This is a genomic window from Streptomyces sp. NPDC047108 (assembly GCF_040643575.1).
GTDB lineage: Bacteria > Actinomycetota > Actinomycetes > Streptomycetales > Streptomycetaceae > Streptomyces.
Map to the genome: position 1 here is coordinate 57,672 of NZ_JBEYUP010000012.1, position 56,045 is coordinate 113,716.

Genomic DNA, 56,045 nt, shown 5'->3' on the forward strand with positions numbered 1-56,045 from the left:
GGCGGTCCGCTCCTCCTGCGCGGAGGGCGGCGAGGCCAGGGCGGTCAGCGGCACCACGTGCTCCACGTACGCCTCGGCCGCCGCGTACAGGGCGCGCATCCGGGCGCCGGCCAGATGGTGCACGTCGAACGCGGCGATCGTGCGGCGCCGGCCGTGGCCGAGCGCGATCTCGACGCGGCTGATCTTCAGCGGGGTCTGCGTCAGTTCCTCGTCGTCGTAGCGGGTGAAGACACCGGCGAGCGGGCGGACCAGCGCGTCACTGGTGCGGTTGAGGTCGTCGACGAGCCCTTCGGCGTCGCGTGCCGTCTCCACGGTCGGAGTCCGGGGCAGCGAGAGCCCGGTCGCCAGTACCTGGCCCGCCTCCTCGGAGACATCGGCCGCGGGCGGGCAGAGGGCGCACTCGGGGTGGGGGTGCAGCGGCTCGGCGACGACGTCCAGCGACTCCAGGTCCTGGACGAGGATCTGACGGTCCGTCTCGGAGGGGAGCGCGCCGGTGGCGAGGCGGAAGACCTCGTAGCCGAGGAGGTTGCCGGACATGGCCGCGACCGGGCCGATGAGCGCGCCGTCCACGGGGGAGGGGGCGGCCCGTCCGGAGGCCACCTCGCGCCAGATGTCGGCCGCCGCCCCCGCGTCGACGTTGGCACCGAGGCGCAGCAGGGCGCAGGACCAGCAGCCGCGGGAGCCCGAGGTGCTGAGCGGGCCGATGACGGAGCGGTTGCCGAACGACCAGGCGGGGATCAGGGTGCGGCCCTCCGGCACGCCGCCGGACAGGAGCCGGTGGGCGTGGCGGGCCGCGTCGGTCCCGGTGACCACGACGACGTCGTAGTCGGCGAGTTCGTCCCAGCCCGGCTGCGCGGCGCCGGCGCCGGCTCCGGTCCCCGTGGTCTCCGTGTCGAGGCGATCGATCTCCACCGGGCAGCCGTCGGCGGTGAGTTGGCCCGCCTCGTCGCGTACCGCGGCGAAGTCGCGCTGGACCCCGATCCGCGCGCAGCCGTTGCGCACCAGGCTCAGCGCGCACCACTCGGCCACCGCGTCCCTGCCCAGCACCGCCACCTTGGTGGCGCGGAAGCGGCGGAAGCGGTCGGCGGGGGTGTCGGCGTAGTGGTCGACATAGGCGATCTGCGCGGCGAATCTTCGGGTGATCTCCGCCTCCGGCCCGGGTGCCGGGGCCGCGGCGGCGATGTCCTCGGCCGGGATGTCGCGGGCGTAGCCGCGCTTGTAGAGCGTCTTCACCAGCTCGGCGGCCATGGCCTGCTGGGCCGGGCCGAGCCCGTCGCAGATCGCGGCCAGGGTGTGATGGCCGTTCAGATGCGGGACGAGGAGGGAGGCGAAGCGGTACGCCGTACGCCCCGTCAGATGGAATCCGCCGTCGGCGTTGTGGAAGAGCACTCCTCCGGGGGTCTCGGTGAAGAGCACGTCCCGGCTCACACGCGGCCGGGTCCCGGCCAGCGCTTCGAACGCTTCTGCAGCCATGGGGTCACACTTTCTGTGTGGTCTGGGTGTGTTCGGGGGCCCTACGCGCATAGACGCGGAGCAGCTCATGCATCCGGTACGGACCGGGCGGCCCCTCTTCGAGCAGTCCGGCGTCGCCCAGCCGCTCCAGTGCCTCCTCGGCGTCGGCCACCGGGAGGCCGAGGGCCTCCGCGGAGTCCTCGGCCCGCACCTTGTCGTGGGTCAGGGCTCCGATCCGGAGAAAGACGTCGGCCAGGCCCGGGCCCAGGCGGTCCAGCGCCTCGCCGAGCACCTGCCGGACGGACATCCCGGGGTCGTCGGTCAGGCAGAGACGGGCCATCGGGTTGTCGGCCAGCCAGCGCACGCTGTCGGCCAGGCCGAGCCCCGGGCGAGTCAGCAGACGGGCCGTCAGAATCCGTAGAGCCAGGGGGTAGTGGGCGCAGGTCTCGGTGAGCCGGCGGGCCGCGTCCGGTTCGGCGTCCACCCGGTCCGAGCCCAGGACGGACACCAGCAGCGCGTGCGACTCCGTCTCCTCGAAGGTGCCGAGCCGGTGCACCGATCCGCCGTGCGTCGCGACCAGTCCCGCCAGGCCGCGGCGGCTGGTGACGACGGCCGCCGCGCCCGGAGCGGACGGCAGGAGCGGCCGGACCTGATCGGCCGTCAGCACGTCGTCGAGGACCAGCAGCACCCGGTCACCGCCACCGTTCCGCGCCCTGAACTCCTCCAACTCCGCGGCCACTTCGGTGTGGTCCCGGGGCTCGCCGTCGGGGCCCGTCATCCGTACGAGGAACCGGCCGTCCGGGAAGTGGTCGCGGACGAGGTGGGCGACATGGCAGGCCAGCGCCGTCTTACCGATGCCGGGCGCGCCGGAGAGCAGCACGGTGGCCGGACCGCCGGTCTCGCCGGTGAGCCGCGCCGTCATGGCCGCGATCTCTGCCGAACGACCGCTGAAGGACGGCACGGTGGGCATCGACGGCAGGACGGCCGGGGTGCTGGGCGCGGTGCGCGCCGGCGCGGGCTCCTTCACCTCCCTCTCCTCCTTCACTCGCTCCGCCGTGAGCGCGAGGATCCGCGGGGCGGGGCGTTTGTCGGAGGCCGGACCGAGGTCGTCGCCGCGGAGAATGGCCAGCTCGAGCCGCTGCAGCGCGGGGGAGGGGTCAACCCCCAGCTCGTCCAGCAGGTACTCCTTGACCCGCCGGTACTCCGCCAGGGCCTCCGTCTGACGCCCCGTCCGGTACAGGCACTCGATGAGCTGTTCCCGGAAGCGCTCGTGTCCGGGGTGGGCCCGCGTGGCGCTCCACAGCTCGACGAGCGCCTCGCCGCAGCGGCCCAGGGCCAGTTCGAGGTCGCAGGCGCGTTCCACGGACCGCAGCCGCTCCTCGGTCAGCCGCGGGACCTCGTCACGGTGGAGGACGTCGGACCGTACGTTCGCCAGCAGCGACCCCTGCCAGAGCGCGAGGGCGTCCCTCAGGACGCCGAGCTCCGCTTCGGGGTCATGGGTCAACTGCGCCGCGCGGCGCACCCCTTCGCGGAATCCGATCAGATCGAGGTTCTGCTCGGCGGCGATGATCCGGTAGCCGCCGGGCACGGCCTCGATGGGCGTCTCGGTCACCCCGTGCTTGGTGAACAGCCGCCGCAGCCGCAGCACACAGGTCTGCAGAGCGGCCTTTGCCGTGGCGGGCTGGACCTCTCCCCAGACCGTCCGCAGCAGATACTCGGCCGAGACCACGGAGTTGGCGTGGAGCAGCAGGGAGGCGAGCAGGATGGTCGGTTTGGACGGAGCGAGCACGACGGATTCCGGCCCGTCGGTGATGCTGAGCGGGCCGAGCAACTGGAACCGCATCGCCGCCTACTGCCGGCCGGCCGTACAGGCGCGGAACTCCGCCGGCCGGTCCGGACCCGGGGGACGGGCGGTCGCCCCGCCCCGGAGATCACGGACCGTGTCGGGACGCTGCCGCGGAACCGGATGCGCGGCGATCCGGGAGAGGTGCCGCGACGACGACGGGGGACCCTCTGGTGAGGTCGCCGCCGCAGCACCGGCTGATGTGCGCAAGGCGGACGCCCCGAGTACCGGAATGGGCGTCGCCGGCGCCGAAATGTCTGGTCTGCTGGAAACTCCGGTCACTTCTTCCCCCTCGCCTAGCTGGTCAACTAGCGGGCACGCATGACCATGCCAGCGAGGGCCAAGGCATAACAGACAGAAATCTGACAGCTTGTTGCACGGGCGGGGGCAGCATGCTGACAGCCCTCGCCGCCGTATCAGCAGGGGCACGGGAGACGGTCCGGGACCGCTGGAGAGCGGGTGGAACGGCCCCGGAGGAAGCGGCGGCGGCGCGCGAAGTGATCACGGAGCGTGGCGCCCGCCTTCGCCCGCCTCCCTGGATGCGGGCACCCGCGGCCGTAAGTCCGGGCACCCGGCGACGGCTGCCGCGGCCCCGCCGGAGCACACACGTGAGCCCGCCGGCCCCGGCGCCTCGTGCGGTACGAGGTGCGGGGACCGGCGGGCTCGGTGCGGTGCGACGGGGGCCGCCGCCCGGATCCGTGAGCGGAGTCCGATCACGGAGTGGCGGCCCGGGCGGCTCGGCCCGGGCGCGCCCCCGTTCGCGTCAGAGCGAGGCGCCCACGGGCTCCTTCGTCTCCTCCTCGGCCTCGGCCTTCTCCGTGATCCGCACCCGGGACCCGACGTCGTTGTGCCGCTCCGCCCAGGTGTTCAGCGCCGTGGTGGACGCCAGGTCGCGGTGGCGCAGACCGGACAGGTCCAGCTCGACGGGGCGGTCGGCGGGCAGCGCCTCCAGGGAGTCGAGGATGACGGGCAGGCGCAGGAAGGTGGCGTTGCCGGAGAGGGCGACGCGGATCGTGCCGCTGCCGGTGTCGGTGGTCCGGACCCGGACGTGGGAGGTCTCCCAGGCCAGCTTGAGGATGGAGAGGCCCAGTCCGATGAGGACGCCCTCGAACATGTTGACCGTCACGATGGCGAGCGCCGTGACCACCATGATCACGGCCTCCATCCGGTGCTCACGCCACATCGGCACGATGCGGTCCGTGGGCAGCAGCTTCCAGCCCGCGTGGACGAGCACACCGGCGAACGCGGCGAGCGGGATGATGCCGAGGACCGCGGGGAAGAGGACGGCGAAGAGCAGCAGCCAGACACCGTGCAGGACGCGGGAGACCTTCGTCCGCGCGCCCGCGTTCACATTGGTCGCGCTGCGGACGATGACGGCGGTCATCGGCAGGGCGCCGAGCAGACCGCACACGGTGTTACCCGCGCCCTGGGCCATCAGCTCCTTGTTGAAGTCCGTACGCGGCCCGTTGTGCAGACGGTCCACGGCGGCGGCGCTGAACAGGCTCTCGGCCGAGGCGATGAGGGTGAAGGCGACGACGGTTCCGAGGACACCGACCTGGGCGAGCGCCCCGAAGTCGCCGCCGCCGGGAAGGTCGACGGACTCGAGCAGGCCCCGCACCTCGACCTTCTTCAGCGGAAGGTCGAACAGCCAGGTGACGGAGGCGGACAGCACCACGGCGATCAGGGCGCCGGGGACCAGACGGACCCGCTGCGGCATCCGCTGCCAGAGGAGCATCACCAGGACGGTTCCGGCGCCGACGCCGAGGGCGGACAGGGCGTGGGGCGAACCGGCGACGTCCGAGACCAGACCGGGCAGACCCGTGATCTTGCCGAGCCCGCTGGAGGGCGACGACTGGTCCGCCATGGCGTAGAGCTGCCCGGCGATGATCACCAGGCCGACGCCGGCGAGCATGCCCTCGACCACGGAGACCGAGACGGCGCGGAACCAGCGGCCCAGTCCCAGGAATCCGAGGAGCAGCTGGATGAGCCCGGCGGCCAGGACGATGACGCCGAGCGCGCCGAGGCCGAACTCGCGGACCGCCTCGGCGACCAGCACGGTCAGACCGGCGGCGGGACCACTGACCTGCATGCTGCTGCCGGGCAGCATGCCGACGACGATGCCGCCGACGATCCCGGTGATCAGCCCGGTCTCGGCCGGGACACCGGAAGCGACGGCCACACCCACGCAGAGGGGCAGGGCGACGAGGAACACGACGACCGACGCGCTGAGATCGCGTCCGAAGGAGGGGGGAAGCATCAAGGACCTCTCGGTTCTGTCATCCGCGTCATCGCGCGGTGACGGGTCGGGCTTGGCGCGGGGCACCACGGCTCACAGGGGCAGGAATTCCTCGCTGCCGGCGTCGTGGGTGGTGACACGGCCGGTGTGGACCTCGTAGAACCAGGCGTGCAGGCGCAGCCGGCCGTCGGCGACGCGGGCGGACACACAGGGGTAGGCGCGTAGCGTCTCGAGCTGGATGAGGATGTGCTCCTGCACCGCACGGGGGATGTCGGGCTCGCCGGACCCGGGGACCTTCGCCGCGGCGGTCACGGTCGCCTCACGCTCCAGCCAGCCCCGCACCGCCGGTACGCCACCCAGATCCGCACCGGTCACCAGCGCGGTGACCGCGCCGCAGCCCGAGTGCCCGCAGATCACGACGTCGGAGACGCCGAGCACCTCGACCGCGTACTCGATGGTGGCCGCCTCGCCCGACGGGCGTCCCGCGGAATAGCGGGGGACGACACCGCCCGCGGTGCGCAGCTCGAACAACTCGCCCGGGCGGGCACCGGTGATGAGCGCCGGGACGACCCGGGAGTCGGAGCAGCTCAGGAAGAGCGTTCCCGGGGACTGCCCGGCCTCCAGATGGCTCAACTCCTCGCCGCGGCTTGCGAATGCCCTGGCGTTCTCGATCAGTGCTTGCACGTCGGTCTCCCCTTGTGTCGGTGACAGTGGCAACCGGGCCGGAGGAGTGCTCCGTTGGCTGTCGGAGTGCTCCGTCCGGCTGATGTCGATCACCGTGCCAAAGCGCACCTGAAGCTCACCTGAAGCTGTTCACAGGGTGAGACGGGGCAGGGCCGCGGCGGGTGGGAAACGCGGTCGTACAGGCCGGGAAGGCCGTCGTACCCAGGCCGGGCAAGGCGCTCGTACCAGGGGCGGAGGCGCCGTGCACCCCGGTAGGCACACGAAGAGGCACCCCCGGAACAACCGGGGATGCCTCTTCGCCGGAACGACTTCAGGGTGCGGGTTCGGATGCCGTGCGCCGTGCGGGCTCCGAACTCCCGCTCAGAACATGGGCAGTTACGGATGACGAACCGTCATCAGGCCGCTCTGCGGCCCACCGTGACCGTCCCCCGCTTCCTCTCGCCCTCCACCACGGTCAGCGCGACGACCGGCACCTCGCGCGACCGCCACAGCCACAGGACGTCGCGTCCGAACGACCAGACGAGCCAGGCCAGCGCGAGCGCCACGATCCCGAACGTGGCCGCGTACGGCAGGAGTTCGCTGCCCGCCACGACCAGGACGATGCCCTGCAGCGCCGCCACCGTCTTGCGCGCCCGGCTCGGCGGCAGGGCCCGGTTCATCCAGGGCAGCACCCAGGCCGCCGCCACGAACGCGTACCGCATCATGCCGATCGCCAGCACCCACGGGCCCAGCGAGAACGACACGTACAGGCTCAGCACCAGGATCAGGAACGCGTCGACCTCCATGTCGAAGCGCGCCCCGAGCCGGGACGACGTTCCGGTGCGCCGGGCCACCTGACCGTCGACCGCGTCGAGGATGAGGGCCACCGTGGCGAGCGCCACCAGGACCGTGACCGGCGGCCGGCCTCCGAGGGAGTCGGCGACGAGCGCCGCCACACCTCCCGCGAGGGTCGCGCGGGCCAGCGTGACCTGGTTGGCCGGACCGAAGGTCCGGGTTCCCGAACGACGCAGGGCGAGCGTGAGCACCGCCCAGGTGGTGACCGCGAAGACGAACCCGGTCAGCCAGCCCACCGGACCCAGGCCGACCGCCAGCCAGAGCAGCGCGAGGAGCAGCATCTGAGCGCCCATTCCCGCGGTCGTTTCCTGCCGGAACGGCCGGGTCTCGTACCCGCCGTATACGGCCATTGCGCCTCCTTGCGGCTGTGTGACAAGTCGATCAGTGCCGCGTACCGTTCCTGCGGACTTCGTGACTACTAACAACGGGAGCCGTCGCTCCAGCGTTCAAGGAGGCTGCCGATGAATCGCACGATGAATCGCACCGCCCGCGCCTTCTGGCTCCGCTCTCCCGGGGAGGGGGAGATCCGGACGGCCTCCCTCCCCGCCCCCGGCCCGGACGACGTCGTCGTCCGGGCGCTCTGCTCGGGGGTGAGCCGCGGGACGGAGACACTGGTCTTCCGCGGCGGGGTGCCCGAGAACCAGTACGGGACCATGCGGGCGCCGTTCCAGGACGGCGACTTCCCCGCCCCCGTCAAGTACGGCTACCTCAGCGTCGGGGTGGTCGAGGAAGGGCCGCCGGCACTCCTCGGCCGTACGGTCTTCTGTCTGTACCCGCACCAGACCCGGTACGTCGTCCCGGCGAGCGCCGTGACCCCGGTGCCGGATGACGTCCCCGCCGAGCGCGCCGTACTGGCCGGGACGGTGGAGACCGCGGTGAACGCCCTGTGGGACGCCGCGCCCATGATCGGCGACCGGGTCGCCGTGATCGGGGCCGGCATGGTCGGCGCGAGCGTCGCCGCGCTCCTGGCCCGCTTCCCCGCCACCCGGGTGCAACTGGTCGACGCCAACCCTGCCCGCGCCTCCCTTGCCGAGGCGCTGGGCGTGGACTTCGCGCTCCCGGAAGAGGCGGCGGACGGATGTGACCTCGTCGTCCACGCCAGCGCGACCGAGGCCGGCCTCACGCGCGCCCTGGAACTCCTCGACCCGGAGGGCACCGTCCTCGAACTGAGCTGGTACGGCGACCGGCGGGTCAGTCTCCCGCTGGGCGAGGCCTTCCACTCGCGCCGCCTCGTCGTGCGCAGCAGCCAGGTCGGCACCGTCTCCCCGGCCCGCGCGTCCCGGCGCACCTACGCCGACCGGCTCGCCCTCTCCCTCGGCCTCCTCGCCGATCCCGCCTTCGACGCGCTGATCACCGGCGAGTGCGCCTTCGAGGAGCTGCCGCAGGTCATGCCCCGCCTGGCCTCCGGCGATCTACCCGCGCTCTGCCACCGCGTCCGGTACGGAACCGGTCCCGAATCCGGCTGAGCAGAGCTGAGCAGATCCCCGCTCCGGCCCGTACCCATGGGCACGAGAAGCGAGCCCGGACCGGGACACGCGCCCGGCCCGCACCCGTACGCCCCGGCCTGGGGCGTTCTCCGCACAACCTGGAGGGTCATCCGTTGTTCAGCGTCACCGTCCGCGACCACATCATGGTCGCCCACAGCTTCCGCGGCGAGGTCTTCGGGCCCGCGCAGCGCCTGCACGGCGCGACCTTCCTCGTGGATGCCACGTTCCGACGGACCGAACTGGACGCGGACAACATCGTCGTCGACATCGGGCTCGCCTCCCAGGAGCTGAACGGCATCACCGCCGCCCTCAACTACCGCAATCTGGACGACGAACCGGACTTCGCGGGCATCAACACCTCCACGGAGTTCCTCGCCAAGGTCGTCGCCGACCGGCTCGCCGACCGCATCCACGCCGGCGCGCTCGGCGAGGGCGCCCGCGGACTCGACAGCATCGGCGTCACCCTCCACGAGTCCCACATCGCCTGGGCCGGTTACGAGCGCTCGCTGTGAAGCCCGCCGACGCCACCCCGACGACCGTGCCCACGGTGCACTTCGTCCTGCCCGGTGACGTCGACGACCCGGCCGCGCCCAGCGGCGGCAACACCTACGACCGCCGCGTGTGCCAGGAACTGCCCCGCGCCGGCTGGCGCGTCTACGAGCACCCGGTGCCCGGCGCCTGGCCCGAGCCCGGAGCGGCGGGCCGGGCGAAACTGGCCCGGCTCCTCGGCGGCCTCGCGGACGGCAGCGTCGTCCTCCTGGACGGGCTCGTGGCCTGCGCCGTGCCCGACATCGTCGTCCCCGAGGCCGCCCGTCTGCACCTCGTGGTGCTCCTGCACCTCCCGCTCGGCGACGAGACGGGCCTGGCCCCCGCCACCGCCGCCGACCTCGACGCCCGCGAGCGCCGCACCCTGCGCGCCGTGTCGGCCGTCGTGGCGACCAGCACCTGGGCGGCCCGCCGGCTCGTCGCGCACCACGGACTCGCCTCCGACCGCGTCCATGTCGCCGTGCCGGGCGCCGACCCCGCACCCCAGGCCCCCGGCAGCGACGGTGCCTCGCGGCTGCTGTGCGTCGCGTCGGTCACCCCGCGCAAGGGACAGCACCGGCTCGTCAGTGCGCTGGCGACGGTCGCCGACCTGCCGTGGTCCTGCTCTTGCGTCGGCGGACTCGGCCACGACCCCGCGTACGTCGTACGACTGCGGGCCCTGATCGCGGAGTTCGGGCTCGGAGACCGGGTGCGCCTCGTCGGCCCGCAGACCGGCGAGGACCTGGAGGCGAGCTACGCCGCGGCCGACCTCCTCGTGCTCACCTCGTACGCCGAGACCTACGGCATGGTCGTGACGGAAGCGCTCGCCCGCGGCATTCCCGTCCTGGCCACGGCTGTGGACGGACTCCCGGAGGCGGTGGGGCGGGCGCCGGACGGCAACGTGCCGGGGCTCCTCGTACCGCCGGGCGATCTGCCGGCGCTCGGCACCGCGCTGCGGCGCTGGTTCGACGAACCCGATCTGCGCGCGCAGTTGAAGGTCTCCGCACGCCGTCGGCGGGCCACGTTGGAAAGGTGGGACATGACGTCGCGCAATCTCGCCGCCGTGCTGGAGCGGCTTCCGCAAGCAACCCGGAGGTCGGCATGAACAGCACCGAGGTACCGCCGTACGCGCCCGAGTGGCTGGAACTGCGCGAGAGCGCCGACGCCGCGGCCCGCGCGGACGACCTGCTCGTCCCCCTGCGCCGTCATCTGTCGGCGCTGGCGCGGTGGGAGCCGGGCGCGGGGCTGGTGATCCGCGATCTGGGCTGCGGCACCGGCTCGATGGGGCGCTGGCTCGCGCCCCGGCTTCCCGGGCCGCAGCGCTGGGTGCTGCACGACCGCGACCCCGGGCTGCTGGAGCACGCGGTCGCGCGAATGCCCGTCGCGTCCGCCGACGGCAGCCGCGTCACGGTGACCACCAAACACGGCGACATCGGGCGGCTGACCGCGGAGGACCTGTCCGGCACCGCACTGGTGACGGCCTCGGCCCTGCTGGACGTGCTCACCCCCGACGAGGTGGACGTGCTCGTCGCGGCCTGCGCCGGCGCCGGATGCCCGGCGCTGCTCGCACTCTCCGTGGTCGGACGCGTCGAACTGACCCCGGAGGATCCGCTCGACGCCGAGATCGCCGAGGCGTTCAACGCCCATCAGCGGCGCAGCGACGCCACCCGCCGCCTGCTCGGCCCCGATGCCGTCGCCGTGGCCTCGGAGGTGTTCACCCGGCAGGGCATGGACGTCCGCGTGCACGGCAGCCCCTGGCACCTCGGCGCCGACGAGTCCGCGCTGACCGCGGAGTGGCTGCGCGGCTGGGTCGGTGCGGCCTGCGCGGAGCGGCCGGACCTCGACGCCTCCGCCGTCGCGTATCTGCAGCGCCGCCTGGCGGCGTGCGAGGCGGGCGGGCTGCGCGTGGTGGTGCACCACAGCGATCTCCTCGCCCTGCCCCGCCCGAGGCCCGGGGGGTCGGTGTGATGCGTGCCGCCTGGCCGAAGATCCGGAACCTCGTCGGCGTGGGGATCCTCGTCGTACTGCTGTGGCGGCTGGGCAGCGACGCGTTCGTGGACGGACTGCGCCGGATCGACGCGGCGGCGCTCCTGGCAGCGCTCGCACTCGGCCTGATCACCACCGTGTTCAGCGCCTGGCGCTGGTGCCTGGTGGCCCGCGGCCTGGGGATGAAGCTCCCGCTCGGTCAGGCCGTGGCCGACTACTACCGCTCGCTGTTCCTGAACGCGGCCCTGCCCGGCGGCATCCTCGGCGACGTGCACCGCGCCGTACGCCACGGTCAGGACGCCGGTGACGTCGGGCGCGGCGTACGGGCGGTGGTGCTGGAGCGGACCGCGGGCCAGGTGGTGCTCATCGGCGTCGGCGTCACGGTGCTGTTCGCCTCGCCGTCGCCCGCCCTGCACGCCATGAGGTCCCTGGTGGCCCCCGGTGCGGTCCTGGTGTTCGCGGTGGCGGCCGCGATCGTGATCGCGGCCGCCGTGGGGCTCCGGCTGGTGCCCGGCGCCTCCCGCGTCCGCAGTGCCGTCGCCTCCGCACTGGCGGAGGCCCGTCAGGGGCTGTTCGCCCGCGAGAGCCTGCCCGGGGTGGCGCTCTCGTCGGCGGCCGTGCTCGCCGGGCACCTGGCCACGTTCCTGCTCGCCGCGCGGGTCGCCGGATCCCCGGCGCCCGCCGCCGAGTTGCTGCCCCTGATGGTGGTGGCGCTGCTCGCCATGGCCCTGCCGCTGAACGTCGGCGGCTGGGGTCCGCGGGAGGGCGCCACCGCGTGGGCCTTCGGTGCCGCCGGCCTAGGCGCGACCCAGGGGCTGACGGTCGCCGTGGTGTACGGCGTGCTCACCTTCGTCGCGAGCCTGCCCGGCGCGGGCGTGCTCGCCGGCCGGTGGCTCGCCGGACTCCGTCCCCAGCGGCCGGAGTTCGAGTTCGAAGAGCGTGTCCTCGCCGAGAGCGGAGCGGCGCATCGCGGGGCGTAGGGCGTCGCGCATCACCGGGGTGCCGTCGAAGCGGAGGCCCGGGATGCCGTTGCCGATGAGGACCGGGGCAACAGTGACATAGAGACGGTGGAGGGCCTGTTCATGGAGAAAGCGCGAGACCGTGACGCCGCCGCCCTCGACCAGAAGCCGGCCGAGGCCGCGTTCGGCCAGCGCGCTGAGGAGGCGCCCGGGGGCGAACGCGGCACGGTCCGGCAGCGTGAGGACGTCGACTCCGTCGGGAAGATCCCGGCCCCGCGGTCCGTCATGGTCCGGCCCCACCACCCACAGGGTCGGCGCGGCCCCGTCGGTGAACACCGTGCGGTCGAGCGGTACGCGGCCGTGCGGGTCGAGGACGACGCGCACCGGGTCCGGCCCAGCGCAGGCACGCACGGTGAGCCGGGGGTCGTCGGCGACAGCGGTGCCCGCACCGACGAGGACCGCGTCGACGAGCGCGCGCAGCCGGTGGAGGTGGCACCGGTCCTCCTCGCCGGTGACGAAGTCGGCGTCGCCGGTGCGGGTGGCGATGAAACCGTCGAGGCTCTGGCCGAGCTGGGCGAACGCCAGGCGCGGACCGGCCAGGCACAGCGGCACATAGCGCTCCGCCAGGACGGCCGCTTCGGGCGATGCCTCCTCGTCCCACCGCCACACCCCGTCCGTGCCCCGGGCCAGCCCGGCGGCCGCGGCCTGGGCCGCGGTCCGCACGCCGAGCAGCCGGTCCCAGGCGTCGGCCGGTTCCAGCGGAACGGTGCGGCGCTGCGCGCTGCCGGTGGTCATCGGTTCACCTCGGGGTGTTCGGGGCCCGCGGAACCGGAGCCGGTCCCGGAGAGGAGGGAGTGGTACTCGCCGAAGGATTCCACAAGACTCGCCAGAAGTTGTTTTCCCTTTTCCGCCGAGGCCTTCGAAGGACGGCCGATCACACCCGAGTCCGTATAGGCGGCCATACCGAGCGTGAGCAGATGCCTGCGATCGTCGGCGACACAATCCGACGTTTCATATCCGGGGCGTACGAGTTCTGGGTGGGCATGCAGCAGGATGGAGGTCTCGAGTTCTCCCGCATGCATATCGCTGAACGACGACGTCTCGACACCCGCCCGTGTGCGTGCGGCATCCCAGTCCGGCGATCCGGGGAATAGGGCCATGCGCATGCCGGTGCCCACGGATTCCTGAACTACGTTACGCAGTACGTAGTTTCCGCCGTGTCCGTTCACCAGAATCAAGGACTCGATGCCGGAACGGCGGAGCGACTCCGCGATATCCCGTACGACGGCGTGGAGCGTCGCGGCGGAAATCGAGACCGTGCCCGGCCACGCGGCGTGCTCGTGCGAGCAGGAGACGGTGAGCGGAGGAAGGTGGTGAACCGGATGTACCGCCGCGATCTCCTGGGCGATGGTGCAGGCCACGACGGTGTCCGTGACCAGCGGGAGGTACGCCCCGTGCTGCTCGAAACTGCCGACGGGAAGCACGGCGACACGGGGGCGCCGCTCCCTCACTTCCTCGGTCGTGCTCAGTGGCAACAGACCTCCGAAGGTCCTCCCACAGGTTCCCGAACCGCTCATGCCATTCCGGCCTTTCGTGCCTCGATACGTGTATGCGGCCGCCATCCCGACCGAATGCGAGCGCGCAAACGGCCATTCCCGGAGGGTGCCCGTACGAGCAGAGTACGCGCCATCGGTGATCCCTCCCAAGGGGCGAACGCGACGAACCCCGCAACTCGTTGACGCGGTACCGATTCATTCTTCATACAGGTCCCGCACGGCGCCAATTAGGGGTAGCATCTCGGCATGACAGCAATGGATGTCGTGACCGACCCAGGCCCTGGTCCATCAGGTGTCGTTCGCGTGGTAAATGTCCGACTGCCCACCGTGCACGGAGATTTCCGCGCAATCGGGTACCTGGACCGTGACGGCGGCGAGGAACAAGTCGCGCTGGTGTACGGCGACGTCGCAGGAGAGCGTACGCTCACCCGCCTCCATTCCGAGTGCCTGACCGGGGACGCCTTCGGGTCCCTGCACTGCGACTGCGGCGACCAACTGTCGGCCGCGCTGCGCGCCATCGCGGCGGAGGGCAGCGGTGTGCTCGTCTACCTCCGGGGCCACGAGGGCCGGGGCATCGGCCTGTTGGCCAAGCTGCAGGCGATGAAGCTCCAGACGGAGGGGCTCGACACGGTCGAGGCCAACCTCGCTCTCGGCTTCCCCGTCGACGCCCGCGACTACCGCGTGGCGGCGGACATCCTGCACGACCTGGACGTGGATTCGGTCCGGTTGATGTCCAACAACCCCTGCAAACGCGAGGCGTTGCTGCGGCACGGCATCAAGGTCGCCGAGCAGGTCCCCCTGCTCATGCCGCCGCACGAGGAGAACATCCGCTATCTGCGGACGAAGCGGGAGCGTCTCGACCACTACCTGCCGCATCTGAACGCGGCCGGGGAGTAGCCTCGACTGCCCCCGCGCAGGGTCGCGCGGGGGCAGAGGCGCTGTCCCGTGGTCGAGCCGCGGTGCGGTTTCCGTGCCGCCCTGCCGCGGCCGGAGACAGCGACGGCCGGGAGCCGAACTCCCCCTGCCCGGACAGCGCATGACGATGTGTCATCCACGTCTCGGCACACGCCTCACCACCTCCGCGGAGGATCCGGCCAGGACTGTACGCGCGGCGACGGAACGCCGCGCGGAGCCCAGGGCCCCGATGCCTCGGCGCGGCTCGTACGGCCCTGTACGTCCGCGGCTATGCCAGCCATGCCCCGTCGCGCATGATGACCCTCCCTTGCAGCTCCGGCTCGCCCCGCCAGGCGCGTACGGTCCTCGGCACCACGTGCAGGTAGAGGAATGACCCGTCCTCCGTGCGCGGATCCCATCCGAACTTCCCGGCGAACGCGTCCGCGCCGCCTTCGGGGACGTCCCGGTCCGAGAAGTGCTCCGCCTCCCCCTGCAGAAGCACCACGTCGAAGGTGTCCGGCAGCGCCAGGCGCACCCGGGGCTCCCGACGGACGTTGCGTGCGGTCGCCGAGGGCCCGCCGGTGCACATCCAGATCCCCCGCCCGTCCCACACGAACCACAAAGGGACCTGGTGCGGCCCGTGATCGGGGTGGGAGGTCGACACCCACATGTCCCGTTCCGCGTCGAGTCGTTGCAGGGTGTCGTGCCTGCGCTGCGACGTCTCACGGCGAGCGATGGATTCGGCCGGCATGACACCGACGCTAACCGGCATGCCCGCACCGCGCATGGGGCGTTCGTCCTACTCCGTACGACCGACGACGGCTCGGCCCGTCGGGTACTGCGGCTCCGCCCAGGAGCGGACGGGCTCGACCGTGAGGGTGGCGAGTTCCCCCAGCACACGCGCCGCCGGGCGAGCACCCCTGGGACAGGCCGGTGGTGGGGGAGATGCGTGTCCTACCCCGGAACTCCCGGGGTATCAGGCCGGTGTGACGGGGCGTACTGCTTGTCCACCACCAGGACGTGCAGGCCGAGTTCGCTCAGGGCACGCGCCGTGGCGCGACCGGCGGCACCGGTGCCGCACACCACCGTGTCGTACCTGGGACCGATCGGTCCGATCATGCCGTGGCTCCGTTCGTTCGCCTCATGCGCCGTCCTCGGCCGTGCCCGGACCGCAGAGCCGCGCCAGGGCACGTACGGCGAGTCCGCAGGCGATGACGTCGTCGGAGTAGCGGGAGCAGAGACGGACGTACTCGTTCACCGGGCCGCCCTGCCAGCCCCCGTCCTCCAGTTGGGCGGCGAGCAGCCGCCGTGCCGCCCCGACGGCCACCTCGTCGTCCGGGGCCATGCCCGCCGTCAGCAGCGCGTGCAGCGCCCATGCGGTCTCCTCGGCGGTGCCCGGCTCCTGGCAGCGCCCCGTGCCCCACGATCCGTCGGCCTGCCGGGCGCGCAGCAGCCAGTCGCGGGCCTTCCGGGCCACGGGGTGCCCGAACCCGTGGGCGCGGCAGAACGCTTCGAGGACGGCGGCGGTGCCGGGAGTCCTCCCGCGGTACCACAGCGCCTCGAAGGAGCCGTCCGGATCCTGACGGGACGTCAGCCACCGCAGTGCCTTGCGGACGCGCGGGTCGCGGGTTTCGGCGCCGTGGTCCAGCAGCGCCAGTACGGCCTTGGCGGTCATCTGGGGACAGGGCCCGAACCCGCCGGGTCCGCTGTTCCGTACGGCCAGGCTCCATGACCCGCGGGAGTCCTGCATGCGCGTCAGCCAGTCCACGCCCTCCCGGGCGTGCGGGTCGTCCGCGCCGCCGGGCAGACGCCGCAGCAGGGAGGAGATCTCCGCGGTCTCCAGCGCCATGGGCCAGGAGCGTTCGTCGGAGAAGCCCCAGTAGCCCGGCGGGCAGGCCAGCGCGGAGAACGGGGCGTCGTGGTGCCGGTCGCGGAACATCGCGCGGGTCGCCGCCAGGCGGGGGTCGTCGCCGCGGCCGGCTTCGAGCAGCGCCGCGCCCGCGAAGCCGGACCACGTCAGGTCCAGCGGCATCAGATCCCAGCCGCCGTCCGGAGACGCCGCCGAGCGCAGCCAGTCGGAGGCGGACTCGGCGATGTCGGGGGCCAGGTCCGAGCGGGCCACGCCGATGCAGATGAGGCCGGTGAGCCACGGGTCGGTGCTGAACCCGCCGGTGGCGCCCCCGTGTTCGTACACCTCGCGTACCAGGGACAGCGCGGTGGGCCGCGCGCGGGAGTCGAGCCACCGGCGGGCCGGACCCGGTCGCCGCTGAGCCGACTGCCCCAGCGCCATGGCCGCGAAGATCGGCAGCCGCAGGCTCAGCAGCCGCCGCGCCATCCCGGGCAGGAGCAGCAGCTCCGACGGCAGACGGCGCAGTGCGTCGTGAGGGGACCGGCCTGTGAGGACCCCGAACTGCTCGACGAGTCCCGCCATGACCGGCTCGGGCAGCGACTCGGCGCCGCCGAGCGCCTCGATCCGGCGCCTGCCCGCCCTCACGGCCCACGTCGCCCGCCGGCCGCCGATGATGTCCAGGACGTCCGTCACGAGAGCGGTGGCGAGCAGCTCGGTGGGCACCCCCGACATGGCCCAGCCCCCGTCGCTCCGCTGCGTCTCCAGCAGCCGGGCGACGGCGCGGGCGCTCGTCCTGTCGAGCTGATCGTCCCCGTCACCGCCGTCGCCGTCGTCGGAGCCGGTGAGCCACAGGGCCATCAGGGCCACGGCAGTGTTGCCGGGGGAGAACCGGTCGCCGGGGGGCGTGAACACGCCGTCCGGGCCGCGGCGGGCGAACAGCCACTCCGTCCCGGCCGTGACGGCCGTACGGGCGTGGTCGCGCAGGGGAGAGGTCTGCATGGTGAGGGGTCACCCCTTGCGTAGTGGGTCGGCCGACGGGGTTGGCCGACCGAGGTGGGTCTCGCCGGTGCCGGTGCGGAGCTTCGTACCGCTGGTGCCCGTACGGATCCTCGTACCGTCGGCGGTGCGGCTTCTCGTACCGTCTCCGGTGCCGCTGTCCGTTCCGCCGATGCCTCCGGGCACGCGTCAGTTCTCCCGGTCGACGGCCAGGTCGGCGACGGCGGCGAGGATTTCGACGGACTCCGTCACCGGAAGCCGCGTCAGATACGTCTTGGCGAGCTCGCTCTCCGTGCGCGACCGCTCCTGCGCGAGGTCGAGGGCGCCGGTGGAGTCCAGCAGGTCCTGGACGACCTGGTGCGCCTCCGCGGTCGGGATGCGTCCGGCGAGGGCGGCCGAGAGCCTGGCCCGCCCGGACGGTCCGCTCATCTCGTGGCAGAGCAGCACGGGGAAGGTGGGTCGGTGGTTGGCCATGTCGCTCAGATCCGGCTTGCCGGTGGCCGCGCTGTCACTGATGTGCGGCAGGAGGTCGTCGTGCATCTGGAAGGCACGCCCCAAGTGGTGGGCGTAGCCCGTCAGGGTGCCGTCGTCCTCGGCCGACCCGCCGCCGAGCGCCACGCCGGCGCGGCACGCTCCGCGGAACAGCGCGCCGGTCTTGAGCGTGGTCATGGAGTAGTAGGCGGGCAGCCCGCAGCCGATGTTGCCGCGCAACTGGCCCTCCATGGCCTGGCCGCTGCACTGGTCCATGCCCGCCTGCGCGAGGATCCGTACCGCTTCGAGGACGCGCGAGGGCGGCAGCCCGTAGCTCGCGCACTCGGCGACGGCCGAGAACATCCGCATCATCAGGGAGTCCCCGGTGACGATCGCGTCGGTGGTGCCGTGGAGTGCGGAGACGGTGGGACGGCCCCGGCGGAGTGCGTCCCCGTCGATGACGTCGTCGTGGACGAGCGAACCGACGTGCAGATACTCCACGCCGAGGGCGGCGGGGAGGAAGAGCTCGCGCCGGTTGCCCAGGGCCGCGGCCGATTCCACGAGCAGGAGCGGGCGGAGCATCTTGCCCGCCGGGACGAGCGCGTAGCGGGATATCCGGTGCACCCGTTCGTCGTCCGGCTGCCAGCGGGCGTGCAGTTCGCGCTGCAGCATCGCGAGAGTGGGACGGGCGGCGGCGAGATGGCGCCCGGGGACATGTGTCGCCGGGTTCGGCGTAGTCATGGGGCCCCTTTCGGTGAGGGGTGGTCGTGCCGGCCGGTCCGAAGGCCCGGACGGACAGGGGGAGTTAGGAGTGCGGCGGAGCGGAGGAGTGCGGCGGAGTGGAGGAGTGCGGCGGACCGGGGGAGCGGGGTGACAGGCACGTCCAGGTGTCCGGCGATGGCGGCGGACAGTCCGGAACCGAGGGCGTCGAGGGTGCGGTGCGCCTCCTCGGCCGTGGCGGCGACGGCCCGGAGCACCGCGGGCGAGGGCGGATGGTGCGTTTCGTTCAGCGACATCTGATGACGCGTCGCGCCCCGCGCCAAGACCGGCTGCAGGCGATTCCAGCGGTCGTCATGGTGAGACATCGTGCCGTCCAAGGTGCGTCAGCGGGACAGGGCCCGGCCCCGGTCAGGCCGTCGAATTCATCGACCGCGGGGTCCTGTGGTCAACGGATGCGGGTATGGCGGTGCCCGGTGCGAATTCTTCAAAGGAGGAATGGAGGGGAACGGGTTTCCTCGCGTCCGCCGCCGAAGTTCTCCGAATTATCCGCGAGATGGCGTTCGCTTCGACCCGGAATTGCAGTCCCGGAAAGGGAGAAACGGGTCACGGGGAGCGCTCAGGGTTCCGGGCGGTCCGGGACATGGTCGTCGGAAGCGGGCGGACTCCCGTCTCCGCGGGGCGTCTGCGCGGGTCGACTCGGGCGCTGCGCCCGTGGCGGGCGCACGGCGGCACCGTGGTCAGGAGGTGCCGTCTCCCGGCACCGCGGCGTACTCCGCGTTGTTCCAGTTGCTCACGACGGGGTCGTCGACGGTGAGCCCACCGGGAATCCTCAGGAACAGCGTGTCCTTGTCCAAGGAGAGGTCGAAGCCGTTGAACGACCGCCCCGCATCGCCCCTGCCGGTCTTCGGGTTCAGGCCCGCGTAGGCGGTGACCGTGCTGTTCAGTGTGATGGGCCGTCCGACGGTCTGCTCGGCGGGCCTGGCGTGGGCGCCCGAGTCGAAGCTGACGGAGGGGAGTTCCGCGGGCAGAACGCAGGTGACTCCGGGGCGGGCCTTGACGCTGATCATGACGAAACCGCCCGCCTGCGTCCGCTCCTCGGCGGAAGCCGAGACATCGCTCTTCCGGCAGGGCCGCTTGCCGGACCCGCTCGGATCGTTGCCGGTCCCGCTGTCGCCCGGGGTACCGGCCCTCGTGTCCGTGGCATCGCCGTTCGCTCGGCCGTCATCGCTCGTGCCGCCCCGCTCCTTGTCCGATTCGCCGCCCCCTTTGTCCGAGCCCTTGGACGGACGCGGTTCGGCGCTGAACGTGCCGCCCACTTCGCACGCCGCCGTGGAGAGCGCCAGAATGCCGGCGGCGGTGGCCGCGGTCGCGATACGGGCGGCGCGGGAGTGTCGGATACGCATGGAACATTCTCCTGTCGGCGGGCAAGAACTGACCGTGATTCATCTCCGTAGACGCTGCCGGTCTGTCCTGGGTTCAAATCCCGCGGCAATTGGCAAGAGGCCGCGGAGGGGCAGCCGAAAAGGAGTCGATCCGGTACGGAGGAAAGGCCGGTCACTTCCGGCGCCGCATTCGGGCAGGGCATTCTCCGCTCATCGCCGCCTTCTGCCGCCCGACCCGGTACGTCCTGGCTCGGGAAACGGGCATGAACGGTCGCCACGTCGCCGGAAGCGGGCGCCGCGGATCGCGACGGTGAGGCGCAGATGCGCTGTCGGCTCCCGCGAAGACAAGGGCGGGGCAAGCCGGTGGCAGGCGGGGAGGCAGCGAACACAAACGAGCCGGTCTACCGTGCCGCTCACCGCAGTCGGCAGAGCGGAATCTCATCAAGAGCCATGGGGAATCGGTGAGGTTCTGCCGCGCCTGTATCGGCAAGGCGGCACTCCCCGGAGCCGGAGTCGTGTCTGCGGCATCGCGTCCGCCGTCGTCGGCCCACGGCGGCGGCGGACGCGCATGATCCCCGTCCTGGCTCCCGTCAGCCTCCCGTCTCGCCTCCGTCCCCCCCCCGGAGCCTCATGGCACCGCCGACAGGCGCCGGCATCCGGAACCGATCCGCGTACCGCCCCAGCAGGAGAGGACAGTTGATGCCCCCGGAGGATGCGAGCGCCGACACGTCCCCGCCGGTCGCCGGGACCCGCTGATGGTGGAAGAGAAGGTCCACCTCGCGTCGTCCCCGTCCGTGTCGTCCCCCTCGGGCCCGGCCTGCGACTCCTGGCAGCTCGCGGTCAGATTGCTGACGGGCTATCACATGCCTGTCCGCGACCGGATCTTCGACGCACTGATCGGCGACGCGGGGATTCCGCTGATGCGGGTGGAGATCTCCGACCACGACGGTGAGCCGTACAACGCCGTCGTCGACGCGGCGAGGGCGCTGGAGGGCTGGCAGAGCCGGGGCTCCGGGAGGCGGGGCGAGAACACCGCGGTCGTGATCCCGTTCTACTCCGGGTGCGCCGGACCGATCGGTCCGGCGCCGCACGGGACCGAGGTCGTGATGAAGAACGCGCGCATCACCTTCCTCGACGCCCCGGAGCCGTCGGACGATCCGCACGAAGGGCTCCCCGACGGCAGCGCCGCCGGAGACATGGAGCACGGGGGCACGGAGCACCCGGGTACGGTGCCCGAGCGGTCAGGTGACGCGGCGCCGGGGCGTCCGGACAGCGATGCGGCCCTGGCCCAGTACGGCCAGGGGGGAGGCATGGCCCTCGAGAGGCTCCTCCGCTCCGGAACCACGCACGGCTTCGCCTGGAGCGGCATCGCCGTGGACGCGCCCGACGCCGTGTCCCTCGACGTCTTCACCGGGTCCGCCTCGGCACGCGACGGCGCCCTGCGCTTCTTCCGGGCACGCCAACGCGACCTGGAGAACGCGCAGTCGGACCTGCGCGCGGACGCCGCCGCGCGACGCGTCCCGCCGACGGGCGCGCTCCGGGACCTCGTCAACGGTCTCCATCGCACCTGCCGGAGGTACGGCGACGCGCTGTCCGAGGCCGGCGAGCCTGACACCCGGTGGAGCCATGACCTGCCGCGGTTCCGCGAGAATCTGCGAGCCGCGGCGGCCGGCCTCCACGACTCCTGGTCCGTGTGGCAGGAGTTCAACGGAGATCCGCAGAGATGGCTGCACGACCTCCTGATGGAGGTCACGCAGAACGTCTGGCTGCACAACATCGCGCGGGTGGGCTACGACCACGGGGCGGGAGAGCACAGGGGCTCCCCGGGTCCGATGACGGGGCGTCACACGGTGACGTCCCCGGGCTTCTACGGCGGTGATCCGGCGTACGGGGCGCTGGAGGACCCGGCGACGTGGAGGAGGATCGGCACCACGGCGGTCGACCGATGGCGCAAGTCCGTCGACGAGCTGCTGGGGCGTGCCGGGATACGGGCCCTCCAGCACCTCGGCGATTTCTGACCCGCGGCGCGCCCCATGTGGCGCGTGACGCGCACCATGTGCCGCGTGCCGCGTGCCGCGAGGGAGCGGAGACACGCACCCTCCTCCGGCACGATCCGGCCCCGGCCGGCCTCAGAGCTGCTGGAGTTGTGCCGGGCAGCGGTCCGGCTCGATGCGGCGGGCCGCGCGCAGCGCCTCGTCACGCAGCGTGGGATGGTCCGAGCCGAACATGGCCGCGCGTTCGAACCAGAGGAGGGCCGCGTCGGTCCGGCCACGGTCCGCGCAGTGCCGGCCCGATCGCAGGGCCGCCCTGGCCATCGCGTCGGCGGGGATCAGCGGGCCCGCCGCGGCCAGGTGGTCGGCGATCCGCACCGGATGCCGTCCGGGCAGGGTGGACAGGAAACGGGCGTGCGACTGGTGCCGGAGCTGCCGGGCCGCCGGGGAGAGCGTGCTGAGCACGGTCTCGCGCAGCAGGTCGGGGAAGCGGTAGTTCCCCGAGCCGCTGCCGTCCTCGTCCCAGACCAGGAACCGGGCCTTCTCGGCTGCGTCGACGAGCAGCAACAGCCGTTCCAGGGAAAGGTTCTGGACCGCGGCGAGGAGCTCGATGTCCAGGTGTTCCCCGTCGACGGCGGCGTTGACGAGCAAGGTACGTACGGGGGACTCCAGCTCCGCGAAGCGAGCCCGGACCACACTGCCCACGGACGCGGGCACCTGCGCCGCCGGACCGGTGCGGCGTCCCGGGGGAAGTGTCAGCAGTTCGTTCAGGACGAAGGGATTGCCCTCGCTGCGGTGGCGCAGCGCGGCGGCCTCGTCCGGTCCGCCTCCGGCTCCGCTGCCCCGGAGGCTCAGCAGTTCCTCCACGTCCGGGACGGACAGTGGTCCGAGATGCATCCGGGCGGCGCCGTGGCGGGCCAGTTCGGCGAGCAGCCCGGCGACTTCGGGCGCTTCCGCGTCACGGACCGTGCACACGACGAGTACCGGTGCGTCCCGCAGGACGACCAGGAACTGGTGGAGCAGGTGCAGTACATCGGAACCGGCCCGGCCCACGTCGTCGAGGACGCAGACCGTGGGTCCCTCCATCAGTGCCGTCGTCAGGTCGCGTACGACGGCGTCGTCCGAGGAACGCGCGGGATCGGTCCCCGGAGACGCCGGCGCCGCCTCCGGGGCACCGCCGTCGGCGGGGGCGGAAGGAGCGAAGCCCGAACTCCGGGGTGCGAAGCCCGAACTCCGGGGTGCGAAGCCCGAACTCCGGGGCGCGAAGCCCGAGCTCCCGGGCCTGACAGCGTTGTCCATGAGCCGTCCGGCCCGGCGCAGCGAATCCAGGAGCTGCGCGGCGGGGTGGAAGACCGGGTCACCGGCGCCGGTGTCGCCTATGGCGTGGCAGGAGCGGGCCCAGGCCACGGCGAACCCGGTCTCCTCCGCGCGGGAGGCGAACTCCTCCAGCAGGCGCGACTTTCCTGATCCGGGGGCACCCGACACGACCGCCCACTGGGTACGGCCCGCGGACGCGGCGTCGAGCAACATGCCCAGCCGTGCCGTCTCCTCGCTCCGGCCCACCATCGGAGGGCTCCCGGCCTCCGCAGGGCCGCGCAGCGTCACGGGCGGGCGGCGGCGAGGGCCGCCGATCGCGGCGGTGTCATGGCGCAGGATGGCCAGGTGCAGCTCACGCAGCGCCGGGCCCGGATCCACGCCCAGGTCCTCCGCGAGCATGGTGCGGAACGACTCGTAGTGCTGCAGCGCCTCGGCCGACCGGCCCGCTCCGTACAGGGCGCGCATCAGCAGGGACCACGACATCTCCCGCAGCGGCATGGTCTCCGTGAGCTGGCGGGCGACGGATATCGCCTGCTCCAGCTGCCCCTGCTCGATGAGGATCGTGGCGTGCAGCTCCTCGGCGAGCTGGCGGGTCGCATGCAGGCGCGTGATGTACTGCGCGGCGAAGCCGTACTCCGCGGCGTCGCTGAGCGCCGGACCGCGCCACAGCTGGAGGGCCGCGTCGAGACGGCGGCCGGCCTCGTCCGTCCGGCCCTGCTTCACCGATTCCTGGGTCGAGTTGACCAGGTCCTCGAACCGCACACTGTCACGGGCTTCGGCCGGTACGCGGAGCGAGTATCCGGCGCTGCCGCTGACGAGCATGGTCGACCGGCCGCGGCTGATGCGTTCCGGTTCGAGGACCGAGCGCAGCCTGCTGATGTGGGCGTGCAGGGAGGACACGGTTCCCGAGGACTGCCGTCCGTCCCAGAGATCCTTGCAGAGCCGGCTCACGGAGACGGGCCGTCCGTTCTCCAGGAGAAGACGGATCAGAAGGACCCGGCGCTTCGGCGGGCCGAGTTCCAGAGCGGAATTCTCGTGCCATGCCTCTACCGGACCCAGGAGACCGAATCGCACCGCTTGGCTCTGCACCGTCCGCCTTTCAAGTTTGCTCGATCGACCGCTTCGAATTCCGGCGCCGATCCCCCTTCGTATTCAGCACCGGGACGGGTCATCATTTCAGCGGGATCTCGCTCCGTGTCAAGCGTCAATTGTGCGGGCGCGCAATGGATTTGGGCCTCCCGAAACCACAAACGGGCGTCACCGGCGGGGGCCTCCGGGCGGCGTCCGGCCCGCCAACAGCGGGGAGCCGCCCCACTGCCGGGTGAGAAGCGGGCATGTCCCGGGCGCCACACCCACGGGATCGGTCAGGCCCATGACCGGTCGCGATCGACCGGACGAGCGGAGGACTCCCGGGAATTGTGTCCGGTCTCACGTACTTATCCGCAAGGTATCGCAGCGCATACGGTCCGCGACGGTGAGTTCCGTCTTTTCTGCCCTGTTGGTGTCAGGAGCAATAGGGCGGTTCGGGTATGGCCGCTGGGTGCGATCAAGAGTACTCGACGTGTCCGTGGAAACTTCCTCTCGGGTGGCGGAGGTTTCCGTGATCTCCCGGCCCGCGGCCGTGCATTCGGCCTCCGCGCCGGGCGGGGAATTCATCGAAGTCCGTGACGGGCGGCCCGAGTTCGCCGGGGAAGCACCCTCGGCGGGAACACGGAACCGCCCGGCCGTCGTCGTCCGCTTCCGGGAATCTTCCGGGAATCCGTGACGGATTCCCGCTTCCCCGCGGGACGGCGACGGCCGGGCGGCCGGTGGAGAGGGGGCGGAAGGTCCGCCCCGGCTCAGGCGCGGATCACCCGGGGGCCCAGATGCGCGTAGCGCTGCGCCTCGGCCGACGGCAGCGCGGTGTCGGTGATGATGACATCGATGTCCCCGACGTCGGCGAAACGGCAGAAGCTCGCCGCACCGAATTTGGTGTGCGCCCCGCAGAACACCTTGCGCCGCGCGGCTCGTACGGCGTGGCCCTTGACCGTGCTCACCGCCGGATCAGGGGTCGTCAGGCCGTACTTGCGGGAGATGCCGTTGGCACCGACGTACGCCAGGTCGATCACGAAGCCCGACAGCATTCGCGACGCCCACTCGCCGACGGCGCCCATCGTGCCGCCCCGGACCCGCCCGCCCAGCAGGAACACGGTGAAGTTCTCCACGGAGGCGAGCGCCCCCGCCACCGTCAGGGAGGCGGTGACGACCGTCAGCCGGCGGTCACGGGGCAGCGCCTCCGCGATGAGCAGCGGCGTGTACCCCTCGTCGATGAAGACCGTTTCCGCGTCGGCGAGCTGGCTTGCCGCGGCGGCGGCGATCCGGGTCTTCTGTGGCACGTTCCGGGTGGTCCGGTAGGCGAGGTTGGTCTCGAACCCCGCGCTCTCCACGGGATAGGCGCCGCCGTGCGTACGGCGGACCAGGCCGTGGTCCTCCAGCGTGCGCAGATCGCGCCGGACGGTTTCCCGGGAGACGTCGAGGTCCGCGGCGAGTTTCCCGACATCCACGGACCCAGTGTGTCGCGCGGTCTCGAGAACTTTCCGTCTGCGCTCATCGGCGTCCAAGGTCCCACCCCTTGTTCATCGTCGGTACACCTTCGTCGCCGGGCGGCGACTGCGCCCCCCGTCCGGGGGCAGTCGACCGAGTCGCGCGGCGCGCTCCCCAGGTCGTTACTACTGGTAAGTGACGGCGTTCGTTCCCTGGGCGATGCCTCACGGACGACTTTGATGCCGTTCGGTCACACTCTCGTAAGAAGTTGCGCCATTCTGGCAGTACGCCGCAGCCCCGGAGCACGGGGCTGCCCGGGGCCGCAAGACGTACGGGTGGAAGAACGAGCAATCTAGACGTCCCGTCCGGAGCGCTCGGCGTAGCGCGAGCGGGTCCGGAGCAGGTCCAGGGCGACGTCGACGATCATGTCCTCCTGGCCGCCGACCAGTCCGCGCCGCCCCGCCTCCACCAGGATGTCGCGGGTGTCGAGACCGTAGCGGCCCGCAGCGTCCTCGGCGTGGAGGAGGAAGCTGGAGTACACGCCCGCGTACCCCAGGGCCAGGGTCTCCCGGTCCACGCGGACCGGACGCTCCTGGAGCGGGCGCACGATGTCGTCCGCGGCGTCCATCAACGCCATGACGTCGCACCCGTGCTGCCAGTGCATCAGGTCCGCGACGGCGACGAACGCCTCCAGCGGGCAGTTGCCCGCTCCCGCGCCCATCCCGGCCAGGGAGGCGTCCACGCGGCGCGCCCCGTTCTCCACCGCCTCGACCGAATTGGCCACGCCGAGCCCGAGGTTGTGATGGGCGTGGATGCCGATCTCGGTCTCCGGCTCCAGCACGTCGCGGTACGCGCGGATCCGCTCCCGTACGCCGTCGAGCGTCAGACGGCCTCCGGAGTCGGTGACGTAGACGCACTGGGCGCCGTAGGACTCCATCAGCTTGGCCTGCCGCGCCAGTTCCGCCGGCTCCGCCATGTGCGACAGCATCAGGAACCCGGCGACGTCCATGCCGAGTTCGCGCGCCGCGCCGATGTGCTGGGCGGAGATGTCGGCCTCGGTGCAGTGGGTGGCGACCCGTACCGACCGCACACCGAGTGCGTGGGCGCGCCGCAGCTCCGCGACGGTCCCGACGCCGGGCAGCAGGAGGGTGGTGAGCCGTGCACGGGTGACGACCTCGGCGGCCACCGCGATCCACTCCTCGTCACGGTGCGCTCCGGGGCCGTAGTTGACGCTGCCGCCCGCCAGCCCGTCCCCGTGGGAGACCTCGATGGCGTCGACCCCGGCGGCGTCCAGCGCCGCGGCGATGTCGCGGACCTGGTCGAGGGTGAAGCGATGCCGGACGGCGTGCATGCCGTCGCGCAACGTCACATCCTGGACATAGAGGGAGGGGGTCATCGGGTCGCGAGCCTTTCCGCGACACGCAGTGCCGCCGAGGTCATGATGTCGAGATTGCCCGCATAGGCCGGCAAGTAGTGGGCGGCGCCCTCCACTTCGAGGAAGACGGACACCAGGTGACCGGGACCGCCGATGTCGGCGAGGGGATCGTCCGGGGCGACCGGGCGGATCTGCACGTCCTGCTTGAGACGGTATCCCGGCACATAGGCGGCGACCTCGCCGACCATCCTCTCCACGGACGTGACGACGGCCTCGTGGTCGCAGTCCCCGACCACGCAGTACACGGTGTCGCGCATGATCAGAGGCGGCTCGGCCGGGTTGAGGACGATCACGGCCTTGCCCTTCGCGGCGCCGCCGACCTCCTCCAGGGCGCGGGCCGTGGTCTCGGTGAACTCGTCGATGTTGGCGCGGGTTCCCGGACCCGCCGAGCGCGACGCGATCGAGGCCACGATCTCGGCGTAGCGGACGGGGGTGACACGGGAGACGGCGGCCACGATCGGCACGGTCGCCTGGCCCCCGCACGTCACCATGTTGAGGTCCGGCGCGTCGAGGTGGGCGTCGAGGTTCACCGGCGGCACCACGTAAGGGCCGATCGCCGCGGGCGTCAGGTCGACGACCGTCGTCCCGTGCGCCGCGAGCACCGCGGAGTTGTGCCGGTGCGCCGCGGCCGAGGTGGCGTCGAAGACCACCGCGACCTCGTCGAACCCGTCCATGGCCACCAGACCCTCGACGCCCAGATGCGTCGTGGCGACCCCGAGCCGTTGCGCCCGCGCGAGCCCGTCGGAGCCCGGGTCGATCCCGGCCATCGCCGTGACCTCCAGCGTCTCCGACAGCCGGATCAGCTTGATCATCAAGTCGGTACCGATGTTTCCCGACCCGATGATCGCGACCTTCGTCCTGGCGCTCATCGCCCTCCCTCCGTGTGTGTTACGGCTCTTGCGCCTGCCGGTGAGACGCCGTTGTCCGCCGCAGGGTTCTCAACCGCGCGTCGGGATCGGGTACCGGCCCGTGCGCCGCGGCTCATGACACGGCCCCGGCCCGAGGGCGGAACGCCGCGAGCAGCCGGTCCTTCGGACCCGCGCCGCCGTCCCCGCCCGCGTACGCCCGTGCGATGAGGATCAGCAGCATCAGCCCGAGCCCCACGCTCTCCTTCCAGGCGCTGGAGAGATATCCGGCCGCGTAGTTCTCCGCGAGGCCCAGCACCAGGGCGCCGACGACGGCACCGGGATACGTCCAGCGGCCCAGCGCCGCGGCGATGAACCCCTTGATGCCCAGCAGCAGTCCGCTCTCCCAGCCGATCGGTGTGACCGGCACCAGCAGCACGCCGGCGATCCCGGCCAGCACCCCGGCGAGCAGGAACGCCAGCGTGCGCAGGCCCAGCGGATCGGTCCCGGACAGCCGCAGCCCGTCCGGGTTCTGGGCGCAGGCCAGCAGCGCCCGCCCCAGCAGCGTCTTCTCGAAGAGCAGATAGAGCCCGGCGACCACCACCGCCGTGCCGCCCCACAGCAGGAGGGCGTGCGGCAGGACCGGCGCGCCCAGGACGTTCACCGGATCGCGCGGCAGGAACGGTTCGAGCAGCAGCGGGTCGACGCCCCAGATGCCGCGCGCGCCCTCGGCGATGACCAGTGCCGCGCCCAGGGTCACGATGATCGGCCCGCCAGGACCCGACGGTCGCGCCGGTCGCAGCAGCGCGCGGTCGAGAACGACGGCCAGGGCTCCGGCGGCCGCGATCCCGGCCAGGACGGCGAGGGGCAGCCCGACGGGACCGGCGAGCGAGGTCGTGGTGAGCCCGCCGACGACCAGGAACGAGCCCTGCGCCAGATTGAGCACCCCGGACACCTGGTGGATCACCACCCAACCGAGGCCGAGCAGGACCAGGACGCAGGCGAGCGTCAGTCCGTACGTGGTGAACTGCACGAAACGGTCCATCAGACGGCTCCTCCCAGATATCCGGCGCGGACGCGCTCGTCGTCGGCCAGCCGGTCGGCGGGCCCTGTCAGGGTGACCGTGCCGCGTTCCAGCACGACGGCCTCGTCCGCCAACTGCAGGGCCTGGACCGCGTTCTGCTCGATGAGCAGCACCCCCAGCCCCTCCGACGCCAGCGTGCTCAGCGTGGTGAGAATCGAGTGGACGATCCGCGGTGCGAGGCCGAGGCTCGGCTCGTCCAGGATGAGATGGCGGGGCCGGGCCATCAGCGCCTTGGCGACGGCCAGCATCTGCTGCTGCCCGCCCGACATCGTCCCCGCGGCCTGGGCGCGCCGGTCGGCGAGCACGGGGAAGAGCGTGAACACCCGCTCCAGGGAGTCCTCCACCGATCCGTCCCCGTGCGCCCGGCGGGCGCCCAGCCGCAGGTTGTCGGAGACCGACAGGCCGGGGAAGAGCCCGCGTCCCTCGGGGACGAGCGTGACGCCGGCCCTGGCCCGGCGGTGGGCGGCCGTGCGGTGGATCTCCCTCCCGTCGAGCGTCACGCGCCCGCCGGTCACCGGCAGGAGACCGGCGACGGCGCGGGCGGTCGTCGACTTCCCGGCACCGTTGGCACCCAGGAGCGCCACGACCGAGCCGGGCCGCACCGTCAGGTCGACGCCGTGCAGCACCTTCGTTCCGCCGTAACCGGCGCACAGTCCCTCGACGGTCAGCATGGGACGTCCTCTCCCAAGTAGGCGGAGATCACGGCGGGTTCGGCACGGACCTCGCCGGGGCTGCCGTGGGCGATGAGCCGGCCCTCCGCGAGGACGAGGACCTCGTCGCACAGCGCCATCACGAACGCCAGATGGTGCTCGATGACGATCAGCGTCAGCCCGCGGTCGGCCGCGACGGCCCGCAGGTTCTCCGCGAGGTGCTCGGTCTCGGTGTCGTTCAGCCCGGCCGCGGGCTCGTCGAGCAGCAGCAACTCCGGCCCGGTGGCGAGGCTTCTGGCCAGTGCCACGAGCCGCTGCCGCCCGGCGCTGAGCGACCCCGCGGCCGCACCGGCCAGGCCGGCGCAGCCCACCGCGTCCAGCGCCTCGAAGGCGGCGGCCCGCATCCTTCGCTCGTCACGGCGGGCCGAGGGCAGCCGGAGCGTGGCGGCGAGCATGCCCGCACTGCCCGTACGGTGAGCACCGGCCATCACGTTGTCGAGCACGCTGCGGCCGGGGAACAGCCGGGCCTGCTGGAAGGTGCGGGTGACCCCGTCCGCGACGGCCTGTTCGGGCGAACGGCCGCTGATGACGCGGTCCTTCCAGCGCGCCGTTCCGGAGCTGGGTACGAGCGCCCCGGTCAGGCAGTTGACCAGAGTGGTCTTCCCGGCGCCGTTGGGTCCGATCAGTCCGGCGATACGGCCGCCGCCGATGGAGAAGCTCACCTCGGTGAGAGCGGCGAGCCCGGCGAAGTTCCGGGAGAGAGCGTCGACCTGAAGCATCGTCACGTCTCCTTCCGTGTCCGGCGGAGGCGGCCCAGACGCAGCAGCGCCTCCGAGAGGCCGCCGGGGAAGAACACCATCACCGCGATCATCAGGACCCCCGTGGCCAGCGGGGTGGAGACGCCGAGGTCGCGGGTGGCCTGCGGAAGGGCCTGGAGCAGCCACATGCCGAGGACCGGGCCGAGGCGGAGCCCCGTACCACCGATGATCACGGCGGCGACGATCTGCACGGAGGCGTCGATGCCGAACTGGTCGGGGGAGAGGAACTGCAAGTGGTGCGCGTAGAGGGCCCCGGAGACCGCGGTGAGCGCGGAGGCGATCAGCCACAGCGCCGTCTTGTACCGGAAGACCGGGATGCCGAGCGCGCGGGCCGCCGCCTCGTCCTGCTCGATCGCCGCGAACGCCTGCCCGTAGCGGGAGCGCATGAGGTTGCCGACGCCCGCCAGGACCACGGTGAGCACGACCCACCCGGTCCAGAACGACGCCTCCCGCGAGTCCAGGGTCGTACCCCCGACCGACAGCGGCGGCACGCTCCTGCCGCTGACGCCACCGGTCAGACCGCCGAGGTTGGTGAACGCCTGAGTGATGATCAGGCCCAGCGCCAGGGTGGCGAGCGCGAGGTAGAAGCCGTGCAGCCGGAGCAGTGGGGCCGTGATCAGCGCGACGGCCAGGGCGACGCCGATCGCCAGGAGGACGCCCAGCGGCTCGGGCATCCCCCACTCGGTGACCGCGAGGGCCGCGGCGTACGCGCCCAGGCCCAGGACCGCGCCCTGACCGAGGGAGACCTGCCCGCCGTAGCCGGAGAGCAGCCCCGTGCCGAGCGCCGCGATGCCCCAGATCCCGGTCAGCACCAGGACGTCGAAGAAGGCGTACGCGGAGAACAGCGGTGGCGCGGCCAGCGTGAACAGCGCCACGCACCCCACCAGCGGCCACGGCGAGCGCGGCGCCGCGGCCTCCGCCGCCCGGGCCGGCCTGCACGGGATCCGGCGCGCGCGGGCGGCGGCGGGCCCGGAGGGCGCACGCATGACGCGGGAAGCGCCGGGCGCAGCGGGTGTCGGCGTCGAGGGCGGAGCGAGCGTCGCCGTCATGACGCCTCCAACCCGAAGAACCGCTGGGCGTTCCCGCCGAGGATGAGGGCCCGGTCGGCCTCGCTCAGTTCGGGGCAGGCGCGGATCGACTCGCCCGGCTGCTGTTCCCCCAGGGGGAAGGGGTGGTCGGTGCCCAGCATCACCCGGTCCACGCCCATGACCTCCACCAGCAGCCGCAGCGCCCGCGGGTCGAAGACGGCGGAGTCGACATGGAAGCGCCGGACGTACGCGGACGGCGGCCGGGGCGAGCCGGCCCGCACCACCTGGCGGTGATGCCAGGCGTTCTCCGCCCGCCCGAGCAGGTACGCGAAGCTGCCCCCGCCGTGGCAGAAGCACAACTTCAGTGATTCCGGCAGTCGTTCGAAGCTGCCGGAGAGCATCATGCTGAGGATGCTGAGATGGGTCTCGGCCGGCATCCCCACCAGCCAGGCCAGCATGTGGCGGCTCATGCGCTCGGCGCCGAGCATGTCCCAGGGATGCACGAGCACGGGGATGCCCTCGTCGGCGCAGTGGGTGAGGAAGTCGGTGATCCCGCGGTCGTCCAGGTCCCGGGAACCGACGTGGTTGCCGATGTGCACCCCGTGGTGGCCGGCGGCCACCGCCTTGGTCGCCATCTCGGCGGCCACCGCCACGTCCTGGAGCGGCACCTGGCAGAGCGGCAGGAGACGGTCCGGGGCCTGGGCGCAGTAGTCGAGGATCCGGTCGTTGATCAGTTCGCACCAGTCGCGGGCGCGCCCGGGCTCGGCCGCGTAGCCGAACAGCAGCGGTGTCGAGGAGATCACCTGCACGTCGACACCGAACGTGTCCATGTCGGCGAGCCGTTGGTGCGGGTCCCACAACGGCGCGCGGACGGGGCGGTACGACTCGTCGCCGTCCATCATCATCCCGCTGCCGTCCGGCTCGACGCGCAGCCACGGCTCGTGGGGGCCGCCGAGCACGCGGGCCTCGGTGCGGGACAGACGGGGGAAGACATGGGCGTGAACGTCGATGACAGTCACGGAACCTCCAGTGTTGCGGCACGCCGCGGACCGCCGTGTCCGGGCGCGGTCGGCCCGGGCGGGGCGGTGGCGGGGGAGAGGGAAGGGTCAGGTACGGGGGACGGTGACGGGGCGCGCGGCATCCGGCCACTCGCGCCCGGGGTGCACCGTGCCGCAGTGCCGGCAGGTGCGGTCACCGCCGTAGAAGGCCTCGAAGACCGGCGGCAGATCGGCGGTGATGGACCGCACGTGGACCTCGGCGCGGTGGACGAGGCGGTGGCAGTTCACGCAGTACCACTCGAAGGCGTCGGCCTGGTCGAGCGGGCGGGCGAACTCCACGACCAGGCCGATGCTGCCGGGTTCGGGGCGCTGCGGTGAGTGCCGGACGTGCGGCGGCAGCAGGAAGACGTCTCCCTCGTTGATCTGCACGTCGGCGGGAGGGCGTCCCTCCTCCTCCATGACGCGGAGCACCATGTTGCCCTGGAGCTGGTAGAAGAACTCCTCGACGGGGTCGTCGTGGAAGTCGGTGCGCTGGTTCGGGCCGCCCACGACGGTGACCATGAGGTCGGCCTCCTGCCAGATCTGCACGTTGCCGACCGGCGGCTCGAGCCGGTCCCGGTGCTCCTCGATCCAGCGGTCGAAGTTGAACGGCTGTCCGTGGGAGAGCTTCGGCAGGGTCATCGTGGTGGTTCCTTCGGTGCCGGCCCGGGCCGCGCCGGGGTGGGGGTGCTGGTGCCGTGGGTGCCGGAGCCCGGGGTGTCGGCCCGGACCGAGGCGGAGTCCGGTGCCCGTGCCGGGACATGGGCGACGCAGCTCATCTCCACGGCGAGATGCGGGTGCGGGAGCTGGTGGACGGCGACTGTCGTACGGGCGGGACCGGTCTCGTCGAAGAACTCCGCGTAGACCTCGTTGTAGCCACCGAAGTCGTTCATGTTCACCAGGTAGGCGGTGACCGACACGATGTCGCCGAGGCCTCCGCCTGCGGCGCGGAGCAGTGTACGGATGTTCTCCAGGACCGCCCGCGTCTGGGTACGGATGTCGACGTCGGTGACGCCCATCGCGTCCGCGGAGGCCCCCGCGAACGTGCCGTCGGGACGCCGCGAACTCGTTCCGGAGACGAAGACGAAGTCGCCCGCGCGGCGCACGTGCGGGAAGCGGCCCCGGGGTCCGGCCGCCCCCGCCACGGTGATCGCCTCGTTCATCGCGTGGTCACCTCCACCCGGCCGAGGCGCGCTGACGCCACTTTGACGTGGGCGCGGCGCGGGAGCGGTACGGCGGTGGTGGCCGCGCCGGCGAGGACGATCCAGCCGGCCTCGAGGCCGGTGCCCGCGGTGCCGGCGAGCCGCGCCGCGGCGGCCAGGGCACGCAGCGGATGGCCGAGGACCGCGGCGGACGAACCCGTCTCGGCGGTGCGTCCGTCGATCTCCAGGACCAGGCCCAGATTCGCGACGTCCACCGGGTCGTGCCAGGGCCCGACGCCGAAGGCCGCGGCGGACGCGTTGTCCGCGATCACATCCGGCAGGGTGAACCGGAAGTCCTGGTAGCGGGAGTCCAGCACCTCGTAGGCGACCGCCACCGCGGAGACCGCGCGGGCCGCCTCGTACGGGCTCACCCGGCCGGACAGCGGGCTGCCCAGCAGGAAGGCGATCTCCGGTTCGATCCGCGGATGGATCAGGCCGCCGGTGTCCAGGGTGCCGCCGTCCTCGACGGCCATCGCGTCGGTCAACCGCCCGAGGATCAGGTCGTCGACGCCCATCTGCGCCATCTTCGCCCTGCTGGTGAAGCCCATCTTCACGCCGACGACGCTCTCGCCGCGGGCACACCGGCGTTCCGTCGCCAGACGCTGCACGCCGTATGCCTCCGCGAGGCCGAGCGGTGCCGCGTCGGTGAGCGGCGGGATGGGACGGGCGGCGCGGGCGGCGTCGTCCAGGGCCAGTGCGAGACCGGCGGGGGTCGGGCCGGTCACATCGGCTCCTTTCCGAAGGCGACCCGGACGTCGCCGAGTCCGTCGATACGGGCTTCCAGGGCGTCCCCGTGAGCCACGCTCACCATCGGGCCGAGCGCGCCGGTCAGCACGGTGTCCCCCGCGCGCAGGGGACGCCCGCAGCGGACCATCGTGTCGGCCAGCCAGAGCGCGGCGTTGAGGGGGTGGCCGAGGCATGCCGCGCCGGTCCCCGTGGAGACCTGGTCACCGCGGCGCTCCATGACCATGCCGGCCAGGCGCAGATCGAGATCGCGCAGCGGCACCGGCCGGGTCCCCAGCACGTACAGACCGCTGGAGGCGTTGTCGGCCACGGTGTCCACGACGGTGATGTCCCAGTCGCGGATCCGGCTGCCCACCACCTCGATGGCCGGCAGGGCGAACGCCGTGGCGCGCAGGAGGTCGGCGACGGTGTGGCGCTCATGGGTGAGGTCTTGCTCCAGCACCAGGGCCACTTCGGCCTCGGCGCGGGCCTGGGCCACCGCTCCTGCCGGGATCTCCTCCCCGTCGGGGACGGCCATGTCGGCGTACAGCATTCCGAAGTCCGGTCGGTCGACGCCGAGTTGGCGCTGCACCGCGGGCGAGGTCAGGCCGATCTTCCGGCCGACGGGCCTGCGGCCCTGCGCCAGCCAGCCCTCGCCGAGCCGCTCCTGGACGGCGTAGGCCGACTCGACGTCGGAGATGAGGTCGCGTACGGGAGCGCAGGGCAGCCCGGTGGCGTACGCGTCGCGCAGCCGCTCGGCCGCGGCGTCGCGGGCCGACTCGATCGTTGCTGTCATCGCTTCAGATCCCTACACACACGTTGACGGGCTCGGAGAAGAAGTCGAGGGAGTGCTCCCCGCCTTCGCGCCCGATGCCGCTGGCCTTGACGCCTCCGAAGGGCGTCCGCAGATCGCGGACGTTCCAGCAGTTCACCCACACGACGCCGGCCTCGACCCGCGGCGCGACCCGGTGCGCCCGGGACAGGTCCTTCGTCCACACCGTCGCCGCGAGGCCGTACGGGCTGTCGTTGGCGAGCCGCACCGCCTCCTCCTCGGTGTCGAACGGCGCGACGTGGCAGACCGGGCCGAAGATCTCCTCGCGCACGGTGCGCGCGGTCTGCGGCAGGCCGGTGAGGACCGTGGGCTCGACGTAGAAGCCCTCGTCCCGTCCGTCCCCGAAGCGGGGCACGCCACCGCCGGAGACGACGGTGGCGCCCTCCTCGACCGCGAGCCGGTAGTAGGACAGCACCTTCGACCGGTGCGCGGCGGAGATCATGGGGCCGTAACCGCCCAGAGCGGCCGCCTTCCTGCCGAGCGCCGCCACGAACTCCTCGAAGACCGGCCGCTGGACGTACACCCGCTCCGTGCAGAGGCAGATCTGTCCTGAGTGGGTGAAGGAGGACCGCGCCGTCCCGGCCACGGCGGCGTCCAGATCGGCGTCCGCGAACACCAACGCGGCGTTCTTCCCGCCCAGTTCGAACGAGACCGGGGTGAGGTGGTCGGCCGCGGCGCGCATGATCGCCGTCCCGGTGGCCGATGCGCCGGTGAACGCGATGCCGTCCACTCCGGGGTGGGAGGTGAGGAACTCGCCCGCTCCGCCCTGCCCGTGGCCGTGCACGAGGTTGAACACCCCGGGAGGCAGGCCCGCGGCGTCGACGACCTCCGCCAGCAGGGTCGCGGTGCCGGGCGTCTCCTCGGAGGGCTTGGCGACGACCGCGTTCCCGGCCGCCAGCGCAGGAGCCACCTTCCACGACATCAGCAGCAGGGGAAGGTTCCACGGTGCGATCACCGCAACGACGCCCAGGGGCCGCCGGACCGCGTAGTTGAGCACCCCGCCGTCGCCCGAGCCGCCGCCCGTTGCCGGTGTCGTGTACGCCCGCTCGGGCCGGCCGGTGAGCAGGTCCGCGTAGGCCCGGAAGTTACGGATCGCCCGCGGCACGTCGACCGTCTCGGCGAACTCCCGCGGCCGGCCGGTGTCAGCGGCCTCGGCCTCGGCGAACTCCGCGAACCGGGCCTCGATCCCGTCCGCGATCCGGTGCAGCACCCGGGCGCGTTCCTCCGTGCCCGTGGCCCCCCACGGGCCGTGCAGCGCCTCGCGGGCCGCGGTCACGGCGGAGTCCACCAGGGCTTCGGAGGCGGCCGGTGCGGTTCCCGCACTCCTGCCGCTGGTCGGGTCGGTCACGGGGAAGGGATCGCCGTCGGAACGGAACGCCCCCGAGACGTAGTGCGCGTACCTCACCGGTCGACCTCGACCTTCCCGGCGACGGTGAACCGGCCCTTCTCGGTGAACCGCAGCACGATCTCCGGCGGCGTCGTGCCGCGGTGGTCCTTCGCGCTGAAGGAGTAGTCCGACAGCAGACCGCGGTGGTGATTGATCCCCTCGATCTTCTCCGCGACCTGCTCCCCGTCACGGGCGCCCTTCTCGTACGCCGTGGTGATCAGGTGCGCGGCGTCGTAACCGGCGGCGGCCGGCCAGTCGGGACGCGTGTTGTGCCGGTCCTGGTAGATGCGCGTGAACTTCCGTATCGCGGGCCCCACCGGCAGGTCGGCCGGGATCTCGTCGGGCACCTGGATCCAGGTGCCCATCGAGTAGACGCCGCCGGGCGGGAGGTCGGACCTCACCAGCTCGGCGGTGGCGAGGCTGGTGGCACCGGTCCCCGCCCAGACGGGCGCCTCGATGCCCTGGGCCTTCACGGCCTTGACCACGGGCGCGATGTTGGCGCCGGTGACACAGCCGTAGAGGACATCCGGGCGGTCGGCCGCGATGTTGGTGATCTGGGTGTCGACATTGGTGTCGCCGGGGGCGAACGTCTCGGTGCCCAGGACCCGGACCTGGTTCTCCTTGGCCCCGCGACGGAAGAGGCGGTCGTAGTCCTCTCCCGACTTGTCGCTCGTGGCGATGCACGCGGCCTTGGTCAGACCCTTGTCCTTCATCCACCGGGCCGGCAGTTCGCCGAGGTAGAACGACGGGTCGAAGGAGGCGCCGAAGACCCGTCCGCCGAGCGGCACATCGGCGCCGGACATGCAGTACTGGGTCACCTTGCGGGCCTCGGCGAGCGGCCGGACCGCCATGCAGGTGGCGGCGAGCGAGGTCCCGATGATCGTCTGCGCTCCGTCGTCCATGAGGCGCCTCGCCTGCTGGGCGGCGATGTCCGGTTTGCTCTGGCTGTCGGCGAAGACGGTCTCGATCTTCCGCCCGTCGATGCCGCCCCTCTTGTTGATCTCGTCGACGGCGATGCGGATTCCGTTCTTCTCCTGGACGCCCAGGGTGGCACCGGGTCCCGTCACGTCGAGCAGCACCCCGATCCTGATGCTGCCGTCCCCGCCGGCGCCGCTGTCGTCCACCTTGGCGCAGGCCACCAGCCCCGCGAAGGCCGTCAGCCCGGCCAGCCCGGCCCTGATCGGCATCAGAGTTCTCCGCCGCATCGCTCATCCTCTCCACGAGTCGTCCGTGGTCCGGCGCGTTCCGGATAAAGGAATGATGCGAACCCTAGCTATGCCCGTCTAATACCGAATACCGTGAGAGGCATATCGGTCGTGTTATGTGAGGGCTGTGTGCGAACCATCGATCTGCTGAACGGGCGTGTGAAACTGCGGCACTTGACGCTGGTCGTCGCCATCGCCGAGCACGGCGCCGTCTCCCACGCCGCCGACCATCTGCGCATCGCGCAGCCCGCGCTCACCCGCAGCCTCCGGGAGCTCGAACACATCCTGGGCGTGGACCTCTTCGTCCGCGGCCCGCGCGGCGTGCGGCCGACGCTCTACGGGGACGCCTTCCTGGAGCACGCGCGCGCCGTGCTGGCCGAGCTGCGCCGCGCCGGGGAGCGCATCACCGGGCTCGCCGACGGCGAGGTGGGCACGGTGACCATCGGCACCCTGCTCGCCGGGTCGAACGTCCTGCTGCCGCGGGCCATCGCCACCCTCAAGGAGGACCGGCCCGGCATCACCGTCGTCGTGCAGGAAGCCCCGTTCGACACGCAGATCCCCCGGCTCCTCGAAGGTGACATCGACCTGATCCTCGGCAGGCTCAACCCCATCGACGACCTGCCAGGGCTCCGCCAGATCACCCTCTACAGCGAGCCGGTCAGGCTGGTCGTGCGCCGCGGCCACCCCGCGCGGAGCGTCGACGGCCTCGCTCTCGGCGACCTCCTGGGCTTCCCCTGGGTGCTCCCGCTGGAACAGACCGCGCTCCGCCACGAACTCGAGCAGGTCTTCCATGCCGAGGGGCTGCCGCTGCCCGGCAATCGCACGGAGTGCACGTCGATCACGACCGTCCGTACCCTGCTGCAGACCACCGACATGATCGCGGCCATCCCCGAGTCCCTGGTCCGTACGGACGACGAGCTGGTCGCGCTGCCCATCCCGCTGTCCTCGGTGCGCCGTTCGGTCGGCATCACCCTGCCCGCCCGCGGATCGCTGACCCCGTCGGCGCGGATCATGCTGGAGCACCTCCACACGCACGCGGCCGAGATCACCGATCTGATGGAGGCGGAGGACGGCTGACCGCGGCGCGCGGTCGGTCCGGTCAAGGATGCCGGCAGGCCGGTCCGGTCAGGGATACTGGCGGCCATGCGCATCGATCTGGACCCCGCAGCCATGGACAGGAACTCCTTCTACAGGCTCCTGACCTCCGTGGTCGTCCCTCGCCCCATCGCGTGGGTCTCCACCGTCTCCCGCGACGGCTGCACCCCGAACCTCGCCCCCCATTCGTTCTTCACCATCGCCTGCGTCGCACCGCCCGTCGTGCAGTTCACCTCCGTCGGGCGGAAGGACACCCTGCGCAACGTCGAGGACACGGGTGAGTTCGTGGTCAACCTCGCCCCAGAACCGCTCTTCGAGAAGATCAACGCCACCGCGACCGACTTCCCGCCCGGCATCAGCGAGTTCGAGGCCGTCGGCGTCGAGACCGAGCCGAGCCTGCGGGTGAAGCCGCCGCGGGTCGCCGACTCGCCGGTGGCCCTGGAGTGCACGCTGCACAGCACGCTGTGCCTCGGCGACTCCACGGTCGTCCTGGGGCGGGTGGTGCACGCGGCCGTCTCCGAGGACGTGATGGACGGGCGGCACCCGGAGATCACCAGGCTGCGTCCGCTGTCCCGGCTCGGCAAGGACGAGTGGGGCGTGCATGGGGACGTGCTCGAGATCTCCCGCGTCCCGTACGCGGACTGGGACGACCGCCGGCGCGGCGACGCGGGCTGACGGGCCCCCGGCACCCGCCGTACGCACGACGTCCCACGGAGCGCAGCAGGTGCGCGCGCCGTGGGACGTCGTACGGGAGGGGCCGTACGGGAGCGGGGTCGCGTACGGGGGCGGGCCGTCTAACCCGCGGAGGCCGCCGCCCGCGGGTCGAGCCCCCCGGTCGCGACCAGCGCGAAGATCACGATGCCCAGCAGGATCCGGTAGATCACGAACGGCATGAAGCTCTTGGTGGTGATGAAGCGCATAAACCACGCAATTACCGCATATCCGACAGCGAACGCCACCAGCGTCGCGAAGATCGTCGGCCCCCAGGAGACATGCCCCTCGCCCGCGTCCTTCAGCTCGTACGCGCCGGAGGCCAGGACCGCCGGGATCGCCAGCAGGAAGGAATAGCGGGCCGCGGACTCGCGCGTGTAGCCCATGAGCAGACCGCCGCTGATCGTCGCGCCGGACCGGGAGACACCGGGGATCAGCGCCATGGCCTGGCACACGCCGTAGATCAGGCCGTCCCGGACGCCGAGGTCGGAGAGCGTCTTCCGCTCCTGCACGGCACGGTGCTTGGCGCCCTGCTCGTCGCGGGCGGCCAGCCGGTCCGCGACGCCCAGCACGATGCCCATCACGATCAGCGTGGTGGCGATGAGCCGCAGATCGCGGAAGGGGCCCTCGATCTGGTCCTTGAGCGTCACGCCCAGCACACCGATCGGGATCGAGCCGACGATCACCAGCCAGCCCATCTTGGCGTCGTGGTCGCTGCGCATCTCCTTGTCGAACAGCGACTTCGACCAGGCGCTGATGATCCGTGCGATGTCCTTGCGGAAGTAGATCAGCACGGCGGTCTCCGTGCCGATCTGGGTGATCGCCGTGAAGGCGGCGCCGGGGTCGTGCCAGTTCGCGAACGCCGCGGTCAGCCGCAGATGGGCGCTGGAGGAGATCGGCAGGAACTCGGTCAGCCCCTGGACGAGCCCGAGGATGAATGATTCGAACCATGTCATGACGGGGTGCGCTCGTCCTTGTGATCGTGATCGTCGGGGAGTTCGCCTAGATGCTATGGCCTCCGGGTGACGGCCATGACCGCCGGGGTCGCCTGTGGCGCATCAACAGCCGCGCCGCACGTGCTGTCCGGCCCCCCTGGACCGTCCGAACCGGCCTTGCCGGATCGTCAGTTCCGGTGCATCCGGCCGCGCTTGCGCCAGGCGACGGCGGCGCCCGCGATCCCCGTCACGGCGATGAACCCGGCGGCGGCGAGGAATGCGGGAGAGGCCGGTGTCGCGGCGCGGCTGCCCGCGATGGCGTACGCGGCCGTGTTCGGGATGCAGCCGATGCCGGTGGCCAGCAGGAACGGAAGCCAGCCCATCCGGGATACGGCGGCGCAGTAGTTGGCCGCGGCGAACGGCACACCGGGAAAGAGCCGTACGGCCAGCATCGAGCGGAAGCCGTGCCGGCTGAGCTGCCGGTCCGCGGCGACCAGGAAACGGGCACGCAGCAGCGGACGCAATGCGTCCTGCCCGAGGATCCGGCCGAGGCCGAAGGAGAGTCCCGCCCCGATCACCGTGCCCGCGACGGCGGCGGCCAGCCCGAACTGCGCGCCGAAGAGCGCTCCGGCCGCGAGGTTCAGGATCGGCCGCGGCACGAGCGCCGCGGTGCAGACCCCGTACGCGAGCGCGAACAGCACGACGGCGCCGCCGCCGGAGACACGCGGCCAGCCGTCGGTCAGCATCTGCTGCGGCTCGACGAGCACGACGGTGACGGCCGCGGCCGTGAGCAGGACGAGGAGCAGGGCCAGCCGCGCCCACGGCGACAACAGCGCCCTGGCGCAACGTGCGACCGCCCCCGGGGCCGTGACCTGCGGCGTCGCCGGGCCGGGACCCACGGGTGCGGGTCGTGACGGCTCTGCGGCCGCCGCAGCCGCAGTCAGGGGCTGCGGGCCGGGGACGGTGGGGGCTGGCATCCGGGGAGACTAACCGACATGTCGGTGCCTCGCCGTATGTTGGGGCCCATGCGATCCATCACAGCGGGGCCGGGGGAACCGGAGGGCGCGGCGGGCGGGAGCGGCGCGGGCGGCGCGAGCGGACGCGGGATCCCGGGCCCGGAGATCCCGCGGAGCGACCTCGCGGACACCGTGCTGGAGCGGCTCACCGAGATCTATGCGGCGGCCGCCGACCCCGAGCGGGCCGTGGGCGCGGCCGCGTACATGAAGCATGTAGCGCCCTTCCTCGGCATGCCCACCGCCGAGCGCCGGGCCCTCTCCCGTACGGTCCTCGCCGGTACGCCCCGGCCGGACGAGGCGGACTGCGCGGCGATCGCCCTGCGCTGCTGGGAGCTGCCCGAGCGCGAGTACCAGTACTTCGCGGCCGACTATCTGCGCCGCCATGTGAAGCGGTGCTCCTCGGACTTCCTGCCCGTCGCGCGCCGCCTCGTCGCGGACAAGTCCTGGTGGGACACCGTGGACACCCTCGCCGCGCATGTCGTCGGCCCGCTCGTCGCCGCCGACCCCCGGCTCGCGGCCGAGATGGACCGGTGGATCGCCGACGACGACCTCTGGATCGCCCGCACCGCCCTCCTGCACCAGCTCCGGTACAAGGACGCCACCGACACCGAGCGCCTCTTCGGCTACTGCCTGCGTCAGGCGGACCACCGCGACTTCTTCATCCGCAAGGCCATCGGCTGGGCGCTCCGGGAGTACGCCAAGACCGATCCCGGCGCGGTCCGTTCGTTCGTCGAGTCCGCCCAGGACCGGCTGGCGCCCCTCTCGGTCCGTGAGGCACTGAAGAACATCTGAGCCGCGGCCCGCCGCTCCACTGGCCCGAACGGGCCGTGCGCGCAAATTCGTTGGACGGTGCCGGCGCCTGCGGCGATCATTGGCGTCATGTTCCGGCACGCCTTCCTCGCGTCTCCGTCCGCAGTCGCGGACGCGCCGAAGGCTGCCCTCGCCGTGCAGGTGACGACTCCCTCGGCCCACGCCTCGCTCGCATCCCGGGCCGTCGCCGCCGTGGCCGCTGCCACGGCAGCCGCCGCCTCAGCTGCCGCGGTGGCCGCGGATGCCACCGTCACGGCGCCCCTCGGCGGCGCCCGAAGCTGACCCTTCCCGGAACGTCCGGCGGACCCCGCAGGGGGAGGGTCGGCCAGGTTCCCGGGGTCCCGCTCTCCGCTCACTTCCGAGGAAGAAGCCATGTCCAAGCAGGCATTCGTGCGCACCAAGCCGCACCTGAACATCGGCACCATGGGCCACGTCGACCACGGGAAGACCACCCTGACCGCCGCGATCACCAAGGTGCTCAGCTCCCGCGGCTCCGGGACGTTCGTGCCGTTCGACCGGATCGACCGGGCGCCCGAGGAGGCGGCGCGCGGCATCACCATCAACATCGCGCACGTCGAGTACGAGACGGACACCCGGCACTACGCGCACGTCGACATGCCCGGCCACGCCGACTACATCAAGAACATGGTCACCGGCGCCGCCCAGCTCGACGGCGCCATCCTCGTCGTCTCGGCACTCGACGGCATCATGCCGCAGACCGCCGAACACGTTCTGCTGGCCCGTCAGGTCGGCGTCGAGCACATCGTCGTCGCCCTCAACAAGTCCGACGCGGGCGACTCCGAGCTGACCGACCTGGTCGAGCTGGAAGTACGGGATCTGCTGTCGGCGCACGGGTACGACGGGGAGCACGCGCCCGTCGTACGGGTCTCCGGACTCCGCGCGCTGGAGGGCGACCCGCGCTGGACCGGTGCCGTGGAGGCGCTGCTCGACGCGGTCGACACCTACGTACCGACGCCGGAGCGCTACACGGACGCGCCGTTCCTGCTCCCCGTCGAGAACGTGCTCACCATCACCGGGCGCGGCACGGTCGTCACCGGGGCGGTCGAGCGCGGACAAGTGCGGGTCGGCGACCGGGTCGAGGTGCTCGGCGCGGACATCGAGACCGTCGTCACCGGACTCGAGACCTTCGGCAAGCCCATGGAGTCCGCGGAGGCGGGAGACAACGTGGCGCTGCTGCTGCGCGGTGTGCAACGCGACGCCGTCCGGCGTGGGCACGTCGTGGCAGCCACGGGGAGCGTCACGCCGCGACGCCGCTTCACGGCGGAGGTGTACGTGCTGTCGGCGGCCGAGGGCGGCCGGACCACTCCGGTCGCGACCGGCTACCGGCCGCAGTTCTACATCCGTACGGCGGACGCGGTCGGTGACGTCGACCTCGGCGAAGCCGCGGTCGTCCGGCCCGGGGACACCGTCACCATGACGGTGGAGCTGGGCCGCGAGGTGCCCCTGGAGCCCGGCCTCGGCTTCGCCATCCGTGAAGGCGGACGCACGGTGGGCGCGGGCACGGTCCTCACGGTCGCGGACTGACGCGGCGTACGGCGCGCCCGCGCCCGCGCCCGGTCACCCGGACCGACGCGGTTGCGAAGGCAGGACGCAGGACGCAGGAACGCAGTACGCGGGCCCCCGGCGGCTCAACAGCCGCCGGGGGCCTTCCGCCTGGCCTTCCGCTCGGCCTCCCCTCGGCCTTCCGCTCGGCCTTCCGCCTGGCCGTGACCTTGGCGGGAGCGGCGTACTCGCCGGCCAGGCCGCGCGTCACACGGTGCGGTCGGACGGCCTGCCGGGGTGCGCGGTGCGTACGTGCGGTGCCAGGTCGTGCCGGGCCATCAGGAGACCGGTCCACGGATCCGCCTGCCACCGCCGGCTGGAGCGGGCGGTGGCAGGCGGTGCGTGCCGCGGACCGGGCGGGCGACAACGGGGGGTGTCACTCGCTCGCCGGTCTACGGCCGTTGTGGGGCGATTCCCGCGTCGGGCCGAGCGGTTGTCGCCGTTTGTCCATCCGTCCGGGAGATGTGGTCAGGAGCGGACTTCCCTCTTATCGGCCCCGGGTGAGCGGGAAAGCCGAAAGAGTTCGGCGTTCGGATGGTGCGGAAGGGGAGTGTAGCCCCGGTCGTCCGTCCTCGGCCTCTCGTGACTTGTGACCCCATTGCGGCTCTCTTGTCACCACAGCGCCGCGGTCGCCTGCGCCTCGCCGCGTGCGGCTGTCCGGACCGGGCTCCGCTGCGCCGACGCAGAACGGGGACCGGCGCAGGGTCCGCATGGGCTACCGCGTTACGGCGCTCCCGGCCATGATTCGACGAGCTGTGCCGCCGGTTCGGCGGCCGGCCGATGACGGCGGGAGAGCGGGAGGAACGCGTGTGAAGACGACGGCACTTGTCCTCGGGGGCGGCGGCATCACCGGAGTCGGCTGGGAAGCCGGCATGCTCGCCGGACTCGCCGCGGCCGGAGTGGACGTGAGTACGGCGGCCACCGTGATCGGAACCTCCGCGGGGTCCGTCGTCGGCGCCCAGCTCACCTCCGGCCGCCTCACGCCGGCCGAGCTGTACGAGCGCCAACTCGCCGATTCCACGGGCGAGATCGGGGCGCGCTTGAGGAAGGCGACGGTCGCCCGGTACGCCCTCGCCGTCCTCCTCTCCCGTGACACCGAGGCGTTCGGCGCCCGGATCGGCCGTCTCGCCCTGTCCGCGAGGACACCGGCCGAGCCCGAGCGGCGAGCCGTCATCGAGCAGCGGCTCCTCTCGCACGACTGGCCGGCCCGCCGCCTGGTGATCACGGCGGTGAACGCGGCCACAGGGGAGTTCGCGGCCTTCGACGACTCCAGCGGGGTGGGACTCGTCGACGCGGTGACCGCCAGTTGCGCCGTTCCGGGAGTCTGGCCGCCGACCACCATCGACGGCGACCGCTGGATCGACGGCGGCATTCGGTCGGTCGTCAACGCCGATCTCGCCGCCGGGCACGACCGGGTCGTGATCCTGGCGCCGATGGCCCGGGGCGGCGGTCCCCTTCCGAGCGCCGGGGCACAGGCCGCGCAACTCACCTCCGCCGGAGCACGCGTCGTCCTGATCACTCCGGACAGCGCGGCTCGCGCCGCCATCGGGCGCAACCCCCTCGACCCCGCGCGCCGCGCGTCCGCCGCACGCGCGGGACACGCCCAGGCGGCCGCGCACGCGGAGGCGGTCGCGAGGGTGTGGACGGGCTGAACCCCTCGGCCGGTGACCCGAGGTGCGGCATCAAAGGACGTTCAGCGGCGTGGAGTTCGGACCGGCCGCGCGACGCTCTCAGGGCTCCGCACCGTAGCGGGCCGCCAGCTCGTGAACCGTCCGGGCGACCGCCTCGCGCAGCTCGGGCGGGTGCAGGACCTCGGCCTCCCTCCCGAGGCGCAGCAGGTCCCCGACGGCTACGGTCTGCGACTCGACGGGGATCTCCACCCGCACCCAGCCGTCAGGGTCAGCCGGCTCCGCGTCCTCCAGCGCTTGCGCACCCGGCGCACCGAACAGCATCGGCAGGAGCTGCCCGCCGCGCGGCGAGATGCGCAGCCGCGCCGTTCCCTTGAACCGTGCCGCCTCCAGGCGCCGCGTGGCGTCCTCCCAGTGCCCGGCGAGATCGAACCCGGCCGGGCGCTCGAAGCACGCCCCGGGGGCGTCGACGGCGAGGAAGCGGGCTATGCGATAGGTGCGGATCGACGCGGCCGCCTGCTCCGGGTCCCGGTCCTCGGCCGGGTCGGCCCGCCCCAACTCGGCTCCCTGCTCGGCTTGTTGCTCCCCTGTCCGAGCCGGTGGTGGTGTCGCCCGTGGCCGCGCGCCCGCCCGCGCGACGACGTACCAGATCCCGCTCTTGAGCACGACGCCGAGCGGATGCAGCTCCCGGTGCACCTCACCGCTCCAGCGCCGGTAGTGGACGTGCAGCACCCGCTGGTCCCACACGGCGTGCGCCACGTCCCCCAGGAACGGGACCGGTTCGGCGTCCCGGAACCATCCCGGCGCGTCCAGATGGAAACGGTCCTCGATGCGCCGGGTGCGCTCGGCGAGACCGGCCGGCAAGGCGGCCTGCAGTTTCAGCCGCGCGGTCGCCAGAACGGCCCCGAGTCCCAGGTCCCGCGCGGGTCCCGGCGTTCCGACGAGGAACAGCGCTCCCGCCTCCGCATCGGTCAGACCCGTCAGCCGGGTGCGGTACCCCTCCATCAAGCGGAAGCCGCCGGCCGGGCCTCGGTCGGCGTGCACCGGGACACCCGACGCGCTGAGCGCTTCGACGTCGCGGTAGACCGTACGGACGGACACCTCCAGCTCGCGGGCCAGCTCGGGAGCGGTCATCCGTCCGCGGTTCTGCAGCAGAAGCAGCAACGAGAGCAGCCGGTCAGCACGCATGGACGCATCCTTCTCCGTACCTGACAGGAGATGTCAGGTAGCGAACCTAACGTGATCGGCGGCCGTCCGGACCCCTCCGTACGCGCCGTCCGGCATATCCACGATCGACATATCCGCAAACCGACGTACCCGCAGTCCGGTGCATCCGCCGGCCGGAACAGACCGCTGACCGGAACAGAAAGGGCACCCATGCCGCAGACCACAGGCCACTTCATCTCCGCCGACTGGGAGGAGCGCCCGGCCGGGACCGGGGGAGAGCGCCCCGCCCTCGCTCACGCCTCGGTGACCAACACCTTCTCCGGCGGGATCCGGGCCACCGGAACCACCTGCGCGTACGCAATCGTCTACGTGACCGAGGCGACCGGCACCTTCTCCGGCATGCAGGTCCTGAGCGGGAGTCTCGACGGGCGCGCAGGCGCCTTCGCGCTCGAGGAGCGCGGCTCGTTCGGCGCCGACGGCACGCTGCGCTGCACCTTCGAGGTCGTCCCCGGGTCGGGCACGGGAGAGCTGGCAGGGCTCCGCGGAAGCGGCGACTTCACCACGCGGCAGGGCGAGGCATCGGTTCCCTACGCCTTCACCTACGACTACGACCGTGACAAGGACCGACCCGCGACAGGGACTGACCCGCGACAGGGACAGACCGGGCGGTGACCCGCCCCGACGAGAGAGCGCGCACGACATGAACTACTACGACACCTTGATCGCGGTGGCGGACGACTGCCCCGTCACGGCCGGCGCAGAGCCGCCCCTGCGCGGCGGCAGGAAGACCGTCGCCGTGCTGCAGTACGAGATGCTCGCGGAGGGAACGGAACGGCTCACGCAGGAAGACGTGCTCTTCCTGTCCTGGCTGCGGCGGCAGCCCCGGGCCGACGAGATCACGGAGGCGGAGACGGCCGCCCTGCGGGCGGAGTTCTTCTCCAGGGACCAGCCGTGCCTGCGCACGTCGCCCCTCCCGAAGACGTACGGCTTCGGGCTGCTCTTCGACGCCGACGGGGTGGTGTCGCTCTGCCCCATGGAGTCCGATGAGTACCGGCGCATCGTCGGGGGCGCCGGGGACGTCCGGGTCGTCGCGGCCATGCGCTCGGCGCGCCGCCGCTGATCCGGCGGACCGCTGATCCCGCGCGTGGCCGTTCCGGGGTCTTGAGGGACCGGCCAAGGGGGCCTGCGACCCGGCCGCTCCCGCTCCCCGGGACAATGGAGCCGTGGACGTGCCGATTCCCGTGACCCGGGCCGTGGATTCCGGAACCGCCAAGCTGATGCCCGATGTCGACCGGCGGAGGGCCTGGCTGCTCACGGTCGACGACGCACCCCAGTCGTACGTCGATCTCGACGACCCGTCACACCTGGAGTTCGAGTACACGCGGCGGATCGCCCATGTCCTCGACGCCGTGATCGACAGGGCGCCCGGCCCGGAGGATCCGGTCGGCGTCGTCCACCTCGGCGGCGGCGCGCTCACCTTGCCGCGCTACGTGGCCTCGGCCCGCCCCGGCGCGCGGCAGACCGTGATCGAGGCCGACCGGGCCCTGCTCGAACTCGTCGCCGACGTCCTGCCGTTGCCGCCGGACAGCGGGATCGAGCTTCGCGGCGAGGACGCCCGGACGTGGCTGGAGAGCGCCCGGCCGCAGCAGGCGGACGTCCTCGTCGCCGATGTCTTCGGCGGCTCGCGCGTGCCGGCCCACCTCACCTCGGTCGAGTACGCCCGGCTCGCCGCCCGCGTCCTCCGCCCCGGCGGCGTCTACGTCGCGAACCTCGCCGACGCGGCCCCGTTCGCGTTTCTCGGGTCCCAACTCGCCAACCTGGCAGAGGCGTTCGGTCATCTCGCGCTGATCGCCGAGCCGTCAGTGCTGCGGGGGCGGCGCTTCGGCAACGCCGTACTGGTCGCCTCGGACGGCGAACTGCCGGTGCTGGAGCTGGCCCGCCGTACGGCGGCCGACGCCTTCCCCGCGCGCGTGGAGCACGGCCTCGCCCTGGACCGCCTCCGGGCGGGAGCCCGTCCGGTCCACGACGCGGACGCCGTGCCCTCGCCGGAGCCGCCGGACGGCGCGTTCAGCATCGGCTGAACGTCCTCGGTCCCGGCCTGTTCCGGTCGGTGATCCGGACGGTTCCCGTCGGCGGGCGCCTCAGGGGCGGGCAGGGGACCCGGTGGACTCCGACGCTCCCGCCGGGGGCTCGCACGGCTCCGACGCCCCGGCTACCCCGCCCTTCGCCGGAGCAGACCCGGTCCCGGCGTCCCCGCGCCGACGCAGGCGGCGTACGTCCGGGACCGTCAGAACGGCCGCCGTCAGCAGGGCGACCAGCGCCGAGCACCCCCAGAGCGCGGCCTCACGCCCGAACACGTCCGCCGCGGGTCCCGACAGGGCCGTGGCGACCGGGACCATGGCGACCGAGCCGAACCAGTCGTACGAGGAGACCCGCGACAGCTTCTCCTCCGGGATCTCCTGGTGCAGGGCCATCATCCAGGTCACCGCGAACACCTCGACCGAGACACCGGCGACGAGCATCACGGCCGTCAGCGCAGGTGCCGGGAGGGGGACCGCGAGTGCGGCCGACGGCAGGGCGAGCGGGAAGATGCTCAGCGTGCCGGCGAGGAGGATGCGGTCCGGCTTCCAGCGGGTCATCACCAGCGCACCGCACACGGTGCCCGCGCCGAACGCCGCGAGGGCCAGGCCCCACGGACCGGCGCCGCCCAGGTGGTCGCGAGCGACCAGGGGGCCGTAGACCGCCTCCGCCGCGCCGACGACCGCGTTGATCACCGCGAACTGGCACACGATGCTCCACAGCCAGGGGCGGCCCACGACCTCCCGCCAGCCGTCCCGGAGGTCGTGCAGCAGCCCGGCGCGCCGCACCCGTGCGGGAATGTGGCTGACGTCGAGGAAGGCGCGCAGTCCGCCCGCGACGGCGAAGGCGGCCGCGTCGACGGCGAGTACCCAGCCGGGTCCGACGGTGGCGACGAGCGCGCCGCCGAGCGCTGCCCCGCCGATGTTCGCGCCGTTCATACCCATGCGGAAGAAGGCGAACGCCCGGCCCGCCTGTTCGCCGGAGACGGTGGAGAGCACCATGCCCTCCGCCGCCGGGGCGAAGAACGCCTGTCCGGTGCCGCCGAGCGCCGACAGCAGCGCCATCTGCCACAGCTGCGGATCGCCGGAGAGGACGAGAACGGCGAACGCGCCCTGCGAGACACAGGTGGCGGCGTTGGCGGTGACCATGACACGGTGCCGCGGCAGCCGGTCCGCGACCGCGCCGCCGATCAGCAGGAAGACGACGAGAGGGACCGTACGGGCGGCCGCCACGAGCCCGACGTCCGTTCCGTCGCCCCCGCACTGGAGCACGGCGAACGCCGCCGCGATCATGGCTCCGGAGTGCCCGAGGCCCGTGATCACGGCGGCGGCCGTGAGCAGGGTGTAGTTCCGCCCGGCCCAGGCAGGGCGGCGGCGCGGGGTGCGTGAACTCACGTCAGGACTGTCCTCGTGGCCGGCTCCGGTGGCAACTCGTTTTTCCGTCCCGCCGATTCGGGCGGCAGCGGCGCGGGACGGAGACTCGTCCAGGGCCCTGCGCGCAACGGCGTCCGGGCCGCGTCCGGGCGCCCGGTCCCCGCGTACGGACTGCGCTAGGGGCGCGGGGACCGGGGCGCGGTCGCTCGCGCCCCGGTCACGACAGGCTCAAGGACCGGCTCAGGAGGTGGTCTTGAGCGGACGCAGCGAGTTCATGACTTTCTTGATCGTCGCGTCCGGGATCTCGCCCTTGACGCCCTTCGCCGCGTACAGCGACCAGATCGCCAGGTCCCCGTTCTCGGCCTTGTACGCGACCGTGAAGGACTTGCCGTCGGAGGAGCACTTGTCGGTCTTCTTCACGCCCGTGACCGTGGCCGAGGAGGTGAAGCCGGTGAGCCCGTGCTCGCTGGAGAACGGCTTGGCCTTGGTGACCTTGCGCGTGCCCGTCTCTCGCTGGTCGTACCCGGCGTAGACCCACATCTCGGCCGCGTCCTGCGCGGCGTTGGCCGTACTCCTCGCACCCTGCGCGCCCTTGGTCCCGGCCGCACCGAGGGCGGTGCTGGACTCGTAGCCGCTCTCCGACTTGGACGTGCACCACTTCTTGTCGGCGAATGCGGGAGCGGACATGACGATGAGCGCCCGCGGGAAGTCGGACTTGTCCTTGGAGTCCTCGAAGCCGATGGAGGTCCCCTGGGACTCCACCGACCACTCCTGCGGGACGTCGAAGACGTTCTGCCGCTTGGCGTTGACCACGGTCTTCCAGCCCGGGACGACCGGCTCGACCTCCGTGTCGCTGCCGCCGCGCGGATTGTCCAGCTCGTCCTCGCCGGACGGCTCCTCCTCCGGCGACTTCTCCGCCGACGGCACCGTCCTGCCGGGCTTCCGGTCCTTCTGCGCGTCGTCGGTCCTCGCGTCGTCGCCCCCCAGGACGACGACTCCGGTGATGACAGCGGCGGCCACCACGGCGGCGGCGGTGACGATCGCGATCGTCGCGACCTTCTTGTTCCGGCCGCCCTGCGGCGGCTGCGGCGGGCCGGGAGGTACGCCCTGGTTCCACTGCGGCGCCGGGGTCTGCTGATACGGATTCGGCTGCTGATACCCCTGCTGCTGATAGGGGTTCTGCTGGTGATATCCCGGCTGCTGATACGGATTCGCGTGCGGATCCTGCGGGTTCTGCTCGCCCCCGGGCGGCTGCTGTCCTTGCCACATGGCCCGTAACAATAGAGGGGTCGCACATCGCCTGCCACGGGCCCCTCCACAGGCTTGCTACTCGCTGGTAACGTAACTGCCATGTCCGAGACCATGCCGTCGATCGGCGAGATGCTGGCGGCCACCGTTCCGATGGCCCGCACCCTGAACCTCGAGTTCCTCGAGACCACGGCGGAGCGTGCCGTACTGCGGCTGCCCGACCAGTCCGAATTCCACAACCACGTCGGCGGACCGCACGCCGGCGCGATGTTCACGCTCGCCGAGTCGGCCAGCGGTGCCATCGTGCTGGCCGCCTTCGGCGAGCAGCTCACGCGGGCGGTGCCCCTCGCCGTACGGGCCGAGATCGGCTACAAGAAGCTCGCCATGGGCCCGGTCACCGCCACCGCGACCCTCGGCCGCACGATCGCCGATGTCGTCGCCGAACTCGACGCGGGGCAGCGCCCCGAGTTCCCGGTGGGCATCGAGATCACGCGCGAGGACGGCGCGGTGACCGGTGAGATGACCGTGGTGTGGACCCTGCGGCCCAACAAGTGACCCCGTCCCGCATGTGATCCGCTCGAGCAGGTGATCCGCCGCCCCGGTCGCCTCTCGCCGAGGACCGGCCGGGGTACGGATCCGCCCGGACCCGGGCGATCGCGCCGGGCGGGCAGGTGACTCCGTCCGGTCCGCGTGATCACCTCGCCCTCGGGTGATCGACTTCCCGTGATCGACCGCTGCGCGTGATCGACCGCTTCCCGCGATCGACCGCCGCGCGTGAGCGCGGCCCTCCGCACCGCTCGATCCGCCCCGCTCGATCCCGTCCCGATCACCCGCCGGCCCGTTCGTTTCGGCCGCTGCGGGGCTCGCACAGGAGTTTCCCCGGATCCAGTAGGCTGCCCGGGACCGCCTGCGCGCCGCTCGCCGGGCACTGTGGAAAGACAACGGGGAGGACCGGCCTTGCACGTCCAGGAGTGGCTCGAGACCGTTCCCGCGCTCAGCATCTACCTGCTCGTCGGCGTCGTCATCGGCCTCGAAAGCCTCGGCATTCCGCTGCCCGGTGAGATCATCCTCGTCAGTTCCGCGCTGCTGGCCTCCCAGCACGGCGAGATCGACCCCGTGATCCTGGGTGCCTGCGCCACGACCGGCGCGATCGTCGGCGACTCCATCGGCTACGCCATCGGACGCAGGGGCGGCAAGCCGCTGCTGACGTGGCTCGGCGGGAAGTTCCCCAAGCATTTCGGTCCGCATCACATCGCCTCGGCCGAGCGGTCCTTCGAGCGGTGGGGCATGTGGGCGGTCTTCTTCGGCCGCTTCGTCGCCCTGCTGCGGATCTTCGCCGGGCCGCTCGCGGGCGTGCTGCGCATGCCGTACTGGAAGTTCCTCATCGCCAACGTGCTCGGCGGCATCGTCTGGGCCGGCGGCACGACCGCGGTCATCTACTCCGTGGGCGTGGTCGCCGAGGCGTGGCTGAAGCGGTTCTCCTGGGTCGGGTTCGGCGTGGCGCTGCTCTTCGGCATCATCTCGTTCCTGGTCATGAAGAACCGGGCGAAGAAGGCCGCGGCACGGTTCGAGCTGGAGGCCCAGGGCGAGCTCACGGGCAAGGAGCCCGCCCGCACCGGCGACTGAGGACGGTGCGGGAGACGGGAACGGGCCCGGCCTGCCGGACATGTACAGGTCATCCACGGTGCCCCGCGCTGTGATCTTCGTCTACCCGCGCTCCGCGCCGCCCTTCGCCGGTCTACCGTGCCCCTGACGAGACCGAGCGGAAACGAGGCGGGAGAGACGATGGCGCACGAGGCACTGATCGCGGGCATCGGCGGCAAGGAACCGAAGATCGACCCGTCGGCGTACGTCGCGCCCACGTCCGTCGTCATCGGGGACGTGACGGTGGCCTCCGGCGCCAGTGTCTGGTACCACACGGTCCTGCGCGCCGACGGCGACACCATCACCCTCGGCGCCGACAGCAACATCCAGGACAACTGCACGGTGCATGTCGACCCCGGATTTCCCGCCACCATCGGCGAGCGCGTGTCCGTCGGGCACAACGCCGTCCTGCACGGCTGCACCGTCGAGGACGACGTCCTGATCGGCATGGGCGCGACCGTGCTCAACGGGGCCGTCATCGGGGCGGGTTCGCTGGTGGCCGCCCAGGCGCTCGTACCGCAGGGCATGCAGGTGCCCCCGGGCTCGCTCGTCGCCGGAGTGCCCGCGAAGGTGAAGCGTCAGCTCACCGACGAGGAGCGGGAGGGCGTCACCTTCAATGCCACGGCGTACGTGGACCTCGCCACGGCACACCGCGACGCCATCGGCGGGGGCACGGCGGCGAGTTGAGCCTGCCGGCGGTACCCGTGCGAACGCCCCAGTTCGCAAGCGCCGGAAACCGTCCGTGTTTGCTGCCGTGAGGAGCGGCAACGCGGACACCATGACTGACAAGAAGACGACGAACGCGAACGGCACCGCCCGCAAGTCCTCGGCCACCGCCGGGTCCCGTAAGTCCTCGACGACCGCGGCCGCGCGCAAGTCCACGGCCAATGCCACGGCGAGGAAGTCGACCGCGAAGGCCAAGGCCGCCGCGGACAAGGCGCGTGACACGGCCAAGGACACCGCCGAGGACACCAAGAGCGGGACGGAGAGCACGGCCCGTAAGGCCACCGCGCGGGCGAGCGGCGCCACGACGCAGGCGGCACGCAAGACCTCGGCCGCCGTGAGCGCCGCCGGGACCACGATGAAGCGTCATGCGGTCACGGCGAGCACCAAGGCGAGCGCCGCCGGCCACACGCTGGCCGACGCGCCCAAGAAGGCCGGGGCGACGGCCGGTACGGCCTGGAAGCTGATCCGGGCCCGTAAGGCCATCGCCGCCGCCGGTGGCGCGGGCATCGCGCTCATCGGTGCCGCCTCGGTCTTCGTACGGCAGCGGGCCAAGCGCCGTCGCAGCACGCTCGCGCGGCTGACCGGCGGGCGCCTGGGCGCCTGAGCGCCCGCCCCTCCGGGGCAGTCCGCTTCGGGACAGCACAGCAGACGCACTGCACAGCAAACGCACAGCAACGCACAGCACGGTCGGCACCACACGGCCGGCACTGCACGTGACGGCCCGTGGGGGAGCCGAGATGCCGACCTCGAACGCCGACCTGGGGGCGGCCGCGGGACCGGAGCCCGCCGGAGACACATCCGGCGCGACTCCGACGTCCCCGGCCGCCGCCCCCGCGAACGGCCGCCCCGGTCTTCCCGCCGCGGCGGACTGCCGGACCGCACTGCGCAGAACTCCGGCGTCCGTCTGGAACGACGACGTGACCGACTGGGCCGCCGCCCTCACCTACTACGCGATGCTCGCGATCTTTCCGGCGCTGCTCGTCACGGTGTCGCTGATCGGCGCGGCGGACCCGACCGCGGTCCAGCACCTCATCGACCAGGTCGGCGCCGTCGTGCCCGCCGAGTCACGGGACATCATCGAACGGACCCTGGAAGGGATGGCCGACCGCGGCTCGGCCCTCTGGCTGCTCGTCACCGCGGGTGCGGTCGGCGCCCTCTGGTCCGCCTCCAGTTACCTCGCCGTCTTCCGGCGCGCCCTGCACACCATGCACGGGGCGGAGGATCGGCGCCCGGTGTGGAAGACCGCGCCGCGCGTCGTCATCACCGCGCTCGTGCTGCTGGTGCTGCTCATCTCCAGCGCGATGGTCCTGATGCTGACGGACGAGGCGGCCGGGGTCCTCGGCCGGTCCATGGGTGTGGACAGCGCCGGAGTCACAGCATGGAATGTCCTGAAATGGCCTCTCATTCTGGGACTCGCGGCCGTTCTGGTCCTCGTACTGTTCCGCACGGGGCCGGCCGAAACGCGCGGTGTGCGGCGCCGCGCCGTCGGTGGTGCGCTCGCCGTCGCCCTGTGGGTCATCTGCTCGGCGGGATTTGCCCTTTATGTCAGCTATGTCGACACCTACAGCCGCCTCTACGGTTCCCTCGCCGGGATGGTCGTGTTCCTGGTGTGGCTCTGGGTGTCCAACCTCGCGCTGCTGACCGGTGCTCAGTTCAACGCCGAACTGGCCAAGCTGAGCCGGCGCTGACCGCCGACCACTCGGGCCGCGGCCGCCCCCTCAAATCGACCCATTACGTCCCTGGTTGGCACCACGACCGGGGACCTTCTGCTTTCCGGGCGAAGAACCTTGCGATCGCGTGCATGGGAAATCCTTCCAGGGGCACTCGGCGGGCCGGAGGTTGATGCACATGGTCCCGCTTCTTCTCGTTCTGCTTCTCGCCCTGCTTCTCTTCGGGGCGGGATTCGCACTCAAGGCTCTCTGGTGGATTGCCGTCATCGTCCTGGTGGTGTGGCTGCTGGGGTTCGTGATCCGGCCCGCCGCGGCCGGCGGTCGCAGGGGCCGTTGGTACCGCTGGTAGATCCGCGTATCGCAGTCATCGGCCGGGGCCGGTGCCCGGAGAAGGAAATTCCGCGCACCGGTCCCGGCCCTTGACTGCCG

The 56,045-nt window shown here is 72.2% G+C and carries 52 protein-coding genes and 2 pseudogenes (1 of these 54 only partly in view); 22 read left to right on the forward strand and 32 right to left on the reverse strand.

Annotated features, from left to right (window positions below):
• The 5 genes from ABZ822_RS22395 to ABZ822_RS22415 all read right to left on the reverse strand — a co-directional run.
• Nucleotides 1–1,473, reverse strand: the 5' portion of a protein-coding gene (locus tag ABZ822_RS22395; RefSeq protein ID WP_360856877.1) for a TOMM precursor leader peptide-binding protein. The gene continues 852 nt to the left of window position 1, outside the view; only the first 1,473 of its 2,325 coding nucleotides appear in the window; its start codon is at nt 1,471–1,473; its stop codon lies off the left edge, out of view.
• A 4-nt stretch (nt 1,474–1,477) separates the two neighbouring features.
• Entirely contained in the window at nt 1,478–3,295 is a 1,818-nt protein-coding gene (locus tag ABZ822_RS22400; RefSeq protein WP_360856880.1) for a BTAD domain-containing putative transcriptional regulator, read from the reverse strand.
• 763 nt (nt 3,296–4,058) lie between these two features.
• Nucleotides 4,059–5,552 carry a SulP family inorganic anion transporter gene (locus ABZ822_RS22405; RefSeq protein ID WP_360856883.1) on the reverse strand — a complete coding sequence of 498 codons (1,494 nt, stop codon included), beginning with the start codon at nt 5,550–5,552 and terminating at the stop codon, nt 4,059–4,061.
• Between the two features lie 72 nt (nt 5,553–5,624).
• Nucleotides 5,625–6,215, reverse strand: coding sequence for a carbonic anhydrase (locus ABZ822_RS22410; RefSeq protein ID WP_360856886.1), 591 nt, complete (start codon nt 6,213–6,215; stop codon nt 5,625–5,627).
• 395 nt (nt 6,216–6,610) lie between these two features.
• The gene (locus ABZ822_RS22415) at nt 6,611–7,399 is read right to left on the reverse strand and encodes a CDP-alcohol phosphatidyltransferase family protein (protein ID WP_360856890.1); all 789 of its coding nucleotides are present in this window, start codon (nt 7,397–7,399) and stop codon (nt 6,611–6,613) included.
• A gap of 123 nt (nt 7,400–7,522) precedes the next feature.
• On the opposite strand from ABZ822_RS22415, the gene ABZ822_RS22420 reads away from it, so the two are divergent.
• The 5 genes from ABZ822_RS22420 to ABZ822_RS22440 all read left to right on the forward strand — a co-directional run bounded on the left by ABZ822_RS22420 (nt 7,523) and on the right by ABZ822_RS22440 (nt 12,027).
• A complete protein-coding gene (locus tag ABZ822_RS22420; RefSeq protein WP_360857207.1) occupies nt 7,523–8,515 on the forward strand; it encodes a zinc-binding alcohol dehydrogenase in 993 nt (330 codons plus the stop codon).
• 134 nt (nt 8,516–8,649) lie between these two features.
• Entirely contained in the window at nt 8,650–9,048 is a 399-nt protein-coding gene (locus ABZ822_RS22425) for a 6-carboxytetrahydropterin synthase (RefSeq protein WP_360856892.1), read from the forward strand.
• Nucleotides 9,045–10,166, forward strand: a complete 1,122-nt coding sequence (locus ABZ822_RS22430) for a glycosyltransferase family 4 protein (RefSeq protein ID WP_360856895.1) — start codon at nt 9,045–9,047, stop codon at nt 10,164–10,166. Before ABZ822_RS22425 ends, ABZ822_RS22430 begins: the two co-directional genes overlap by 4 nt.
• Entirely contained in the window at nt 10,163–11,029 is an 867-nt protein-coding gene (locus tag ABZ822_RS22435; protein ID WP_360856898.1) for a class I SAM-dependent methyltransferase, read from the forward strand. Before ABZ822_RS22430 ends, ABZ822_RS22435 begins: the two co-directional genes overlap by 4 nt.
• Entirely contained in the window at nt 11,029–12,027 is a 999-nt protein-coding gene (locus ABZ822_RS22440; protein ID WP_360856901.1) for a lysylphosphatidylglycerol synthase transmembrane domain-containing protein, read from the forward strand. The genes ABZ822_RS22435 and ABZ822_RS22440 overlap by 1 nt, the downstream gene beginning before the upstream one ends.
• Before the next feature lie 102 nt (nt 12,028–12,129).
• Here ABZ822_RS22440 and ABZ822_RS22445 read toward each other — a convergent pair.
• Nucleotides 12,130–12,801: pseudogene (locus ABZ822_RS22445) on the reverse strand (RibD family protein); the annotation flags it as partial.
• Nucleotides 12,798–13,583: a creatininase family protein gene (locus ABZ822_RS22450; RefSeq protein ID WP_360857211.1), complete on the reverse strand. Its 786-nt coding sequence runs from the start codon at nt 13,581–13,583 to the stop codon at nt 12,798–12,800. The pseudogene ABZ822_RS22445 and the gene ABZ822_RS22450, both read right to left, overlap by 4 nt.
• Nucleotides 13,584–13,808: 225 nt before the next feature.
• On the opposite strand from ABZ822_RS22450, the gene ribA reads away from it, so the two are divergent.
• A complete protein-coding gene (gene ribA / locus ABZ822_RS22455) occupies nt 13,809–14,459 on the forward strand; it encodes a GTP cyclohydrolase II (protein ID WP_360856904.1) in 651 nt (216 codons plus the stop codon).
• A gap of 286 nt (nt 14,460–14,745) precedes the next feature.
• Here ribA and ABZ822_RS22460 read toward each other — a convergent pair whose 3' ends face one another.
• The 5 genes from ABZ822_RS22460 to ABZ822_RS22480 form a co-directional block, all read right to left on the reverse strand.
• A complete protein-coding gene (locus ABZ822_RS22460; protein ID WP_360856907.1) occupies nt 14,746–15,207 on the reverse strand; it encodes a pyridoxamine 5'-phosphate oxidase family protein in 462 nt (153 codons plus the stop codon).
• A gap of 203 nt (nt 15,208–15,410) precedes the next feature.
• Nucleotides 15,411–15,575, reverse strand: coding sequence for an FAD-binding protein (locus tag ABZ822_RS22465; protein ID WP_360856910.1), 165 nt, complete (start codon nt 15,573–15,575; stop codon nt 15,411–15,413).
• 22 nt (nt 15,576–15,597) lie between these two features.
• Entirely contained in the window at nt 15,598–17,304 is a 1,707-nt protein-coding gene (locus ABZ822_RS22470; RefSeq protein ID WP_360856913.1) for a prenyltransferase/squalene oxidase repeat-containing protein, read from the reverse strand.
• Between the two features lie 186 nt (nt 17,305–17,490).
• On the reverse strand, nt 17,491–18,513 hold the full coding sequence (locus ABZ822_RS22475; protein WP_360856916.1) for a polyprenyl synthetase family protein: 1,023 nt from the start codon (nt 18,511–18,513) through the stop codon (nt 17,491–17,493).
• A gap of 716 nt (nt 18,514–19,229) precedes the next feature.
• Nucleotides 19,230–19,895, reverse strand: a complete 666-nt coding sequence (locus tag ABZ822_RS22480; protein ID WP_360856919.1) for a hypothetical protein — start codon at nt 19,893–19,895, stop codon at nt 19,230–19,232.
• A gap of 734 nt (nt 19,896–20,629) precedes the next feature.
• Here ABZ822_RS22480 and ABZ822_RS22485 point away from each other — a divergent pair.
• On the forward strand, nt 20,630–21,892 hold the full coding sequence (locus tag ABZ822_RS22485; RefSeq protein WP_360856922.1) for an AAWKG family protein: 1,263 nt from the start codon (nt 20,630–20,632) through the stop codon (nt 21,890–21,892).
• A gap of 111 nt (nt 21,893–22,003) precedes the next feature.
• Here the strand turns inward: ABZ822_RS22485 and ABZ822_RS22490 are convergent, their stop codons facing one another.
• From ABZ822_RS22490 to ABZ822_RS22560, 15 genes and pseudogenes are all read right to left on the reverse strand, one after another.
• A complete protein-coding gene (locus ABZ822_RS22490) occupies nt 22,004–24,256 on the reverse strand; it encodes a BTAD domain-containing putative transcriptional regulator (RefSeq protein WP_360856925.1) in 2,253 nt (750 codons plus the stop codon).
• Between the two features lie 764 nt (nt 24,257–25,020).
• Nucleotides 25,021–25,782, reverse strand: coding sequence for a DeoR/GlpR family DNA-binding transcription regulator (locus ABZ822_RS22495; protein WP_360856928.1), 762 nt, complete (start codon nt 25,780–25,782; stop codon nt 25,021–25,023).
• A 275-nt stretch (nt 25,783–26,057) separates the two neighbouring features.
• Nucleotides 26,058–27,101, reverse strand: a complete 1,044-nt coding sequence (gene dmpG, locus ABZ822_RS22500) for a 4-hydroxy-2-oxovalerate aldolase (RefSeq protein ID WP_360856931.1) — start codon at nt 27,099–27,101, stop codon at nt 26,058–26,060.
• Nucleotides 27,098–28,009 carry an acetaldehyde dehydrogenase (acetylating) gene (locus ABZ822_RS22505; protein WP_360856934.1) on the reverse strand — a complete coding sequence of 304 codons (912 nt, stop codon included), beginning with the start codon at nt 28,007–28,009 and terminating at the stop codon, nt 27,098–27,100. Before ABZ822_RS22505 ends, dmpG begins: the two co-directional genes overlap by 4 nt.
• Before the next feature lie 112 nt (nt 28,010–28,121).
• Entirely contained in the window at nt 28,122–29,030 is a 909-nt protein-coding gene (locus ABZ822_RS22510) for a branched-chain amino acid ABC transporter permease (protein ID WP_360856938.1), read from the reverse strand.
• Nucleotides 29,030–29,740, reverse strand: coding sequence for an ABC transporter ATP-binding protein (locus ABZ822_RS22515; protein ID WP_360856941.1), 711 nt, complete (start codon nt 29,738–29,740; stop codon nt 29,030–29,032). Before ABZ822_RS22515 ends, ABZ822_RS22510 begins: the two co-directional genes overlap by 1 nt.
• The gene (locus tag ABZ822_RS22520; RefSeq protein ID WP_360857214.1) at nt 29,734–30,498 is read right to left on the reverse strand and encodes an ABC transporter ATP-binding protein; all 765 of its coding nucleotides are present in this window, start codon (nt 30,496–30,498) and stop codon (nt 29,734–29,736) included. The genes ABZ822_RS22515 and ABZ822_RS22520 overlap by 7 nt, the downstream gene beginning before the upstream one ends.
• Before the next feature lie 2 nt (nt 30,499–30,500).
• A complete protein-coding gene (locus ABZ822_RS22525) occupies nt 30,501–31,412 on the reverse strand; it encodes a branched-chain amino acid ABC transporter permease (protein WP_360856944.1) in 912 nt (303 codons plus the stop codon).
• A gap of 170 nt (nt 31,413–31,582) precedes the next feature.
• Nucleotides 31,583–32,584 (reverse strand): amidohydrolase family protein, encoded by a 1,002-nt coding sequence (locus tag ABZ822_RS22530; RefSeq protein ID WP_360856947.1) that lies wholly within the window; start codon nt 32,582–32,584, stop codon nt 31,583–31,585.
• 87 nt (nt 32,585–32,671) lie between these two features.
• On the reverse strand, nt 32,672–33,244 hold the full coding sequence (locus ABZ822_RS22535; RefSeq protein WP_360856950.1) for a 3-hydroxyanthranilate 3,4-dioxygenase: 573 nt from the start codon (nt 33,242–33,244) through the stop codon (nt 32,672–32,674).
• Nucleotides 33,245–33,357: 113 nt separating this feature from the next.
• Nucleotides 33,358–33,765 (reverse strand): annotated as a pseudogene (locus ABZ822_RS22540) (RidA family protein); the annotation flags it as partial.
• Nucleotides 33,762–34,529, reverse strand: coding sequence for a fumarylacetoacetate hydrolase family protein (locus ABZ822_RS22545; RefSeq protein WP_360856953.1), 768 nt, complete (start codon nt 34,527–34,529; stop codon nt 33,762–33,764). The pseudogene ABZ822_RS22540 and the gene ABZ822_RS22545, both read right to left, overlap by 4 nt.
• Complete coding sequence (locus tag ABZ822_RS22550) at nt 34,526–35,323, reverse strand: fumarylacetoacetate hydrolase family protein (RefSeq protein ID WP_360856956.1); 798 nt, start codon at nt 35,321–35,323, stop codon at nt 34,526–34,528. The genes ABZ822_RS22545 and ABZ822_RS22550 overlap by 4 nt, the downstream gene beginning before the upstream one ends.
• A 4-nt stretch (nt 35,324–35,327) precedes the next feature.
• Complete coding sequence (locus ABZ822_RS22555) at nt 35,328–36,764, reverse strand: 2-hydroxymuconic semialdehyde dehydrogenase (protein ID WP_360856960.1); 1,437 nt, start codon at nt 36,762–36,764, stop codon at nt 35,328–35,330.
• On the reverse strand, nt 36,761–37,933 hold the full coding sequence (locus tag ABZ822_RS22560; protein WP_360856963.1) for an ABC transporter substrate-binding protein: 1,173 nt from the start codon (nt 37,931–37,933) through the stop codon (nt 36,761–36,763). The genes ABZ822_RS22555 and ABZ822_RS22560 overlap by 4 nt, the downstream gene beginning before the upstream one ends.
• A 147-nt stretch (nt 37,934–38,080) precedes the next feature.
• On the opposite strand from ABZ822_RS22560, the gene ABZ822_RS22565 reads away from it, so the two are divergent.
• Nucleotides 38,081–39,028, forward strand: a complete 948-nt coding sequence (locus ABZ822_RS22565) for a LysR substrate-binding domain-containing protein (RefSeq protein WP_360856966.1) — start codon at nt 38,081–38,083, stop codon at nt 39,026–39,028.
• A 66-nt stretch (nt 39,029–39,094) separates the two neighbouring features.
• Nucleotides 39,095–39,721 carry a flavin reductase family protein gene (locus ABZ822_RS22570; protein ID WP_360856969.1) on the forward strand — a complete coding sequence of 209 codons (627 nt, stop codon included), beginning with the start codon at nt 39,095–39,097 and terminating at the stop codon, nt 39,719–39,721.
• 119 nt (nt 39,722–39,840) lie between these two features.
• Here ABZ822_RS22570 and ABZ822_RS22575 read toward each other — a convergent pair whose 3' ends face one another.
• Nucleotides 39,841–40,713, reverse strand: a complete 873-nt coding sequence (locus tag ABZ822_RS22575) for an undecaprenyl-diphosphate phosphatase (protein ID WP_360856972.1) — start codon at nt 40,711–40,713, stop codon at nt 39,841–39,843.
• A 167-nt stretch (nt 40,714–40,880) separates the two neighbouring features.
• The gene (locus tag ABZ822_RS22580) at nt 40,881–41,669 is read right to left on the reverse strand and encodes a TVP38/TMEM64 family protein (RefSeq protein WP_360856975.1); all 789 of its coding nucleotides are present in this window, start codon (nt 41,667–41,669) and stop codon (nt 40,881–40,883) included.
• A 48-nt stretch (nt 41,670–41,717) separates the two neighbouring features.
• Here ABZ822_RS22580 and ABZ822_RS22585 point away from each other — a divergent pair, with 48 nt between their 5' ends.
• From ABZ822_RS22585 to ABZ822_RS22600, 4 genes are all read left to right on the forward strand, one after another.
• A complete protein-coding gene (locus ABZ822_RS22585; RefSeq protein ID WP_360856978.1) occupies nt 41,718–42,500 on the forward strand; it encodes a DNA alkylation repair protein in 783 nt (260 codons plus the stop codon).
• 87 nt (nt 42,501–42,587) lie between these two features.
• A complete protein-coding gene (locus ABZ822_RS22590; RefSeq protein WP_360856981.1) occupies nt 42,588–42,800 on the forward strand; it encodes a hypothetical protein in 213 nt (70 codons plus the stop codon).
• 90 nt (nt 42,801–42,890) lie between these two features.
• The gene (tuf, locus tag ABZ822_RS22595; RefSeq protein ID WP_360856985.1) at nt 42,891–44,063 is read left to right on the forward strand and encodes an elongation factor Tu; all 1,173 of its coding nucleotides are present in this window, start codon (nt 42,891–42,893) and stop codon (nt 44,061–44,063) included.
• A gap of 827 nt (nt 44,064–44,890) precedes the next feature.
• Complete coding sequence (locus ABZ822_RS22600) at nt 44,891–45,733, forward strand: patatin-like phospholipase family protein (RefSeq protein WP_360856988.1); 843 nt, start codon at nt 44,891–44,893, stop codon at nt 45,731–45,733.
• Between the two features lie 78 nt (nt 45,734–45,811).
• On the opposite strand, the gene ABZ822_RS22605 is transcribed toward ABZ822_RS22600, so the two are convergent.
• The gene (locus ABZ822_RS22605) at nt 45,812–46,897 is read right to left on the reverse strand and encodes a WYL domain-containing protein (protein ID WP_360856991.1); all 1,086 of its coding nucleotides are present in this window, start codon (nt 46,895–46,897) and stop codon (nt 45,812–45,814) included.
• 189 nt (nt 46,898–47,086) lie between these two features.
• Between ABZ822_RS22605 and ABZ822_RS22610 the strand changes: the two genes are divergently transcribed.
• The 3 genes from ABZ822_RS22610 to ABZ822_RS22620 all read left to right on the forward strand — a co-directional run bounded on the left by ABZ822_RS22610 (nt 47,087) and on the right by ABZ822_RS22620 (nt 48,957).
• Entirely contained in the window at nt 47,087–47,548 is a 462-nt protein-coding gene (locus ABZ822_RS22610; RefSeq protein ID WP_360856994.1) for a DUF3224 domain-containing protein, read from the forward strand.
• A gap of 28 nt (nt 47,549–47,576) precedes the next feature.
• On the forward strand, nt 47,577–47,996 hold the full coding sequence (locus ABZ822_RS22615; RefSeq protein ID WP_360856997.1) for a DUF6157 family protein: 420 nt from the start codon (nt 47,577–47,579) through the stop codon (nt 47,994–47,996).
• 103 nt (nt 47,997–48,099) lie between these two features.
• Nucleotides 48,100–48,957, forward strand: coding sequence for a fused MFS/spermidine synthase (locus tag ABZ822_RS22620; protein ID WP_360857000.1), 858 nt, complete (start codon nt 48,100–48,102; stop codon nt 48,955–48,957).
• Nucleotides 48,958–49,017: 60 nt separating this feature from the next.
• Here ABZ822_RS22620 and ABZ822_RS22625 read toward each other — a convergent pair whose 3' ends face one another.
• Entirely contained in the window at nt 49,018–50,349 is a 1,332-nt protein-coding gene (locus tag ABZ822_RS22625) for an MFS transporter (RefSeq protein WP_360857003.1), read from the reverse strand.
• Between the two features lie 219 nt (nt 50,350–50,568).
• Nucleotides 50,569–51,597 (reverse strand): hypothetical protein, encoded by a 1,029-nt coding sequence (locus ABZ822_RS22630; protein ID WP_360857005.1) that lies wholly within the window; start codon nt 51,595–51,597, stop codon nt 50,569–50,571.
• Nucleotides 51,598–51,678: 81 nt separating this feature from the next.
• Here ABZ822_RS22630 and ABZ822_RS22635 point away from each other — a divergent pair, with 81 nt between their 5' ends.
• The 6 genes from ABZ822_RS22635 to ABZ822_RS22660 all read left to right on the forward strand — a co-directional run bounded on the left by ABZ822_RS22635 (nt 51,679) and on the right by ABZ822_RS22660 (nt 55,965).
• Nucleotides 51,679–52,131: a DUF4442 domain-containing protein gene (locus ABZ822_RS22635; RefSeq protein WP_360857008.1), complete on the forward strand. Its 453-nt coding sequence runs from the start codon at nt 51,679–51,681 to the stop codon at nt 52,129–52,131.
• A gap of 402 nt (nt 52,132–52,533) precedes the next feature.
• Complete coding sequence (locus tag ABZ822_RS22640; protein WP_360857011.1) at nt 52,534–53,202, forward strand: DedA family protein; 669 nt, start codon at nt 52,534–52,536, stop codon at nt 53,200–53,202.
• 159 nt (nt 53,203–53,361) lie between these two features.
• Nucleotides 53,362–53,907: a gamma carbonic anhydrase family protein gene (locus ABZ822_RS22645; RefSeq protein ID WP_360857014.1), complete on the forward strand. Its 546-nt coding sequence runs from the start codon at nt 53,362–53,364 to the stop codon at nt 53,905–53,907.
• 91 nt (nt 53,908–53,998) lie between these two features.
• A complete protein-coding gene (locus tag ABZ822_RS22650; protein WP_360857017.1) occupies nt 53,999–54,550 on the forward strand; it encodes a hypothetical protein in 552 nt (183 codons plus the stop codon).
• 133 nt (nt 54,551–54,683) lie between these two features.
• Nucleotides 54,684–55,634 carry a YihY/virulence factor BrkB family protein gene (locus ABZ822_RS22655; protein ID WP_360857020.1) on the forward strand — a complete coding sequence of 317 codons (951 nt, stop codon included), beginning with the start codon at nt 54,684–54,686 and terminating at the stop codon, nt 55,632–55,634.
• 160 nt (nt 55,635–55,794) lie between these two features.
• A complete protein-coding gene (locus tag ABZ822_RS22660; protein WP_093652039.1) occupies nt 55,795–55,965 on the forward strand; it encodes a hydrophobic protein in 171 nt (56 codons plus the stop codon).
• Nucleotides 55,966–56,045: the final 80 nt, after the last annotated feature.

Excerpts from the sequence above, each read along its gene's own strand:
- ABZ822_RS22400 (WP_360856880.1), bottom strand. The coding sequence starts at position 3,295 with ATGCGGTTCCAGTTGCTCGGCCCGCTCAGCATCACCGACGGGCCGGAA.
- ABZ822_RS22405 (WP_360856883.1), bottom strand. The coding sequence starts at position 5,552 with ATGCTTCCCCCCTCCTTCGGACGCGATCTCAGCGCGTCGGTCGTCGTG.
- ABZ822_RS22415 (WP_360856890.1), bottom strand. The coding sequence starts at position 7,399 with ATGGCCGTATACGGCGGGTACGAGACCCGGCCGTTCCGGCAGGAAACG.
- ABZ822_RS22420 (WP_360857207.1), top strand. The coding sequence starts at position 7,523 with ATGAATCGCACCGCCCGCGCCTTCTGGCTCCGCTCTCCCGGGGAGGGG.
- ABZ822_RS22435 (WP_360856898.1), top strand. The coding sequence starts at position 10,163 with ATGAACAGCACCGAGGTACCGCCGTACGCGCCCGAGTGGCTGGAACTG.
- ABZ822_RS22440 (WP_360856901.1), top strand. The coding sequence starts at position 11,029 with ATGCGTGCCGCCTGGCCGAAGATCCGGAACCTCGTCGGCGTGGGGATC.
- ABZ822_RS22450 (WP_360857211.1), bottom strand. The coding sequence starts at position 13,583 with ATGAGCGGTTCGGGAACCTGTGGGAGGACCTTCGGAGGTCTGTTGCCA.
- ribA (WP_360856904.1), top strand. The coding sequence starts at position 13,809 with ATGACAGCAATGGATGTCGTGACCGACCCAGGCCCTGGTCCATCAGGT.
- ABZ822_RS22460 (WP_360856907.1), bottom strand. The coding sequence starts at position 15,207 with ATGCCGGCCGAATCCATCGCTCGCCGTGAGACGTCGCAGCGCAGGCAC.
- ABZ822_RS22465 (WP_360856910.1), bottom strand. The coding sequence starts at position 15,575 with ATGATCGGACCGATCGGTCCCAGGTACGACACGGTGGTGTGCGGCACC.
- ABZ822_RS22470 (WP_360856913.1), bottom strand. The coding sequence starts at position 17,304 with ATGCAGACCTCTCCCCTGCGCGACCACGCCCGTACGGCCGTCACGGCC.
- ABZ822_RS22475 (WP_360856916.1), bottom strand. The coding sequence starts at position 18,513 with ATGACTACGCCGAACCCGGCGACACATGTCCCCGGGCGCCATCTCGCC.
- ABZ822_RS22480 (WP_360856919.1), bottom strand. The coding sequence starts at position 19,895 with ATGCGTATCCGACACTCCCGCGCCGCCCGTATCGCGACCGCGGCCACC.
- ABZ822_RS22485 (WP_360856922.1), top strand. The coding sequence starts at position 20,630 with ATGGTGGAAGAGAAGGTCCACCTCGCGTCGTCCCCGTCCGTGTCGTCC.
- dmpG (WP_360856931.1), bottom strand. The coding sequence starts at position 27,101 with ATGACCCCCTCCCTCTATGTCCAGGATGTGACGTTGCGCGACGGCATG.
- ABZ822_RS22505 (WP_360856934.1), bottom strand. The coding sequence starts at position 28,009 with ATGAGCGCCAGGACGAAGGTCGCGATCATCGGGTCGGGAAACATCGGT.
- ABZ822_RS22510 (WP_360856938.1), bottom strand. The coding sequence starts at position 29,030 with ATGGACCGTTTCGTGCAGTTCACCACGTACGGACTGACGCTCGCCTGC.
- ABZ822_RS22515 (WP_360856941.1), bottom strand. The coding sequence starts at position 29,740 with ATGCTGACCGTCGAGGGACTGTGCGCCGGTTACGGCGGAACGAAGGTG.
- ABZ822_RS22520 (WP_360857214.1), bottom strand. The coding sequence starts at position 30,498 with ATGCTTCAGGTCGACGCTCTCTCCCGGAACTTCGCCGGGCTCGCCGCT.
- ABZ822_RS22535 (WP_360856950.1), bottom strand. The coding sequence starts at position 33,244 with ATGACCCTGCCGAAGCTCTCCCACGGACAGCCGTTCAACTTCGACCGC.
- ABZ822_RS22550 (WP_360856956.1), bottom strand. The coding sequence starts at position 35,323 with ATGACAGCAACGATCGAGTCGGCCCGCGACGCCGCGGCCGAGCGGCTG.
- ABZ822_RS22560 (WP_360856963.1), bottom strand. The coding sequence starts at position 37,933 with ATGCCGATCAGGGCCGGGCTGGCCGGGCTGACGGCCTTCGCGGGGCTG.
- ABZ822_RS22570 (WP_360856969.1), top strand. The coding sequence starts at position 39,095 with ATGCGCATCGATCTGGACCCCGCAGCCATGGACAGGAACTCCTTCTAC.
- ABZ822_RS22575 (WP_360856972.1), bottom strand. The coding sequence starts at position 40,713 with ATGACATGGTTCGAATCATTCATCCTCGGGCTCGTCCAGGGGCTGACC.
- ABZ822_RS22580 (WP_360856975.1), bottom strand. The coding sequence starts at position 41,669 with ATGCCAGCCCCCACCGTCCCCGGCCCGCAGCCCCTGACTGCGGCTGCG.
- ABZ822_RS22585 (WP_360856978.1), top strand. The coding sequence starts at position 41,718 with ATGCGATCCATCACAGCGGGGCCGGGGGAACCGGAGGGCGCGGCGGGC.
- ABZ822_RS22590 (WP_360856981.1), top strand. The coding sequence starts at position 42,588 with ATGTTCCGGCACGCCTTCCTCGCGTCTCCGTCCGCAGTCGCGGACGCG.
- tuf (WP_360856985.1), top strand. The coding sequence starts at position 42,891 with ATGTCCAAGCAGGCATTCGTGCGCACCAAGCCGCACCTGAACATCGGC.
- ABZ822_RS22605 (WP_360856991.1), bottom strand. The coding sequence starts at position 46,897 with ATGCGTGCTGACCGGCTGCTCTCGTTGCTGCTTCTGCTGCAGAACCGC.
- ABZ822_RS22610 (WP_360856994.1), top strand. The coding sequence starts at position 47,087 with ATGCCGCAGACCACAGGCCACTTCATCTCCGCCGACTGGGAGGAGCGC.
- ABZ822_RS22615 (WP_360856997.1), top strand. The coding sequence starts at position 47,577 with ATGAACTACTACGACACCTTGATCGCGGTGGCGGACGACTGCCCCGTC.
- ABZ822_RS22630 (WP_360857005.1), bottom strand. The coding sequence starts at position 51,597 with ATGTGGCAAGGACAGCAGCCGCCCGGGGGCGAGCAGAACCCGCAGGAT.
- ABZ822_RS22635 (WP_360857008.1), top strand. The coding sequence starts at position 51,679 with ATGTCCGAGACCATGCCGTCGATCGGCGAGATGCTGGCGGCCACCGTT.
- ABZ822_RS22645 (WP_360857014.1), top strand. The coding sequence starts at position 53,362 with ATGGCGCACGAGGCACTGATCGCGGGCATCGGCGGCAAGGAACCGAAG.
- ABZ822_RS22650 (WP_360857017.1), top strand. The coding sequence starts at position 53,999 with ATGACTGACAAGAAGACGACGAACGCGAACGGCACCGCCCGCAAGTCC.
- ABZ822_RS22655 (WP_360857020.1), top strand. The coding sequence starts at position 54,684 with ATGCCGACCTCGAACGCCGACCTGGGGGCGGCCGCGGGACCGGAGCCC.
- ABZ822_RS22660 (WP_093652039.1), top strand. The coding sequence starts at position 55,795 with ATGGTCCCGCTTCTTCTCGTTCTGCTTCTCGCCCTGCTTCTCTTCGGG.